The following is a 57,072-nucleotide window of genomic DNA, read 5'->3' as shown; positions in this document are numbered from 1 at the left end:
AGCAGCACCTCGGGGCCCACCGCCAGGGTGCGGGCGATCACCAGACGCTGCTGCTGGCCCCCGGAGAGCGACCAGGCCGAGGCACGCAGCCGATCCTTCACCTCGTCCCATAGTGCCGCCGAGCGCAGCGCCCATTCGATGATGTCGTCGCGCTTGCGCTTGCTCAGCCCCCCCTGCAGGCGCAGGCCGAAGGCCACGTTGTCGTGGATCGACATGGGGAAGGGGTTGGGCGCCTGGAACACCATCCCCACCCGACGACGCAGTTCGGCCACGTCCACCTCCGGCGCGTGGATGTCCTCGCCCTCGAGCTTCACCTCGCCCGTGCGTACCACCTCGTCATTGAGGTCGTGGAGGCGATTGAGCACCCGCAGCAGGGTCGACTTGCCACAGCCGGAGGGCCCGATGAAGGCCGTGACGCGGTGCCTGGGAATTCTCAGGGTGAGATCCCGCAGCGCCGGCGTGTCCCCGTAGGCGAGGCTCAGCCCCCGGATGGCCAGGCTGCTGGCCTCGGGGGAAAAGTCGATGACCGCCGCCGGGTCGGGCGACGGGCGCAGGTCCTGGACGAATGGCATCGAGGCTCCCGGTTGGCGTGGCGGTACTGGGCTCATCGACGGGTGAGCGCCCCGTGACGCGTACTGAGATGATGACGCAGAAATATTGCAGTCAGGTTAAGCACCAGGATCACCAGCACCAGCAGCAGGGCAGTGGCATAGACCAGCGGCATCGCCGCCTGGACATCGCCGCCGTGGAAGGCCGCATCGAAGATATGGTAGCCGAGGTGCATGAACTTCCTGTCAAGATGCAGGAAGGGGAAGTCGCCGTCCACCGGCACCTGGGGCGCCAGCTTGGCCACGCCCACCAGCATCAGCGGCGCTACCTCCCCGGCGGCGCGGGCCACGGCCAGGATCACCCCGGTGAGCATGGCCGGCGTGGCCATGGGCAGCACCACCCGGGAGAGCATCTCCAGTCGGGTGGCCCCCAGGGCCAGGGCGCCCTCGCGCTGCTGGTCAGGGATCCGCGCCAGCCCCTCCTCGGTGGCCACGATCACCACCGGCAGGGTCAACAGGGCCAGGGTCAGGGAGGCCCACAGCAGCCCGCCGGTGCCGAAGGTCGGCGAGGGCAGGGCCGCGTCGAAGAACCACTCGTCCAGGGTGCCGCCGATGCCGTAGACGAACACGCCCAGACCGAAGACCCCGTAGACGATGGACGGCACCCCGGCGAGGTTGCGCACGGCGATCCGCACCAGCCGCGTCAGCCGCCCCTGGTGGGCCACCTCGTTGAGGTAGATGGCCGCCAGGACCCCGAAGGGCGTCACCAGAATCGACATCAGCATCACCATCAGCACGGTGCCGAAGATCGCCGGCCAGACGCCGCCGGCGGTATTGGCCGCCCGCGGGCCCTCCGAGAGGAAGCGCCAGACGCCCTCCCCCCAGGCGACCAGCTTGTCGAACGGCGACATGGCGTTGGGACGCCGCACCCGCAGTACCTGCTCCAGCGGCACCGCCAGCCGCCCGCCGTCGGCGGTCGCGAGGGTCAGCCGGCCGCCTTCCATGGCCGCCTGCAGCGCGCGCAGCCGGGCATTGGCGGTAGCCAGCTCGCGGTCCACGTCACCCCCCTCCTCGAGGGCCCGGACCCGCGGCAGGATGACCTCGTCGCGCAGGGCGTCGCGGGCCTGGCGCAGCGATGTCAGCTCGGCCAGCCGCGCCTCGAGGGCCGGCCAGGCGCCCTCGCCCTCGACCCGTTCTCCCGTCTCGCTCTCCAGCGCCGTGAGCCGGCCGATCGCTTCCCCCCAGCGGCGGCGCTCCAGCACCACCAGGTCGGGCGGATGGCTGACCTCGGCGATGGCCGACACCGCCACCCACTCCCAGCGGGTGCCGTAAAGGTCCCGGTTGCCGGTCCGATAGAGCCGTTCGCGCCCCGTTCCCTCGGGCAGCGGGACCTCGCGGACCCGTTCGCCGGCGAGCTGTCGGCCGTCCTCGAGCACCACCAGGGCGACGGGAGCGGGCCAGAAGTGTTCGAGGCCGCGAACCGCCAGCAGCGAAAGCAGCGCCAGCAGCGCCAGCAGCGAGAGCGCCACGCTGCCCGCCGCCAGCCAGGCGCCGGGGCCCTCACCGCGGGGCAGACGCGCCCGTGAACCGGACACCGGCCTCATGCCCCGCCCCCCAGGCGCCGGTAGCGCCGGCGCAGGCGGGTCCGCACCAGCTCGGCCAGGGTATTGACCAGGAAGGTGAAGACGAACAGCAGCAGCGCCGCCAGCAGCAGCAGTCGATAGTGCAGGCCCCCTGGGCCAGCCTCGGGCAGTTCGATGGCGATGGTGGCCGCCAGGGAGCGCAGGCCGTCCAGGGGGTTCCAGGTCATCAGGGCCGCATTGCCGCTGGCCATCAGCACGATCATGGTCTCGCCCACGGCCCGCCCGGCGCCGATCATCACCGCCGAGAAGATCCCGGGGGACGCCGCCGGCAGCACCACCCGCCACAGGGTCTGCCAGCGGGTCGCCCCCAGTGCCTGGGCGCCCTCCGCGAGGCTTCGCGGCACCCCCGAGAGGGCGTCCTCGGCCAGCGCATAGACGCTGGGCATCACCGCAAAGCCCATGGCCATGCCGACGATGATGGCGTTCCGCACGGCGACGTCGAGCCCCAGGCGCACCTCCAGCCAGTGGCGCAGGTCACCGCCAAACGCCCAGGCCTCGAGCCAGGGCGAGAGCGCGTGGGCGGCAGACAGCAGCAGCAGCAGCCAGGGCACCAGCCACAGGCCCGCCCAGCCCAGCGGCATCGCCTGCTGCAGACGCGGGGGCAGGCGCGACCAGAGGCCGCCCGCGAGCAGCAGCCCGGGCACCAGCAGCACCAGCATGGCCAGGACGTCCGCCAGGTGGCGTTCCACCCAGGGGGCGAGCACCAGGCCGGCGACGAAGCCGATCACCACCCCGGGCAATGCCTCCATCAGCTCCAGCGTTGGCTTCAGGCGGCTGCGCAGGCGCGGCGACATGAACAGGGCCGAGTGGGCGGCCGCGCCCAGGGCCAGGGGCACGGCGATCAACAGGGCCCAGGCCGCCGCCTCCAGGGTGCCCCAGGCCAGGGGCACCAGGCTGACCCGGGCCGCCTCGTCCGTCCCCAGGGTGGTGGTGGGATCCCAGCGATAGCGGGCCGGGTCAGCCGAGCCCTCCATGGGCAGCCAGAGGGCCTGCTGGCTGACCGCCTGCGTCGTGCCGGTGGGCCAGAACAGCGGCACCACCTCGACCGCCAGGAAGACGCCGATGGCCAGCAGCGCGGCGATTACGCCGATGCCACCCGCGGTGACCAGCACGGTGGCCAGGCGATCGCGCCCCTGACGCAGGCGGCGTCGAACGGAAGTCGGGGAGGAGGAGTCGGGCATGACCGGGCCTGCGCGAAACGGGGGGCTAGCGGAATCGTACGACAGTGTGATGACAGGGAGATGACAGCATCAGCGGCCCGCCTCGTCCAGCACCAGCCCCTGTCGCTGGCGCTGGCGCTGCCGCCTCGCCTCGGGTAGGGCCACGAAACCCAGCTCCTCGACGATCGACTGCCCGGCCGGTGACAGCACTAGGTCGAGGAAGGCCCGCTCGGCGGCCGGCAGGGACTCGCCGGGAGGGTGGTTGAGATAGAGGTAGAGGTCGCGGGACAGCGCATAGTCGCCGCGCCGCACCGCCTCGGGGTCGGGGAAGTGGCGCACCCCCTCGGCTTCGCGGCGCGCCAGGGCCTTCACGCCCGGCGTGAGGTGGTTGAGCCCGGCATAGCCGATGGCCCGCGGGTCTTCGGCCACCGCCGCCACTACCGCGGCGGATCCCGGGTGCTCGTTGACCTCGGGACGGAAATGACCGTCACACAGCGCGATCCGCCGGAACAGTCCCTGGGTGCCGGACGCCGCATTGCGACCATGCAGGCGGATGCGTCCCTCCGGCCTGTCGAGCCCCAGCTGTCGCCAGCGTAGGACTCCCTCGCTTGCCCCACAGCGCCGTGAGTCGGAAAAGATGGCATCCAGCTCGCGATGCCCCAGGCTCTCGAGGGGGTTATGCCGATGGACCACGACCACCAGGGCGTCCCGGGCGACCGCCAGTTGCCGAGGCGGATAGCCGTGGCGCTCGATGAAGGCCCGGCGCTCGGCCTCGTTCATGGGACGGGACATCGGCCCCAGCCGGGTGGTACCGGCGACCAGGGCCGGCGGCGCGCTGGCCGACCCGCTGGCCTGCAGCTGCAGGCGGATGCCGGGATGCTGCCGGGTCAGCGCCTCGCCCCAGCGCAGCATCAGCCCCGCCATGGTATCGGAGCCCACCGCTCCCAGGGTCCCGGCGATCTCCTCTGCCTGGGCCTGGGCCTGGGCCTGGGCCTGGGGCGCACCGAGCATGACCAGCAGCAGCGAGGAGGCGAAACAATGACGCAGGATGGCAGACATCTCAGCTTCCTCGATGAAGGGATGAACCGGGCCGGAAATGGGACATCCTGTCGCAATGGTGGTGAACCGATGGCCTCGCCGTATACCATGGCGAGCTGATGAACGTCCCACAACAACAACCCGAGTCGCTCAGCCTTCCATGACAGATATCGACGATATTCCCGCCCCCCAGGGTCGACTGACCCTCAAGCTGCTGGCCAGTCGCCAGGATACCAACCTGCACGGCGACATTCCCGGCGGCTGGCTGATCGCCCGGATGGACCAGGCCGCCGAGGTGGCCGCCGGCCGCGAGGCCCGGGGCCGCACCGCCACGGTGGCCATCGAGGCCATGGACTTCCTCTGCCCGGTGCGGGTGGGCTCGATGGTCAACATCTTCACCCGGGTCAGCGAGATCGGCCACAGCTCGATCAAGATCGACGTGGAAGTGTGGATCCGTGCCCCCCATGAACGCGACCCCGACGAGCTGCACAAGGTCACCGAGGCCCGCTTCGTGATGGTCGCCCTGGACGACAACGGGCGGATCCGGGCCGCCCGCCAGGGCGACTGATGCCGCATCCAGCGACATCGCGCCCCAGAAGCGACGATGGGCGCCGCAGGGCGCCCATGGCAGAATGGCGAGTGACCGCCAGGCCTCAGACGCCGACCTTCTCCCGCGTCTTCAGGTAGGCGAATTCGCCCACGTCGGTGAAGCGCCGTACCTTCTGCTGGAAGGCGGTGTAGGAGTCATAGACCTTCCGCGACTCCTCGTCGGCTTCCACCTGCTTCTCGAGCACCTCCTGGGAGGAGGCGTAGAGCGCTTCCAGTACCTCATCCGGGAAGGTGCGCAGCTCCACCCCGTGTTCGCTGACCAGGGTATCGAGCGCCTCGGCATTGCGCACCGCGAACTCGCTGATCATCGCCAGGTTGGAGGCCATGGCCGCCTCGCTGACCACCGCCTTGAGGTCGTCGGGCAGGGCGTTCCAGGCCTCCAGGTTGACCGTGCCCTCGAGAATGGCGCTGGGCTCGTTCCAGGCCGAGGTGTAGTAGTACTTGGCCACCTGGTGCAGGCCGAAGGCCAGGTCGTTGTAGGGGCCGACCCAGTCGGCGGCATCCAGCACGCCGGTTTGCAGAGAGGTGAAGATCTCGGACCCCGGGGTGTTCACGGTGGTCACGCCGATGCCGTTCATGGCCTCGCCAGCCAGCCCCGGCAGGCGCAGCTTGAGGCCCTGCATGTCCTCCAGCGAGTTGATCTCCTTCTTGAACCAGCCGGCCATCTGGGTGCCGGTATTGCCCACCGGGAAGGGCTTGAGGTTGTGCTTGGCGTACACCTCGTCCCAGAGTTCAAGGCCACCGCCATGGTAGAGCCAGGCGTTGGTCTCGGTGGTGTTCATGCCGAAGGGCACGGCGGTGAAGAACTGGGAGGCCAGGGTCTTGCCGCGCCAGTAGTAAGAGGCGGAGTGGCCCATCTGGGCGGTGCCCTCGCCTACCGCGTCGAACACCTCCATGGCGGGCACGAGCTCCCCCGCGCCGTGCACGCGAACCTTCATGCGCCCACCGGAGAGGCGCTCGATGCGCGCGGCGAAATCGTTGGCCCCCGTGCCCAGGGCCGGGAAGTTCTTGGGCCAGGAGGTCACCATATCCCAGGTGATGGTCTCCTGGGCGCTTGCCGTGGAGAGGAAGGGGACGGCGGCGCCGGCGGCGGCACCGGCGCCCAGGGTCTTGAGAAACTTGCGACGTTGCATGCGAGCGTGACTCCAGGATGATTGTTATTCCCGCAATGCCTGCGGGCTCTAGATGTGTCCACTCGAGAGTATGCGTCAAGGCCGAATTGCCCGGCAAGTACCCGCACCTGACGTCAACGTCAACGAAAATCAGAGGGGCGTCAACTTGGCAAACCCCAGCACCAGCCACTTGTCGCCCTCGCCCTCGAAGCTGACCTGGACCCGGGCCCGCTCGCCCTCCCCCTCGGCGTTGAGGATCACCCCCTCGCCGAACACCGGATGGGTGACCCGCTGGCCCAGCGAGAGCGACGGCAGCTCAGCGCCCCCGTCGACCGAGGTCTGCCGCGAGAGTCCCACGGCCGGGCGACCGGCGGTCACGGGCCGGGAGATCTGGCCGCGCAGTCGCACCTCCTCGAGGTACTCCGCGGGCAGCTCGCGCAGGAAGCGCGAGGCGCGCTGGAAGGTCTCCTTGCCGTGCAGGCGGCGCAGCTCGGCATGGGTCAGGTAGAGCTTGCGCATGGCACGGGTCAGGCCCACGTAGCAGAGCCGCCGTTCCTCCTCCAGGCGGCCCGGCTCCTCCATGGACATCTTGTGCGGAAACAGGCCCTCCTCGACCCCGGCGATGAAGACTACCGGAAATTCCAGGCCCTTGGCCGAGTGCAGGGTCATCAGCTGCACGCAGTCCTCGAACTCGTCGGCCTCGTGGTCGCCGGCGTTCAGCGCGGCCTCGGAGAGGAAGGCTTCCAGGGCCACCGCCCCCTCGCCGGCCTCGGGGGGGTCGAAGGTCTCGCCCTGGGTGAAGGCCTTGGCGGCGGTGACCAGTTCCTCGAGGTTCTCGACCCGGGCCTGCCCCTTCTCGCCCTTCTCGCTGCGATGGTGCTCGATCAGGCCGGTACGCTCGATCACGTGGTCGATGATCTCGTGGAGCGCCAGGCCGGCGGTATCGTTGTCCAGGCGCTCGATCAGCTCGGCGAAGGCCCGCACCGCCGTGGCGGCCCGACCCTTGAGTGAGGCATCCAGCAGGGCGTCGTGCAGCGCCTGCCACAGCGAGACTTCGGTCTGGCGGGCACGGCTGCGCAGCACCTCCACGGTGCGGGTGCCGATGCCCCGGGCCGGGACGTTGATCACCCGCTCCAGGGAGGCATCGTCATCGCGGTTGAGGAGCAGCCGCAGGTAGGCCAGGGCATTCTTGATCTCCAGGCGCTCGTAGAAGCGTTGGCCGCCGTAGATCCGGTAGGGAACGCCCTGGCGGATCAGGGTCTCCTCCAGCACCCGGGACTGGGCGTTGGAGCGATAGAGGATGGCGATCTCGCGCCGATTGATGCCCTCCTCGACCTTCTCGCGGATGGTGTCGACGATGAAGCGCGCCTCGTCCAGATCGTTGAACCCCGAATAGACGGAGATCGGCTCGCCCTTGGCGCCCTCGGTCCACAGCTCCTTGCCCATGCGCTCGCTGTTGTGGCGGATCAGGGCATTGGCGGCATCGAGGATGGCGCTGGTGGAGCGGTAGTTCTGCTCCAGTCGCACGGTGCTGGTCGCCGGGAACTCCCGCTCGAAGCGCCGGAGGTTCTCGATGCGCGCCCCGCGCCAGCCATAGATCGACTGGTCGTCGTCGCCCACCACGGTCATCGGGGTCTTCATGCCGGTGAGCAGCTTGAGCCAGGCGTACTGCAGGGTATTGGTGTCCTGGAACTCGTCGACCAGCACATGGCCGAAGCGTGCCTGGTAGTGGGCCAGCAGCGCCGGGTTGTCCCGCAGCAGCTCGAGGCTTCGAAGCAAGAGCTCGCCGAAGTCCACCAGGCCACCACGCTCGCAGGTCAGTTGATAGCGCTCGTAGAGCTCGACCATCTGGGCCAGGTAGGCATCACCATGGGCATCGACCTGGTGGGGGCGAAGTCCCTCCTCCTTGCAGCCGGAGATGAACGACTGCACCTGGCGCGGCGGGAAGCGCTCATCGTCGATGCGATGGTCCTTGAGCAGCCGCTTGACCAGCCGCAGCTGGTCATCGCTGTCGATGATCTGGAAGTGCTGGGGCAGCCGGGCATCCTGCCAGTGGGTCCGCAGCAGGCGGTGGGCGATGGAGTGGAAGGTGCCCACCCAGACATTGCGCAATGAGATGCCCAGCAGCGCCTCCAGGCGGGTGCGCATCTCGCGGGCCGCCTTGTTGGTGAAGGTCACGGCGAGCACTGCGTAGGGCGACAGCCCCTCGGCCTGCATCAGCCAGGCGATGCGATGCACCAGCACCCGGGTCTTGCCGGACCCGGCCCCGGCCAGCACCAGCATGTTGCCCTGGGGCGCACTGACGGCCTCACGCTGGGCCGGGTTCATGTGGTCGAGAATCGCCGTGACGTCGTCCATGGGGAAGGCATCGCTGCTCGGAAAATGGGCCGACAGCTTAGCATAGGGGCAAGGGGCAAGGGGCAAGGGGCAAGGGGCAAGGGGCAAGGGGCAAGGGGCAAGGGGCAAGGGGCAAGGGGCAAGGGGCAAGGGGCAAGGAAGTGTGTGCCCCTCGCGGCAGCCCACAAGGTGGCTTCCTTACAGCTTGGCGGCTTGCTCCTTGAAGCTCGGCGCTTGCCGAAGGCCTAGGGCTTTCCCTCCTGCTCCGGGAAGCGCAGCGGGTTGAGGCTCTTCTTCACTTCGCGGAGCTGCTCGGCGAGTTTCGGGCCACGGGTCTTGGCCACGCCCACCGCCAGCACGTCGATGAGCACCAGGTGGGCGATGCGCGAGCTCATCGGGGTATAGATCTCGGTGTCCTCGTGGACATCGATGTAGAGCGGCAGGGTGACCTCCTCGGCCAGTGGCGAGCCGCTGGGGCAGAGGCCTATCACCGTGGCGCCGGCCTCGCGGGCCAGGCGCACGCTGGCCACCAGCGCCCGGGTACGGCCGGTCTGGGAGATCGCCACCACCACGTCACCCTCCTTCAGGGTCACCGCCGACATGTTCTGCATGTGCGGGTCGGCGTAGGCCGCGGTGGAGATCTGCAGGCGGAAGAACTTGTGCTGGGCATCGAAGGCCACGGCGCCGGAGGCACCGAAGCCGTAGAACTCCACCCGGTTGGCCATGGCCAGGGCATTGATGGCCTGGCTCAGGGCCTCGTTGTCGAGTCGGTCGCGCACCGAGAGCAGCGTCCCTACGGTGGAGTCGAAGATGCTCTGGGAGAATTCCGCCACCGAGTCGCTGTCGTTCATCGAGAACTGGGCGAACTGGCTGCCTGAGGCCAGCATCTGCGCCAGCTGGAGCTTGAAGTCCTGGAAGCCGTTGCATCCCAGGGCGCGACAGAAGCGCACCACGGTAGGCTCGCTGACCTTGGCCTCGGTGGCCAGGTCGACGATGCGCATGTGGATCACTTCCTCGGGCTGGCGCAGCACGAAGCGCGCGACCTTCTGCTCGGAGCGGCGGAAGTGCTCCATGCGACGTCTCATCTCATCGAACAGGGCGCGGCTCACGCGGGACTCCTTGCGGGCTGGCCGCCCCGCGACAAGGGCGAGGCGGCGGAAACATTGGCGTGTTCAGGCTTACAGTATGCCCCAAGCCGACGGCCGATGCGCACTTGGGCGCCAGCGCGGGCCAAAATGCCATGGCATTCGGCGAGCGTTGGTACAGCGTTGTGCGCTCGCAGCATGCGCCGTCATCATTCTGTCAAGTGGGGTATAGTAAGAAATGCAGTGTCGCGAATCTTTCAGGAGAGTCGATCATGCGCAATGTCGAACGGTTATCCTCCCTCAAGAGTGAGCTTCTCGACATCTTCATGAGCATGGAAGTCGTCGAACACGAACAGCGTTCACGCACCGCCGCCCAGCGCAACCTGCGCGCCCGGCGCGGCATCGAACTGCACAACGAATTCAAGCGCCTGACCCGGGACATCGCCCCGCTCCCCGACGAGGAGCTGGCGGAAGACGAGATGCACTGACGCCGCATCACGCAACGAGCCCCGCCGAAGCGGGGCTCGTTGAGGGGACGTCGCGCCGGTCCCTCCGGCGCTCCCGGCTCAGAGGCTCGAGACGAAGACCAGGATCACGCCGACCGGTGCCACGAAGCGGGACACCAGATGCCACAGCGTCGCCTGCCCGCCGGAGAGGTTCAGCTCGGCCGCCACGCTGTCGCGGTCCAGCCGCCAGGCCACGAACAGGATGGCCCCCAGGCCGGTCAGCGGCAGCAGGAACTTGCTGGTGAAGGTATCCAGCAGGTCGAAGACGTTCAGGCCCAGGATCAGGAAGTCGTCCCAGACGTTGAACGACATCAGCGCCGCGATGCCCAGCGCCCAGACCGCCACGCCGCCGACCAGGGTGGCCGACACGCGGGAGAGCGGGGTGCGCTCCTCCATCAGCTCCACCACCGGCTCCAGCAGCGAGATCGCCGAGGTCAGTGCGGCGAAGGTCAGCAGCAGGAAGAACATCAGGCCGAGGATCATGCCACCGGTCATGTTGCCGAAGGCCAGCGGCAGGGTGACGAAGATCAGGCCGGGCCCCTCGCCCGGGCTCAGACCGTTGGCGAAGACGATGGGGAAGATGGCCAGGCCCGCCAGCAGGGCGATGGCGGTATCCAGGATGATCACCGTCCGGGCCGTGCCGATCAGGTTGACGTCCTCGCCCAGGTAGGAGCCATAGGCCATCATGATGCCCATGCCCAGCGACAGGGTGAAGAAGGCCTGGCCCATGGCCGCCAGCACCACCTCGCCAGTGACCGCCCCCCAGTCGGGGCTAAACATGAAGGCCAGCGCCTCGCCGAAATGACCGGTGGTCATGCCGTAGCCCACCAGCACCAGCATCAGCACCACCAGTGCCGGCATCAGGGTGCGCACGGCGCCCTCCAGGCCCTTGGTGACGCCTCGCGCCACGATCCAGACCACCAGCGCCATGAAGGCGGTATGCCACAGGGTCAGGGCCAGCGGGTTGCCCAGCAAACCGGTGAAGATCGCGCTGACGCCATCGGCATCCTGGCCGGTAAAGGCGCCGGTCACCGACCCTAGGGTATAGGAGAGCGACCAGCCACCGATCACGCTGTAGAAGGAGAGGATCAGGAAGGCGGCCAGCACCCCGCTGGCCCCGACCAGCGCCCAGGCAGGCAGTCGGCCATTCTTGCGGGCCAGGTCGACCATGGAGTTGATCGGGTTTTCCTGGCCACGGCGGCCGATCAGCCATTCCGCCACCAGGATCGGCAGCCCCACCAGGGCCACACAGGCCAGGTAGATGAGCACGAAGGCTGCGCCCCCGCTGTCACCCACCATGTAGGAAAAGCGCCAGATATTGCCCAGCCCCACCGCCGAACCGGTGGCAGCCAGAATGAAGGCCATCTTCGATGACCACTGTGCGTGGGAGAGTTTCGACATGTTTCACCCTGAGTGTACGTGTCGCCAACGGCCGGTCGGGCGCGATGACGGCTTGTGCTTGTCATTGCCACGTCCAGGGCGCCATGGTTCACACGACGCCGTCCAGAGCATGACAGGATCCAGGCAGGATCGCTGCCGTGTCGCGTCTCGCGCGTCCCGGGCCGGTGCGGCAGGGAACGGGAGATGCCCGGGTGCCCGATACTCGCAAGATCCACGCGGGTTATGCGCAGGATCCAGTCAATATCCATGGGTATTGGCACACCGGCCCATAAAACTATCCGATCAAACGCTCGATGGCCAGTCACGGCGGCAAGATTATTGCCTCCCCCTTTGGGCGTAGAGCGAGAGCCCGAAGTGCGACTAGAAGAGCGTCGTCTGGCGCTCGCCGGCGAAGGCCTCGAGGGGAGGTAGCGAACAGCGTTCACAAAGCCGGGAATGCAGGCGGCGCGCCAGTTCCGGCGCCCCGTGGTTGTCCGGGGTGTGCACCATCAGGTAAGGGGTTTTCCCCTGATTTATCCACAGGATGAGACGTTCGATCCAGGGCGTGAAACAGCGCTCGTTGAGGTCGCTGTCCAGGTGGCCGATGAAGCGCACCAGCGGGCAGTCTCCCGTGGAAAGCACGTGTAATGGGACTCTCGGCTTCTCGGCCTGGGCGTGCTGGAGTCCCGGATGCGCGCCGGGGGCAGTGGCGAAGAGCGGGCGCACGTCGAGCATCACGCGGTTCGCGCCGTAAGTTATCAACATTCCGTTGAGGGCCTTCTCGGCCCTCCCCTTGTGGAAAAATTCCCTGTGGCGCACTTCCACCGCACAGGGAATCCCTGCCGGCCAGCGTGCCAGCAGATGTTCCAGCCGGGGCAGCTCGTCGGGACCGAAGTCCCGGGGCAACTGGACCATCATCGGGCCGAGCCGGTCATGCAGCGGAGAGAGCGCCTCGAGGAAGGCATCGAGGTCGGCCTCGATGCCGGCGAGACGCCGCTCGTGGGTCAGGCTCGCCGGCAGCTTGAAGCAGAAGCGAAAGCCCGGTGGCGCCTGGCGGGCCCAGGTCGCCACCGTCGCCTCCCGCGGTGCGCCGCTGTAGAAGGTGGTGTTGCCCTCCACGGTGGCGAACACCCGCGCGTAGTCGGCGAGCCAGCCCTCGCTGCCGCCATGGGGCGGATAGAGCCCGCCGCGCCAGTCGGGATTGGCCCACATGGGCAGGCCCAGGTTCAGGCGCGGCAGGGCATCCAGCGGGCTCACTCCACGGTGACGGACTTGGCCAGGTTGCGCGGCTGGTCCACGTCGGTACCCTTGAGCACCGCCACGTGGTAGCTGAGCAGCTGCAGCGGCAGCGTATAGAGGATCGGCGCCAGCGCCTCGTGCACATGGGGCAGGCGCAGCACGTGCACGTGCTCCTCCTCGTTCAGCCCCACCTGCTCATCAGCGAAGACGAAGAGCTCGCCGCCGCGGGCGCGCACCTCCTGGAGGTTGGACTTGAGCTTGTCGAGGAGCTCGTCGTTGGGCGCCACGGAAACGACCGGCATCTCGCTGTCGACCAGCGCCAGCGGACCGTGCTTGAGCTCGCCCGCCGGGTAGGCCTCGGCGTGGATATAGGAGATCTCCTTGAGCTTGAGCGCACCCTCCAGGGCGATGGGAAAGTGGGCGCCGCGGCCCAGGAAGAGGGCGTGGTGCTTCTCGGCGAAGGCCATGGAGAGCCGCTCGATGGCCGGGTCCAGCTCCAGTACCCGTGCCACCAGGCCGGGCAGTTCACGCAGCCCCTGGACCAGGCTTGCCTGCTCGGCCTCGGCCAGGCCTCGTACCCGGCCCAGCGCCAGGGTCAGCAGCATCAGGGCGGTAAGCTGGGTGGTGAAGGCCTTGGTGGAGGCCACGCCGATCTCGGGCCCGGCCTGGGTCATCAGGGTCAGGTCCGACTCGCGCACCAGCGAGCTGCCCGGCACGTTGCAGATCGCCAGGCTGGCGAGATAGCCGCGCTCCCGCGCGAAGCGCAGTGCCGCCAGGGTATCGGCGGTCTCGCCGGACTGCGAGAGCGTCACGAAGAGAGTCCCCTCGGGCACCACCACCTGGCGATAGCGATACTCCGAGGCGACCTCCACCTGCACCGGCACCCCGGCATAGCGCTCGAGCCAGTAGCGGGCCACCATGCCGGCATGGTAGCTGGTGCCGCAGGCGACGATATGGATCTGTCTGACCTGCCGGAAGAGGGCCTCGGCCTCGGGGCCGAAGCTCTCCACCAGCACCGAGCGCTCGCCCAGGCGCCCCTCCAGGGCGGCCGCGATCACCATCGGCTGCTCGTGGATCTCCTTGAGCATGAAGTGGCGATAGTCGCCCTTGCTGGCCGCCCCGTCGCCATGCTCGAAGGTCTGCACCTCGCGCTCGACCGGCATGCCCCGGGCATCGAACACCTCGATGCGCCCGCCGGCGGCGAGGCGCACCGCATCGCCCTCCTGGAGGTAGATGAAGCGGTCGGTGACCTGCAGCAGGGCCAGGGGGTCGGAGGCCAGGAAGGCCTCGCCGATGCCCACCCCCACCACCAGCGGGCTGCCCTTGCGGGCGCCGATGACGACATCGGGTTCCTCGGCATGGATCACCCCCAGTGCATAGGCACCGTCCAGCCGGGCCAGTACCCGCCGCACGGCGGTAAGCAGGTCACCGGCCTCGCGGCTCTCCCGCTCCAGCAGGTGGGCGATCACCTCGGTGTCGGTCTCGGAGGTGAAGGCATAGCCCTCGGCCTCGAGCTCACGGCGCAGGGCCTCGTGGTTCTCGATGATGCCGTTGTGCACCACCGCCAGGCGCTCGCCGGACTGGTGCGGATGGGCATTCACCTCGCTGGGGCGGCCATGGGTCGCCCAGCGCGTATGGGCGATCCCGCTGTGCCCCGGCAGCGGCTCGGCGACCAGGCGCTCCTCCAGGGCCGCCACCTTGCCCAGGGCGCGCCGCCGCTGCAGGCGCCCCTCCGGGTCGAGCACCGCCATCCCGGCGGAGTCATAGCCGCGGTATTCCAGGCGCTTGAGCCCCTCCAGCAGGATCCCCTGAACGTTGCGTTCGGCAACCGCACCGACGATTCCACACATATGACCTCTCCTCAGGGTTCCTGGCGCTTGGCGGGACGCGGCCAGTCGGCCTTGCTGACCTGGCGGCCCCGGGAGACGGCCAGGGCGTTGTCGGCGACATCCTTGCTGATGGTCGACCCGGCCCCCACGGTGGCGCCCTTGCCGACACTGACCGGCGCCACCAGCGCCGTGTTAGAGCCGATGAAGGCCTCGTCACCGATCTCGGTGAGGTGCTTGTTGACGCCATCGTAGTTGCAGGTGATGGTCCCGGCGCCGATGTTGACGTCGTGCCCGAGCCGGGCGTCGCCCACATAGCTGAGGTGGTTGATCTTGCTGCCCTCGCCCACCTCGACGTTCTTGGTCTCGACGAAGTTGCCGACCCGGGCCCCCACCGCCAGCCGCGAGCCGGGGCGCAGCCGGGCGAAGGGGCCGATGCGATTGCGGCCGGCCACCACCGCCCCGTCGAGGACGCTGTGGGATTCGATCACGCTCTCGGCGCCGACATGGCTGTCGCGGATCACGCAGTGGGGCCCGATGTGCACCCCCTCGCCCAGTTCCACCTCGCCCTCGAAGACGCAGCCCACGTCGATCTCCACGTCATGGCCGCAGGTCAGGCGGCCGCGCACATCGAGGCGCGACGGGTCGGCGAGGGCCACTCCCTGCTCCATCAGTCGCTCGGCGATGTCGTGCTGGTGGGCGCGCTCCAGACGGGCCATCTGGGCGCGATTGTTGACGCCCTCGACCTCCAGCGGTCGCGCCGGCTGGGCGGTGGCGATGCTCACTCCCTCGGCGGCGGCCATGGCGATGATGTCGGTCAGGTAGTACTCGCCCTGGGCGTTGTCGGCGGAGAGGCGCGGCAGCCAGCGCCGCAGCTGGGCGGCGGTCATGGCCATGATGCCGGTATTGCACTCGCGAACGGCCCGCTCGGTCTCGGAGGCATCCTTGTGCTCGACGATGGCCACCACCTCACCGGCGGCGTTGCGCAGGATGCGTCCGTAGCCCGCGGGGTCCTCCAGGGTCACGGTGAGCAGGCCCAGGTGTCGCTCATCGACGTGGGCCAGCAGCTCGACCAGGGTCTCGCGGCGGATCAGCGGCACGTCGCCGTAGAGCACCAGCACCCGGCCCTCGCCGAGCGCCTCCAGGGTCTGGGCCACCGCATGGCCGGTGCCCTTCTGCTCAGCCTGCAGGGCGTAGTGCACCCGGCAGTCGGCCAGCGCCTCGCGGACCTGCTCGGCCCCGTGCCCGACCACCACATGGGTACGCTCGGCCTCGAGCCCCCGGGCGGTGTCGATCACGTGACGCACCATCGGCTTGCCGGCCAGGCGGTGGAGCACCTTGGGCCGGGTCGAGCGCATGCGGGTTCCCTGCCCCGCTGCCAGTATCACCACGTCGAGCGTCATCATGACTCCTTGTCCTGGTTCATCTCATCCCGTCTATTCTAGGGGGCGTCCCGCCTCCGCCGCCATGCCGGATGCCGGTCCATCGACCACGGTCGCGCCGAGTTCATCGACGGCCTCGCGGCCGAAGTGATCCAAAAAGGCCGGGCTGGCGAGGCTCGCCCAGCCCTCGCCCTGGCGCACCAGCATCAGCACCGCGAGTTCCCGCTCCCGGGCCAGCGCCATGCCCGCTTCCTCGCCAAGCACCAGCAGGGCGGTGGCCCAGGCGTCGGCCCAGGCATCGGAGGGGTGGACGACGGTCACCGAGGCCAGGCGATGGTCGATGGGGCGCCCGGTGCGCGGGTCCAGGGTGTGGGAATAGCGCTGGCCGTCGTGCTCGAAGTAGTTGCGATAGTCGCCCGAGGTGGCCACCGCGATGTCCTCCAGGGGCAGCACATGCTGGGCCTCCTGGGGGCCATCCCGGGGGATCTCGATGCCGATGCGCCAGGGCGCGGACTCGGTGTCGCGATGGCCGGCCACCTTGACCTCGCCGCCCAGGTTGACCAGGTAGTGGTCGAGCTCCTGCCGGGTCAGGTAAGCCGCCACCCGGTCGGTGGCATGCCCCTTGGCCACGCCGGAGAGGTCGACGAAGACATCGCGCAGGCGCCTGGCCTGGAACGCCTGATCGTCGACCTCCAGGCTGTCGGGGCCGATCTCGGCCAGTCGTGCGGCCAGGGTGGCCTCACTCGGCACTTCCCGGGGACGCGCCTCGGGGCCAAAGCTCCACAGGTTGACCAGCCCGCCGATGGTCATGTCGAAGGCCCCGTCGCTGGCCTCGGCCACCGACTGGCCGATGGCCAGCACCTCGACCAGCTCGTCGGAGAGCGGCTGCCACTCGCCCAGCGGGGCCTCATTGAAGGCCATGAGCTCGGAATCCTCGCGCCAGGTGGACATGGCCGCATCCACCGCCTCGAGTTCGGTGAGGATCCCCTCTTCGAGCTCGTCGGCCTCCCGGCGCGTCAGGGAATCAGCGATGGTCACCTGGTAGAAGGTGCCGAAGGTCTCTCCCTCGAGGGTCACCGGGGAGTCCAGCGGGCGGTCGCGTTCGGAACAGCCCGCCAGCGGAATGATCAACAGGAGCAGCCACAGGGGACGCCACACGCTCATGACGGGGAACCTCCGAATAGCCAGATCAGGGCAACACCCAGCACCAGGCGGTAGACCACGAAGGGCTGCATGCCGATGCGCTTGATGAAGACCAGGAAGAAATGAATGCAGAGATAGGCACTGAGGCCCGAGAGCAGCGCTCCCATGATCAGGGCGCCCCAGTCCACCGGCCCGGCGGAGCCGGCGAGCCCGACGATCTCCAGGCCGCCGGCCAGCACGATCACCGGGATCGACAGCAGGAAGGAGAAGCGCGCCGCACCCTCCCGGTTCAGGCCCAGCAGCAGCCCAGCGGTCATGGTGATGCCGGAACGAGAGGTGCCGGGAATCAGCGCCAGGGCCTGGGCCAGCCCGATCCAGAGGGCATCCTGCCAGCTCAGCTGGTACTCGTTGCGTGTTCCGCGACGGCGCCAGTCGGCGTAGGCGAGCAGCAGGCCGAAACCGATCAGGCCGCCGGCGATGACCAGCGGCGAGCGCATGATTCCCTCGATGGCGTCCTGGAAGGCCAGTCCCGCGAGCCCCACAGGGATGGTGGCGAGGATCACCCACCAGGCCAGTCGCGCGTCCTCGTCACAGCCCTTTCCCGCCACGCTGCGACACCAGCTGACGGTCATGCCGACCAGCTCATTGCGGAAGTAGAGTACCACCGCACTCAGGCTGCCGATGTGCAGGGCGACGTCGAAGACCAGGCCCTGGTCGTACCAGTCGGTGAAGACCGGCACCAGGATCAGGTGGGCAGAGCTGGAGATCGGCAGGAACTCGGTCAATCCCTGAACGATCGAGAGGACAACGATCTGTAGCCAGTCCATGTAACGGTCCGTGTGGGTGGAAGGCGCCGGCACCTCGGCGGAAACAGAGGATACACATCCGCGGCCCGGCTGTCCGCCGTCAGGGGGTCACAGCCCCGAGAGCATGACGGTGGCGAAGCCGAAGTAGATCACCACCCCCGAGGCATCGATCACGGTGGTCACCAGCGGCGCCGAGGCGGTGGCCGGGTCCCAGCCCAGGCGGTCGAGCACGAAGGGCAGGCACATGCCCAGCAGGCTGCCGAACAGCACGATGCAGATCATGCTCACCGCCACCACCATCGCCACCGCCTCGCCACCGCGGATCACCCCGATGGGGGCCACGGCCAGCGCCATGGTCAGCCCCAGGGAGCCCGCCACCAGCAGCTCGCGTCCCAGCAGCTTGCCCCAGTCTTTGACGCCCACGTCGCCGGTGGCCATGCCGCGCACCATCAGGGTGGCGGCCTGGGCGCCGGCGTTGCCACCGCTGCCGATCAGTAGCGGCAGGAAGAAGACCAGTGCCACCTGGGCGGCGATGGTCTCCTCGAAATAGGCGATGCCGGCCCCGGAGAAGAGGTTGCCGAACACCAGCAGTACCAGCCAGGTGACCCGCTTGCGGTAGAGGCTCCACAGCGGCACCCGGCTGACCCCGTCCTCCAGCGCGCCGATGGACATCCCCTTGTGGATATCCTCGGTGGCCTCGGACTCGACCACGTCCATGGCGTCGTCATGGGTGACGATGCCCACCAGGCGCCGCTCGGCGTCGACCACCGGCAGGGCCAGCAGGTCGTAGCGGGCGACGGTCCGCGCCACCTCCTCCTGGGCCTCGTCCACGCCGGCGCTGATCACGTCCTTGATCATTAGGTCGTCGATCAGGGCCCCGGGGCGCGCCACCATCAGCTGGCGCAGTGACAGGGTGCCGGCCAGGCGCCCCTCGGGGTCGACGATATAGAGCTGGTAGACCGTCTCGGCATCCGGGGCCGTCTGTCGCACCCGCATCAGCGCACGGGAGACGGTCATCCCGGTCGGGATGGCCACGTAGTCCGCGGTCATGATCGCGCCGGCGGTGCCCTCCTCGTAGCTCGCCAGCCGCTTGAGCTCCTCCCGCTCGCGGTGGGCCATGCGCCGCAGCAGTGCCTCGCGACGATCCTCGTCCAGCACCTTGAACAGGTCGGTACGCTCGTCGGATCCCATCTCCTCGAGCAACAGCAGCAGCGCCTTGTCCTCCATCGCCTCGGCGACGGCCAGCTGCTCCTCGCCGGGCAGGTAACCCAGCACATTGGCGCGACGCTCGAGGGGCAGGCCGTCGAGCAGGGACAGGGCCACCGGCAGGCCCTCCTCGTCCTCGCCCAGGGCGTCCTCGACGATCTCGCCGATGTCCGCCGAACGCAGCTCACGTAGCAGCACGCCGAGCCGCTCGGCGTCCTCTTCCTCCAGGGCGGCCAGCAGCGCCGCACGATGCGGTTTGAGGGTGTCATCGAGGGACATGGCTATCCTCCTGTGCGCGCCGTGTCGTCAGCCGGAAGCGGGGCAGGGTCGGGCGCCGGCCAGAGACGACAACGCCCCCCGGACGCTGGGTTCGGGGGGCGCGGTCGACGGCACGAGGCGGGATCAGCCCTTGCCGGCCTTCTTGCGCAGTTGCTGGATCGTGCGCAGCTGGGCCACGGCCTCGGCCAGCTCGGCCGATGCCCGGGTGTAGTCCAGCTCGGCGGATTTGTCGTTCAGGTTCTTCAGCGCATGCTGGCGTGCCTCTTCGGCCGCCGCCTCATCGAGGTCATGGGCGCGGGTGGCCGCGTCGGCCAGGATGGTCACCACGTCCGGCTGGACTTCCAGGAAGCCTCCCGAGACGTAGTAGTTCTCCTCCTGGCCGCCATCATGAAGCACGCGCACCGGACCCGGCTTGAGCTCGGTCAGCAGCGGAGCGTGGCCGGGGAGGATCCCCAGCTCGCCCATGCGCCCGGTGGCGATGATGCGCTCGATCTGGCCGGAGAAGATCCCTTCTTCGGCGCTGACGATCTCGCACTTGAAGCTTTTCGTCATGACGACGTCTCCCAGGTAGACGGGATTACTTCATCTGGTTGGCTTTCTCGACGGCCTCGTCGATGGTGCCGACCATGTAGAAGGCCTGCTCCGGCAGCTCGTCGTACTCGCCGTCGAGGATGCCCTGGAAGCCGCGGATGGTGTCCTTCAGGGACACGTACTTGCCGGGCGAGCCGGTGAACACCTCGGCCACGAAGAACGGCTGCGACAGGAAGCGCTGGATCTTGCGCGCCCGGTACACGGCCAGCTTGTCCTCGTCGGACAGCTCGTCCATGCCCAGGATCGCGATGATGTCCTTGAGCTCCTTGTAGCGCTGCAGCACGTTCTGCACGCCGCGGGCGGTGTTGTAGTGCTCCTCGCCGACGACCAGCGGGTCGAGCTGACGCGAGGTGGAGTCCAGCGGATCGATCGCCGGATAGATCCCCAGCTCGGCGATCGAGCGCGCCAGCACCACGGTGGCATCCAGGTGCGAGAAGGTAGTCGCCGGCGAAGGGTCGGTCAGGTCGTCCGCGGGCACGTAGACGGCCTGCACGGAGGTGATCGAGCCGGTCTTGGTGGAGGTGATGCGCTCCTGGAGCACACCCATCTCCTCGGCCAGGGTCGGCTGGTAGCCCACCGCGGAGGGCATCCGGCCCAGCAGGGCGGAGACCTCGGTACCGGCCAGGGTATAGCGGTAGATGTTGTCGACGAACAGCAGCACGTCGCGGCCTTCATCGCGGAACTTCTCGGCGATGGTCAGGCCGGTCAGGGCCACACGCAGGCGGTTGCCGGGCGGCTCGTTCATCTGGCCGTAGACCAGCGACACCTTGTCGATGACGTTGGACTCGGTCATCTCGTGGTAGAAGTCGTTACCCTCACGGGTACGCTCGCCGACACCCGCGAAGACCGAGTAGCCGCTGTGCTCGGTGGCGATGTTGCGGATCAGCTCCATCATGTTGACGGTCTTGCCCACGCCGGCGCCGCCGAACAGGCCGACCTTGCCACCCTTGGCGAACGGGCAGACCAGGTCGATGACCTTGATGCCGGTCTCGAGCAGCTCGTTGGAGGCCGCCTGGTCGGCATAGCCCGGTGCCTTGCGGTGGATCGGCATGCGCTCCTGCTCGCCGATCTCGCCCGCCTCGTCGATGGGCTCGCCGAGCACGTTCATGATGCGGCCCAGCGTCTCCTTGCCCACCGGCACGGAGATGGCTGCACCGGTGTTGGTGACGTCCATGCCGCGCTTGAGCCCCTCGGTGGAGCCCATGGCGATGGTGCGCACCACGCCGTCGCCCAGCTGCTGCTGGGTCTCCAGAATGGTCTCGACATCCGAGACCTTCAGCGCGTCGTAGACCTTGGGCACATCGTCCCGCGGAAACTCTACGTCAATCACCGCGCCGATGATTTGTACGATACGTCCGCTCATCTTGGTTCCTCTCAAATACCTGAAAATGAAACCTGCATGCCGGGAGGGCCATGGCCTCCCCTGGCGCTATACGGCGGCGGCACCACCGACGATCTCGGAGATTTCCTGGGTAATGGCCGCCTGACGGGCCTTGTTGTAGACCATCTCCAGGTCGTCGATCAGGTTGCCGGCGTTGTCGGTGGCACTCTTCATGGCGATCATCCGCGCGGCCTGCTCGCAGGCCCCGTTCTCGACCACCGCCTGATAGACCTGCGATTCGATGAAACGCACCAGCAGGCTATCCAGCAGCGCCTTGGCATCCGGCTCATACAGGTAGTCCCAGCTACCGGGACGCTTATCTTCTTCGTCGTGCGATTCCGCACCCATGTCGGGCGACAGTGGCAACAGCTGACGGACGACCGGCTTCTGGGTCATGGTGTTGATGAACTCGTTGTACACCACGTACAGCCGGTCCAGCTGGCCCTCGTCATAGGCATCCAGCATCACCTTCACGCTGCCGATCAGGTCCTCGACCTCGGGTGACTCGCCCAGGCCGCTCTTCGCCGCGACGAGGTTGCCCCCGTAGCTCTTGAAGAAGGTGCCGGCCTTGCTGCCCAGGGCACAGAAGTCGAGCTCCGCCCCCTGGTCGCGCCACGCCTTGGCATCCGTGACCACGGCCTTGAACAGGTTCACGTTCAGGCCGCCGCACAGGCCACGGTCGGTGGACACCACGATGTAGCCGACCCGCTTGGCGTCGCGCTCGACCATCCAGGGGTGGCGGTACTCCGGGTTAGCATCGGCGACATGCGAGACCACGTTGCGGATCTGACGCGCATAGGGCTGGCTGGCCTTCATCAGGTCCTGGGCCTTGCGCATCTTCGACGCCGCGACCATTTCCATGGCGCTGGTGATCTTCTGCGTGTTCTTGATGCTCCCGATCTGGGTGCGTATCTCTTTTGCAGCTGCCATAGCGATCTACTCCGTTCGTGGCACTCAGAAAGCTCCAGGGCCCGCCCCGCACGCGGGGCGGGCCAACGGGATTACCAGCTCTGAGTGGCCTTGAACTTGTCGAGACCCTCTTTCAGCCCTTCCTGGATCTCGCTGCTGTAGTCGCCGGTCTGGTTGATCTTGTCGAGCAGCTCGGCGTGTTCGGCCTTCATGAAGTCGCGCAGGGCACGCTCGAAGTCCAGCACCTTGTTGACCTCGACCTCATCCAGGTAGCCCTCGTTGGCGGCATACAGGGAGAGGGCCATCTCGGCCACGGACATCGGCGAGTACTGGTTCTGCTTCATCAGCTCGGTGACGCGCTGACCATGCTCCAGCTGCTTGCGGGTGGCCTCGTCCAGATCGGAGGCGAACTGGGCGAAGGCCGCCAGCTCGCGGTACTGGGCCAGGGCCAGACGCACGCTGCCGCCGAGCTTCTTGATGATCTTGGTCTGGGCCGAACCGCCGACACGGGACACCGAGAGACCGGCGTTGATCGCCGGGCGGATGCCCGAGTTGAACAGGTCGGTCTCGAGGAAGATCTGACCGTCGGTGATGGAGATCACGTTGGTCGGCACGAAGGCCGAGACGTCACCGCCCTGGGTCTCGATGATCGGCAGGGCCGTCAACGAGCCGGTCTTGCCCGTCACCTCGCCATTGGTGAACTTCTCGACGTAGTCGGCGTTCACGCGAGCGGCACGCTCGAGCAGGCGGGAGTGGAGATAGAAGACGTCGCCTGGGTAGGCCTCTCGGCCCGGCGGACGACGCAGCAGCAGGGAGACCTGGCGATAGGCCACGGCCTGCTTGGAGAGGTCATCGTAGACGATCAGCGCGTCTTCACCGCGGTCGCGGAAGTACTCGCCCATGGTGCAGCCGGAGTAGGCCGCGAGGAACTGCATCGGGGCCGGGTCGGCGGCGCCGGCAGCGACCACGATGGTATGTTCCATCGCGCCATGCTCCTCGAGCTTGCGCACCACGTTGGCAATGGTCGACTGCTTCTGGCCGATGGCCACATAGACGCAGGTGATGCCCTTGCCTTTCTGGTTGATGATGGCATCGATGGCGATGGCCGACTTGCCGATCTGGCGGTCGCCGATGATCAGCTCACGCTGGCCGCGGCCGATCGGCACCATGGCGTCGATGGACTTGAGGCCCGTCTGCACCGGCTGGTCGACCGACTGGCGGGTGATGACGCCGGGGGCGACCTTCTCCACCGCATCGGTCATCTTGGCGTTGATGTCGCCCTTGCCATCGATGGGGTTGCCCAGGGCATCGACCACGCGGCCGACCAGCTCGGGGCCCACCGGCACCTCGAGGATACGGCCGGTACACTGGGCGGTCATGCCCTCTTCGAGCTGCAGGTAGTCGCCCAGCACCACGGCGCCCACGGAGTCGCGCTCGAGGTTGAGCACCATGCCGAAGATGCTGCCGGGGAACTCGATCATTTCACCGAACATCGCGTCCTCGAGGCCGTGCACTTTCACGATGCCGTCGGAGACGCTGACGATGGTGCCCTGATTGCGGGCTTCGGATGCGACATCCAGCTTCTCGATACGCTGCTTGATGATGTCGCTGATCTCGGAAGGATTCAGTTGCTGCATGCCATGTCCCTCAGACTCAGGCGGTAAGGGCTTCGGAGAGGCGCGTCAGTCGACCGCGTACCGACCCGTCGATGACGGTGTCGCCGGCACGCAGGATGACGCCACCGAGAAGCGCGGAGTCCACCTGAGTGGTAATGGAGATTTCGCGATTCAGGCGCTTCTTGAGCGCACCGGCGAGCTTGTTCTGCTGCTTGTCGTCGAGCGGGAAGGCCGAGACCACGGTGACATCGACGCGCTTCTCGAGCTCGGCGCGCAGCCGCTCGAACTGTGCGGCGATGGCCGGCAGGGCCGGCAGGCGGCCCTTCTCGCCCAGGGTGTCGAGGAAGCGACGCGACGCCTCGTCGATGTCGACTTCCGCCAGCTCCAGCAGCAGGGCCACCTTGCGCTCGGCGGTCAGGCCCGGATGGGTCAGAAGCTTCTCGACATCACGCACGGCGACGACGCGACCCAGCGTGACCAGCCAGCCGGACCAGGCATCCAGTGCCTGCTGGTCACGGGCATAGTCGAACGCTGCCTTGGCATAGGGTCGTGCGACGGTAGACAGTTCCGCCATGGGTCACCTCCTCACAGTTCGGCCGCAAGCTTGTCGAGCAGCTTGCGATGTGCCTTCTCGTCGACGGAGGCTTCAAGAACCCGCTCGGCCCCGGAGACCGCCAGGTGCGATACCTGGGCGCGCAGTTCATCCTTGGCACGCTGGACTTCCTGGTCGATCTCGGCACGCGCGGAAGCCACGATGCGCTCACCTTCGGCGCGGGCCTGCTCGCGGGCCTCCTCGATCATCTGCGAGGAGCGCTTGTTGGCCTGCTCGAGGATCTGGGAAGCCTGCTCCTTGCTCTCGCGCAGGGTGGCATCCGCCTTCTCCTGGGCGAGCTCGAGGTCGCGTGAAGCCCGGCTGGCCGCATCGAGGCCATCGGCGATCTTGCGCTGCCGTTCGTGGAGCGCGTTGCTGATCGGCGGCCACACAAACTTTATGCAGAACCAGACAAAGATCGCGAAGGCGATCGTCTGCCCGATAAGCGTCATGTTGATATTCACAGGGATGTACCTCTGACTGGTTCGTGGCGACCGGAAACAGGCAAACCGAGCGCAGGGCGCCCGGTATGCGGCACGTTAACCGGCGACGACGAAGATCAGGTACATCGCGATACCGACACCGATCATCGGCACGGCGTCCAGCAGGCCGGCCATCAGGAAGGTCTTGGTCTGCAGCTGGTCACCCAGTTCCGGCTGGCGCGCGGTGGATTCCAGCAGCTTGCCGCCGAGGATGGCGAAGCCGATGCCGGTGCCGAGGGCGCCCAGACCGATCATGAGGGAGGCAGCAATGTAGACGAGTTCCATGGTGGTGCTCCTAGTTTCTCGAGTTGAGGTTCAAGGTTGGGGGTTGATCAAGTGTTGCGCGTTTCAGTGATGTTCGTGCGCCTGGCTCAGGTAGACGACGGACAGCACGGTGAAGATGAAGGCCTGGAGGCTGATGACCAGGATATGGAAGATCGCCCAGGGCACGTTCAGCGTCCACATCACCCAGAACGGCAGCAGGGCGATGAGGATGAAGATCACCTCGCCGGCGAACATGTTGCCGAAGAGACGCAGGCCGAGACCCAGCGGCTTGACCAGCAGGCCGATGACCTCGAGCAGCAGGTTGAAGGGCACCAGCGCCCAGTGGTTGAACGGCGTGAGCGAGAGTTCCTTGGCGAAGCCACCCACGCCCTTGACCTTGAGACTGTAGTAGATGATCAGCAGGAAGACCCCGAGGGCCATGCCCAGGGTGGCATTGGGATCGGTGGTGGGCACCATCTTCATGTAGTCGACGCCGAGGCGCAGGAAGATCTCGGGCACGTAGTCCACCGGGATCAGCTTGAGCAGGTTCATCAGGAAGATCCAGACGAACAGCGTCAGCGCCAGCGGGGCAATGACCGGGTTGCGGCCATGGAAGGCACCGTGGACGGTATTCTCGACGAACTCGAAGACCATCTCGACGATATTCTGCAGGGTGCCCGGCACCCCGGTGGTCGCCACCTTGCCGGCCTTGCGGAACAGCCAGATGAACAGCACGCCCATGGCGATGGACCAGCCCATGGTGTCCAGATGAAGGGCCCAGAAGCCCATTTCCTGGGCCTCGGCGGCGGAGTGCGCCATCGACCAGCCGTTCTCGGGGTGATAGCCGAAGGTCAGATTCTGCAGGTGGTGCTGAATATACTCGGTCGGCGAGGGGTTGTTGCCAGCCATGGATCTGCCTCTCGTTGGGGTCGGTCATCCACGCAGCAGCCAGGGAGCCAGCCAGTGCATGAAGTGGACCGCCACGTATGCGCCAAAGAAAAAAGCCAGGTTTGAGGGGGGTACTGACGCGAAGACCAGGGCGAACAGTGCCACCGTCAAACCGAGCTTGCCCGCTTCGGCCCGATAGAAGCTGGACACGAAGCGCCTTGCCTGTCGGCCATCCCCCAGAACGCCGAGTCGCCAGACGAAGTACAGATTGGGAAGAAGACAGACGAGCCCACCGGTCACTGCCGAGATGGCTGCCTTCTGCCCGTCTGCCACCAGGCCGAGGAGCGTCATGACCACGACCACGCCTGCCTGAGCCTGCAGCAGTCGGCGATAGTTCGGACGCCGTCTCATCGCCGGGAGGCTAGCCATGTGCCACTCGCCATGCCCCTCGCATAGGGCCCCGACCCACAGGCAAACAACGGCGGATTATAGGGAACCCCCCCCGCCCCTTCAACCAGAGCGACGGCGATTCCGGTGATATAGGATCCGTCTTCGACCAAAGGGGGACGGATTGTCGACAGCGGCGACGACGGCCCGTGATGGAGAGTCTCACCGGATATGCTCCAGGATGCCATCGAGCTCGTCGAGGCTGGCATAGCGGATGGTCACCCGCCCCTTGCCCCCGCGCCCGTGCTGGATCTTGACGGGCGCCCCGAGCACCTCGGCGAGCCGCGTCTCGAGGCCGGCCACGTCCGCGGACGGCGCCTCGCGCCGTTGCCTGGCGGGCTCCCCGCTGGCCAGGCGCTTGACCAGCGCCTCGGTGTCTCGGACGGTGAGGTCCTTGTTGACCACCTCATGGGCGGCCTTGCGTTGCTTGGCACCGGAGAGTGCCAGCAGCGCCCGGGCATGGCCCATGTCCAGGTCACCGCGCTCGAGCAGGGTCTGCACCTCGGGGTCCAGCGTCAGCAGCCTCAGCAGGTTGGCCACCTGGGCACGGGAGCGGCCCACGGCATCGGCCACCTGCTGCTGGGTCAGGGCGAACTCCTCGAGCAGCCGCTTGAGGGCCATCGCCTCCTCGACGGGGTTGAGGTCCTCGCGCTGGATGTTCTCGATCAGCGCCAGCGCCAGCGCGACCTCGTCGCTGACCTCGCGGATCACCGCGGGGATCACGTCGAGCTCGGCGAGCTGGGCGGCGCGCCAGCGACGCTCGCCGGCGATGATCTCGTAGCGCGCCTCGCCGACGGGACGGACCACGATGGGCTGCATCACGCCCTGGGCGCGAATCGAATCGGCCAGTTCCTCGAGGGCCTCGGGCTGGATGTCACGGCGCGGCTGATACTTGCCGCGGGAGAGCTGCCCCAGCGGTAGCCGCTCGAGGCGCTCCTCGGCAGGGCTCTCCGGCGATTCCGCGGCCGGCGTGGCCTCGCTCGTATCGACCTCGGGCAGGTCCAGGCTTTCACGTCGGCGGGCATTGGCACCGATCAGGGCATCCAGGCCACGTCCCAGGGCGCGTTTACGCGTCATCGACATTCCCTCATCACTACCAGCGGTATTCGGCGGCCGGCCTACAGCGACAGGCGCCGGATCAGTTCCTTGGCCAGCACCCGATGGGCCTGGCTGCCCCGCGAGAAGCGGGCGTACTTGGTCACCGGCAGCCCGTGGCTCGGTGCCTCGGCGACCCGCACGTTACGCGGGATGGTGGTCTTGAGCAGCGCATCGCCGAAGTAGTCGCGCAGCTGCTTGCTGACATCGCGGGTGAGGCTGTTGCGGGCATCGAACATGGTCCGCAGGATCCCGTAGATCTCGATCTGGGGGTTCACGCTGTCCTTGATCTGCTCCACGGTATCGAGCAGCGCGGACAGGCCCTCCAGGGCATAGAATTCGCACTGCAGCGGGATCAGCACGCCGTCGGCGGCGGTCAGGGCATTGACGGTGAGCATGTTCAGCGACGGCGGGCAGTCGATCAGCACCACGTCATATTCGCCGGCCACCTCCTCCAGGGCCTTGACCAGGCAGCGCTCGCGCCCCTCATGCCCGTCGAGCAGTTCCACCTCGGCGGCGGTCAGGTCGCCGTTGCCGGGCAGCAGCGCATAGCCTGCCTGCGGGCAGTCGAGGATCACCTCGGTGGGCCGCTTCTCGCCCAGCACCACGTCGAGCACGCTGCCATCCAGATCATGCTTGTCGGCGCCACTGCCCATGGTGGCATGTCCCTGGGGGTCCAGGTCGACCAGCAGCACGCGGCGGTCCAGGGCGGCCAGGCTGGCGGCGAGGTTGACGGCGGTGGTGGTCTTTCCCACGCCGCCCTTCTGGTTGGTCAAGGCTATGATCTTGGTCACGGGCAACTCCCTTGCTGGGGAAACAGACGCCTCTGGGTCAGGCCTGGGTCACATCCCGGTGCCGAAGGACCACGAGCTGCCGCCTGCCGTCCTCGTAGGGCACCGCGAGGTCGTGTCGTGCCGTCACGGCGATCTCCTCGGGCAGTCCGGCCAGTTCATCATCCACGGCGGGCCCCTTCATGGCCAGCCATTCGCCATCGGGTGCCACCAGGGGCGCGGTCAGCGCGATGAAATCGCCCAGGCTGGAGAAGGCCCGCGAGATCACCTGGGCATAGCCCCCGGCGACGGGCTCGAAGGCTTCGACCCTGGCCTGTACCGGCGTGGCGTTGCCGAGGCCCAGCTCCATCACGGCCTGGCGCTGGAAGCGTACCTTCTTGCCGTTGCTGTCGAGCAGCGTGACCGAGAGACTCGGCTCGAGGATCGCCAGTACCAGTCCCGGCAGGCCCGGCCCCGAGCCCACGTCGAGCAGTTCCGGGCCACGGACGAAGGGCAACACCGCGGCGCTGTCGAGGAGGTGGCGGGTCACCATCTCCTCCGGCGTGCGTACCGCGGTGAGGTTATAGGCGCGGTTCCACTTGTGCAACAGTCCCACCAGCGCCAACAGCCGACGCCGCTGCTCGTCATCCACGCCGATGTTCAGTGCCGCCAGTCCACCATCGAGGCGCGCCTCGACGATCTGCTCGTCCGACGTCATGCGCTGGCCGCCCGGCTGTCGTCGAGCAGCCGCCGCTTCTTGAGGTGGATCAGCAGGATCGAGACCGCCGCCGGGGTGACGCCGGAGATGCGTCCCGCCTGCGCCAGGGTCTCGGGGCGTGCCTCCTCGAGCTTCTGGCGGATCTCGTTAGAGAGCCCCTCGACGCGCTGGTAGTCGAGGTCGGCCGGCAGCGGCGTGGCCTCGTGGCGCTTGAGCTTGTCGATCTCGTTCTGCTGTCGATCGATGTAGCCCTGGTACTTGGCCTGGATCTGCACCTGGTCGGCCACCGCCTCGTCCTCGACCGCATGGCCCTCGATGCCGGGCAGGTCGGCGAGATCGCCATAGGCAAGCTCCGGGCGCCGCAGCAGGTCCATCAGGCTGTATTCGCGCGCGAGCACCGTGCCGGTCCTGGCCTCGACCCGGGCGGCCGCGGGGGTACCCGGCTGCACCCAGCTGGCCCGCAGGCGCGCGCTCTCGCGCTCGACTGCCTCGCGCTTGGCGGCAAAGGTTGACCAGCGGGCATCGTCCACGAGTCCCAGTTCGCGACCGGTCTCGGTGAGACGCATGTCGGCGTTGTCCTCGCGCAGCAGCAGGCGGTATTCCGCCCGCGAGGTGAACATGCGGTAGGGCTCCTTGGTCCCCAGCGTGATCAGGTCATCGACCAGCACGCCCAGGTAGGCCTCGTCACGCCGCGGTGACCAGGCCTCCTGCCCGCGGGCCCGCCGCGCGGCGTTGAGGCCGGCCAGCAGCCCCTGGGCCCCCGCTTCCTCGTAGCCGGTGGTGCCGTTGATCTGACCGGCGAAATAGAGGTTGTGGATAAACTTCGTTTCCAGCGAGTGGCGCAGATCCCGGGGATCGAAGAAGTCGTACTCGATGGCGTAGCCCGGCCGGGTGATATGAGCGTTCTCCAGCCCCGCGATGGAGCGCACCACCTGCAACTGCACGTCGAAGGGCAGCGAGGTGGAGATGCCGTTGGGGTAGAGCTCGTGGGTATCGAGGCCTTCCGGCTCGATGAACACCTGGTGGCTCGCCTTGTCGGCAAAGCGATGCACCTTGTCCTCGATGGACGGGCAGTAGCGTGGGCCGACCCCTTCGATCACCCCCGAGTACATCGGCGAACGATCCAGGTTGGCGAGGATGATCTCGTGGGTCCGCTCGTTGGTATGCGCGATATGGCAGCTTACCTGCCGAGGATGCATCTCGCGGTTGCCGAGGTAGGACATCACCGGCGTCGGGCTGTCGCCGGGCTGCTCCTCGAGACGGGAGAAATCGACGCTCCTGGCATCGAGCCGCGGCGGCGTTCCCGTTTTCAGGCGGTCGACCCTGAACGGTAGCGCCCGCAGCCGCTCGGCCAGGGCATTGGAGGGCGGGTCTCCGGCACGGCCGCCACGGCTGGTGTCGAGGCCGATATGGATCACCCCGCCGAGGAAGGTCCCGGTGCACAGCACCACGGTCTCGGCCAGGAAGCGGATGCCGGTCTCGGTGACCACGCCGCGCACGGTATCGCCCTCGACGATCAGGTCGCCGGCTGCCTGCTGGAAGAGCGTCAGGTTGGCCTGGGTCTCGAGCATGCTGCGAATCGCCGCCTTGTAGCGGACCCGGTCGGCCTGGGCCCGGGTGGCACGTACCGCGGGTCCCTTGCGGGCATTGAGCACACGGAACTGGATGCCGCCCAGGTCGGTTGCCAGGCCCATGGCACCGCCCAGGGCATCGATCTCCTTGACCAGATGGCTCTTGCCGATCCCGCCGATGGCGGGATTGCAGGACATCTGGCCGAGGGTCTCGATGTTGTGAGTCAGCAGCAGGGTCCGACAGCCCATGCGAGCCGAGGCCAGGGCGGCTTCGGTTCCGGCATGGCCGCCGCCGATGACGATGACGTCAAAGCGGTCGGGATACTCCAAGGGTCACCTCTTGGCGCATGGCGCCGATATTGCAGTCAGGAGTGGAAATCAGCGGGGCAGTATAACCCCCCCTGTGGGTAATCGTCAGGGTTTTCCACACCTCGATTGTCCCTGCCGATGGTCATCTCTTCACTGCTAAACAATAAAACAGAATATAAAAGAGAAGTTCTGTTGTGGTAGTAACTACTGGTGTGGACATTTTCGGTGGATAACCGTATGAAGCTCAATTTTTTCAATACCTTGAGGTGTTGACTCCTGGCGGGACATGAGGGTGACTGCCTGCGGACGAGGTGTCGGGAGCCTGTGGACGGAAAGCTCGCTTGTCCACAGCGAGACTCGCTCACCGCTTGTCCACCGTCGCCTACCCGGCTTGTCACCGTGACTGTGAACAACCTGCCCTGATTCATCCATTGCCTCTGTGACGGGGGTTACAGGCCGTTCGAGCCCGGTTTCTCGGAATTTCTGTCCACAGGCAAAAAAAGGCCCTGTCGATAACGACAGGGCCTTTCCGGGAGGGTGCACGTGAGCGGGATCAGTGCTTGAGTACCCTCGACAGGAACTGCTGGGTCGGCTGGTTGCGGGGATGATCCAGGACCTCTCCGGGAGGCCCCTCCTCGGCGATCTCGCCCTGGTGGATGAAGATCACCCGGTCGGCCACCTCCCGGGCGAAGCCCATCTCGTGGGTCACGATCATCATGGTCATGCCCTCTCGCGCCAGCTCACGCATGGCATCGAGGACCTCGCCGATCATCTCCGGGTCGAGCGCCGAGGTCGGCTCATCGAACAGCATCAGGCGCGGCTCCATGGCCAGGGCACGGGCCAGGGCCACACGCTGCTGCTGACCGCCGGAGAGCTGTCCGGGATGCTTGGCGGCCTGGTCGCTGATGCCCACCCGCTCGAGCAGTCGCTCGGCCGTCTCGGTGGCATCCGCACGGCTCCAGCCACGTACCTTCATGGGCGCCAGGGTCACGTTGTCGAGCACGCTCAGGTGCGGGAAAAGGTTGAACTGCTGGAAGACCATGCCGACCTCGGTGCGGATCTTCTGCAGCGCCTGGCCGGCCTTGCCATGGGGCAGCAACTCGTTGCCATCGACCTCGATATGGCCCTGCTGGAACTCCTCGAGACCATTGATGCAGCGGATCAGCGTCGACTTGCCCGAGCCGCTGGCGCCGACGATTACCACCACTTCCCCGGGCGAGACCGCCAGATCGATGTCCTTCAGCACATGCAGGTCGCCGAAGAACTTGTTGACCTTGTCCAGGCGCACGATGGGGTCGGCACCGGAAGGGGACTTGTCTTGGTTCATGTCACGCTTTCCTTATTGTCCGACCAGGCCCCTGCGCTCCAGCTGGCGCAGCGCAAACGAGAGGCTCAGGGTGATCACCAGGTAGAGCAGGGCGACCATCAGGTAGACCTCCAGGGCGTTGAAGGTGGTAGCGATGTAGACCTGGCCCTGGCGGACCAGCTCGCCGACCCCGATCACCGAGAACAGCGAGGTGTCCTTGATGCTGATGATGCCCTGGTTACCCAGCGCCGGAATCATGCGCCGGAAGGCCTGGGGCCAGATGATGTAGCGGAAGGTCTGGCGTCGCGACAGGCCGAGCGACAGACCCGCCTCACGCTGGCCGCGCTCGATGGACTGCACGCCACCGCGCACGATTTCCGAGATGTAGGCACCGGAGTTGACGGCGATGGCGGCGATGCCGGCCACCAGGGCATTGATCGGTCCGCCGAGGATTTGCGGCAGACCGTAGAAGATGAACAGCACCTGGACCAGGACCGGGGTGCCACGGAAGATCTCGATGTAGGCCACGGCCGGGATGCGCAGCCAGGTGATGGGGCTGATTCGGAGCAGCCCGAAGAGGATGCCGATCAGGAACCCGATGGCCAGGCCGCCGAAGGAGATCAGCAGGGTGTAGGGAATGCCCTTGAGCAGGAAGGGAATGGAGGCAAAGGCCGCCTGCCAGTCGAATTGGAAGGTGACGTCCACAAGGTTTCTCCGTCAAGACGCGGGGGTAGCGACAGGGGGAGCGTGCCGGGTTCGCAACGCAACGGGGCCGGGCACTCGACCCGACCCCGTGATCAGGAAGCGAAGGCCCTCATTCGTCGCTGGGCGCCTCGCCGAACCATTCCTTGTAGATCTCGTCGTAGGTGCCATCCTCCTTCATCTCGGCCAGGGCCTCGTTGACGGGCTCGACCCATTCGCTGTCCTTGACGAAGACGATGCCGTACTGCTGGCCCTCGTAGAGGTCCCCCACGACCTTGACGCGGCCCTCGCCGCGAGTCTGCGCGAAGTAGCCGACGTTGGGGGCGTCGTAGAAGACGGCGTCGACGCTGCCACCGAGCAGCGCCATGTACATGTCGCTGGAGCCCGGGTAGGGGGTGATGTCGGCCTCGTCGCCCAGGTTCTCCTCGAGGAAGTCGTAGCTGGTGGAGCCGACCTTGGTGCCGATCTTCTTGCCCTCGAGGTCCTCGAGCTCCTCGACGCTGTCGTCATTGGCGCCGACCAGGATCCGCAGGCCGCTGTCGTAGTAGGGATCGGAGAAGTCGACGATCTCGGCTCGCTCCTCGGTGATCGTGATGCCGGCGATGGCGATGTCGACGTTTCCGGTCTGCACGGCGGGGATGATGCCGTTGAAGTCCATGGTGCGCAGGTTGTACTCGAAGCCGGCACGCTCGGCCAACTCGGCGAGGATGTCCATGTCGAAGCCGACCATCTCGCCGGTTTCCTGGTCCATCATCTCGAAGGGCACGAAGCTCGGGTCGGTGACGACCTCGAGGACATGGTCATCGGCGCTGGCTGCGCCGACAAGCCCCAGCCCGAAAGCGACGCTGGCGGCCAGGGAGGCGGTCTTCAGTTGGCGTTTCATACGATTCCCCATGGAAGAATTTGTTGTGGATTACGCCTTAAACCATGGCGAGTTCCCGGGGAAGCGTCAAGTGGAGGGAAAAGCGTGCGGTCGTCGCTGAGCCAACGCTGGCGGTCAGACCATGAAGGAGGCGCCGCAGCCGCAGGTGGTGGTGGCGTTGGGGTTCTGCACCAGGAAGCGGGCACCGGCCAGCCCCTCCTCGTAGTCGACGGTGGAGCCGACGAGATACTGGTAGGAGAGGGGGTCGACCACCAGGGCCACCCGGCCGAATTCGACGAGGGTGTCGTCGTCGGCGACCTCATCGGCGAAGTCGAAGCCGTACTGGAAGCCCGAGCAGCCTCCACCGGTGACGTAGACCCGCAGCTTGAGCCGGGGATTGCCCTGTTCCTCGATGAGCGCCGCGAGACGGGCACGGGCCCCATCCGAGAGCATCAAGGGGGTGGGAACGAAGGATTCGGCACCGCTCATGGGTGACCTCCCCTGGATCGATGAATGTCTTGCCAGGGGGGATTATCCACAATCCCCAGCAAAAGGGTCAACTTTGTTGGGGGGGTGTCCTGGATGAGGGTATCAGGGCATGATGGCCGGGGCGTCGAGGCCGGCCGACTCGTCGAGGCCGAACATCAGGTTGAGGTTGTGCACGGCCTGACCGGAGGCGCCCTTGACCAGGTTGTCGATCACCGAGAGCACCACCACGGTGTCGCCGTCACCGGGACGGTGGACGGCCAGGCGGCATACGTTGGCTCCCTTCACGCTGCGTGTCTCGGGATGGCTGCCCGCCGGCATCACGTCGACGAAGGGCTCACTGGCGAAGCGCCGCTCGAAGAGCGCCTGGAGGTCGCCGGGGTCGGCGGTCAGGCGGCCGTAGAGGGTGGCGTGGATGCCGCGGATCATCGGCGTCAGGTGGGGCACGAAGGTCACCTCCACCGGGCCCCCGGCGGCATCCGCCAGTCCCTGGCGGATCTCCGGCAGGTGGCGGTGGCCCGAGGCGCCATAGGCCTTCATGGACTCGCTGGCCTCGGCCAGCAGCGAGGGTACCTTGGCGCCGCGGCCGGCCCCGGTAACCCCGGACTTGCAGTCGGCGATGACCCGGTCGGCATCGATCACGCCCGCCTCCAGCAGCGGCAGCAGGCCGAGCTGCACGGCGGTGGGGTAGCAGCCCGGCACGGCGATCAGTCGCGCCTGGCGGATGCGTTCGCGGTTGACTTCGGGCAGGCCGTAGATCGCCTCGCCGAGCAGCTCGGGGGCGCCGTGGGGCTGGCCGTACCAATGGGCCCACTCCTCGGTGTCCCGCAGCCGGAAGTCGGCCGAGAGGTCGATGACCCGGGTGCCCCTGTCGAGCAGCTCGCCGGCGAGGGCATGGGCCACGCCGTGGGGGGTGGCGAAGAAGACGGCATCGCAGCGGGCCAGCCGGTCGGCATCGGGCTCGCTGAAGGCCAGGTCATCGTAGTGGCCGCGCAGGTTGGGATAGAGCTCGCTGACGGCCATGCCGGCCTCGGAGCGCGAGGTGATGGCGTCCACCGCCACGTCCGGGTGACGGGCCAGCAGCCTGAGCAGTTCGACGCCGGTGTAACCGGTGCCGCCGACGATTCCGACCTTGATCACGATGGCCTCCTGGGATTGGTGACGTGATGCTGGGACCTGTGTCCCCGGATATGATACACAAGAGAGACGCGACCTACCCAGGCCCAGCCTGGCGGGTCTTCCCCAGCAAGGCCGAACAGGATCGTCGCCGTGCCGCGTCTCTCGCTACCCGACTTGAGCCTGGAAGGCTTCCGTCGCCAGCTGGCCAACGTCGATGCCCTGCCGCAGCTCTGCGTGCTGGGTGTGGTGTCGGGCCTGGTGACGGGCGGGCTGATGGTGGTATTCCGCCTGCTGCTTTCCCTGGGGGGCATGCTGCTGTTTCCCGACGGCGACCCCGAGGCCTTCGAGGCCCTGCCGTCGGCCCTGCGGGTGCTGATGCCCCTGGTTGCGGCGGCCCTGATCGGCCTGTGGCTCATACGCCTGCCGCCGGAGGGACGGCGTATCGGCGTGGTCCACGTCATCGACCGGCTGACCTATCATCAGGGTCGCTTCCCGCTGCGCAACTGGCTGGCCCAGTGGTGGGTGGGCGTGGTGTCGGTGATCGGTGGCCTTTCCGCCGGACGCGAGGGGCCGGCCATCCACCTGGGGGCGGCGGCCTCCACCGGCCTGGGACAGTACCTGCGCCTGCCCCACAACAGTCTCAGGGTGCTGGTGGCCTGCGGCACGGCAGCGGGCATTTCGGCCTCGTTCAATACGCCCATCGCCGGCGTCATCTTCGCCATGGAAGTGGTGATGATGGAGTACACCATCATCGGCTTCATGCCGGTGATCCTGGCGTCGTCCATGGGCGCCGTGGTGGCCCAGCTGGTCTACGGACCCGAACCCGCCATCGGCATCCCCGACCTGCACCTGAGATCCCTGCTGGACCTACCCTGGATCCTTGCCAGCGCCCTGCTGATCGGGCTGCTGGCGGCACTCTTCGTGCGCGTGGCCCGGGGGCATGAACGGCTTCAGCGGCTGCCCATGGCGCTGCGCTTCGCCCTGGCGGCGCTGGCGGTGGCAGGGGTCGCCTGGTGGTACCCCGAGGTGCAGGGGATGGGCTATGACACGCTGCAGCGGGCGCTGGGCGGGGCCGCCGCCGTGGACGTGCTGCTGGCGGTGGCCATCGGCAAGCTGCTGCTCACGGCCTTCACCGTGGCCTGCGGCATCCCGATCAGCATCATCGGCCCCATCCTGGTGGTCGGCGGTGCGGCCGGTGCCCTGTGCGGCCTGGCGGGCCAGGCCCTGCTGCCGGTGGGGGCCTCGGCCCCCGAGGTCTATGCCCTGCTCGGCATGGCCGCCATGATGGGGGCCGTGCTGCAGGCGCCCCTGGCGGCCCTGATGGCCCTGCTCGAGCTCACCCACAATCCCGGCATCATCATGCCGGGGATGCTGGCGGTGGTGGTGGCCGGCCTCACGGCGCGGCAGCTGAGCCGCAGCCAGGGGTTTTTCCTCACCCAGACCCGTCAGGGGCTGCACCCGCTGCAGCAGCCCCTGATGCAGGCACTGTCCCGGGTCTCGGTGCCGGCGGTGATGGAGCGCAGCCTGGTGCGGACCTCGCGCATGGTGACCCGTGATCAGGCCAGCGTCCTGCTCGAGTCCAATCCTGCCTGGGTGCTGATCGAGCGTTCCACGGACGACAAGCCGACCCTGGCGCTCAAGGCGGCCGACCTGGCCCGCTGGCTGCTGGAGCATGATGCGCCCGAGTCGGAGGAGGACAGCGCCCTGCTGGACCTGCTGGAGATCCCCGGCCAGCGCCTGGACATGGCACCGATCCACCTGCAGGCGACGCTCTCCGAGGCCTTCGAGCGGCTCAACGACAAGGCGCTGGATGCCCTCTACGTCGAGCACGGTCACCGGCCGAAGCAGAAGCGGATTTCCGGTATCATCACCCGCGACGCCATCGAGCGCTACTACCGCTTTTCCGATTCGACCCACGGCTGAGGAGTCGTCATGTATCTGTGGATGAAGGCCCTGCACCTGGTGGCCATGGTGACCTGGTTCGCCGCCCTGTTCTATCTGCCGCGCCTCTATGTCTACCACGCCATGGCGCGGGACAGGGGCGAACAGCAGGCCATCGATCACTTCCTGGTGATGGAGCGCAAGCTCTACCGCGGGATCATGACGCCGTCGATGATCGCCGTGCTGCTGTTCGGGGGTGCCCTGCTGGTGCTCAATCCCGCCTGGTTCGCTCAGGGCTGGATCCATGCCAAGCTGCTGCTGGTGGTATTGCTGGTGGGCTATCACCATGTCTGCCTGATCTACCTGAAGCAGTTCGCCGAAGCGCGCTGTCGGCGCGGCCATGTGTTCTTTCGCTGGTTCAACGAGCTACCGGTGATCGCCCTGCTGCTGATCATCTTCCTGGCCGTGCTGAAGCCCTTCTGATGGCCGATTCCCCTGAACTCTCCCCCCACCTGCCGACGGTGCTGGTGCTGTCCGGCCACGACCCCACCGGCGGTGCCGGCCTGGTCGCCGACAGCGAGGCGGTGGCGGCCTGCGGCGGTTGGGCGCTGACCGTGCCCACGGCACTGACGGTGCAGAACTGCCGGGACGTGAGCGCGGTGAGGCCCGTGTCCGCCGCTGACCTGTACGCCATGGCGGCGGCCCTGGACGACTTCGAGATCGCCGCGATCAAGATTGGCCTGGTGCCGGATGGCGCCGTGCTGGATGCCGTGGTGGATATCATGCGGCGCCGGCCGGGGGTACCGGTGGTGATGGATCCGGTACTGAGGGCCGGCGGTGGCAGTGACTTGTCCACAGCCGAGCTCATCGACGCCATGTGCCGTCACCTGCTGCCGCATGTGGATATCCTGACACCCAACCGCCAGGAGCTGGCCCGGCTGGCGGGAGACGAATTCGACGATGACACCGAGCGGGCGGTGAGGCTGATGTCCCTCGGCTGCCAGGCCCTGCTGGTCACCGGCACCGACCACCCCGCGGGACGGGTGCCGGCCGACCGGGTGGAACATACCCTGCATGCACCGGAGACCAGCCGGCAGTGGACCTGGCCGCGACTCGGGGGGCGCTTCCACGGTTCCGGCTGTACCCTGGCGAGTGCGCTGGCGGCGCGCCTGGCATCGGGCGAGTCACTGGTCACGGCCTGCGAGCAGGCGCAGGCCTTCACCTGGCAGGCGCTGGCCCATGGCTGGCAGCCGGGGCAGGACCAGCGGCTGCCGCGGCGCCTCTGGCAGTTGCCGGCGCGGCCCGCCTTTCTCGCCATCGACGCCGCGACGCCGCCGGGATGACGGGCGGGCTGGTCATCGCTTCCCCGGCAGACGAGAATGGGGCGGAACCGGCAGAGGCGCGGTCAAGCGTCGTTCGACGACATTCACCGACGCTTCACTGTCCGTCACGAGGTTATCCAGAGATCTATCCACAGCCCGCCTGGCCGGGCACGCATCAACAGGGCAAGAGGTTGACATGACCACATCCGCACAGCTCTTCGAGCAGGCCTGCCGCCACATTCCCGGCGGGGTCAACTCGCCGGTTCGCGCCTTCAAGGGGATGGACCGTCCCCCGGTGTTCATGGAGCGTGCCCGCGGCGCCTATCTCTTCGATGTGGAGGGCAAGCGCTATGTCGACTACGTCGGTTCCTGGGGGCCCATGATCACCGGTCACGCCGACCCCGAGGTGCTGGGCGCGGTGCGTGAGCGGCTCGACAGCGGCCTCTCCTTCGGCACCCCCACGGCCATCGAGACCACCATGGCCGACCTGATCTGCGAGATGATCCCCACCATCGAGATGGTACGCATGGTCAATTCCGGTACCGAGGCCACCATGTCAGCGATTCGCCTGGCACGCGGCTATACCGGCCGCGACAAGATCGTCAAGTTCGAGGGCAACTACCACGGCCACTCCGACTCGCTGCTGGTCAAGGCCGGCTCGGGCGCCCTCACTCACGGTGAGCCCAGTTCCCCCGGGGTGCCGGCCTCCCTGGCCGAGCACACCGTGACCCTCTCCTTCAACGATCCCGATGCCGTGGAGCAGTGCTTCGAGGAGATCGGCAGCGAGGTGGCCTGCATCATCGTCGAGCCGGTGGCCGGCAACATGAACTGCATCCCGCCGCAGCCGGGCTTTCTGGAGACCCTGCGGCGCGTCTGCGACCAGCACGGCAGCGTGCTGATCTTCGACGAGGTGATGACCGGCTTCCGCGTGGCGATGGGGGGCGCCCAGGCCCATTACGGCATCGAGCCGGACCTCACCTGCCTGGGCAAGATCGTCGGCGGTGGCATGCCGGTGGGTGCCTTCGGCGGTCGTAGCGAGATCATGGAGGTGATCTCGCCGCTCGGTCCCGTCTACCAGGCCGGCACCCTCTCCGGCAATCCGCTGGCCATGGCGGCCGGCATCACCCTGCTCGGGAAGCTTCGCCAGCCGGGCTTTCACGATGCCCTGGCGCAGCGGGTCGAGACCCTCTGCCACGGTCTTCAGGAGAGGGCCGATGCCGCGGGTATCGACATGATCACCCAGCGTGCCGGCGGCATGTTCGGGATCTTCTTCACCGGCCAGAGCCGGGTCGACAACTTCGCCCAGGCCACCGCCTGCGATGCCGATGCCTTCCGTCGCTTCTTCTCCCTGATGCTCGACCAGGGGGTCTACCTGGCGCCGTCGGCCTTCGAGGCGGGCTTCATGTCCAGTGCCCATGCCCCGGAGGACATCCAGCTGACCCTGGACGCTGCCGAGAAGGCATTCGCGGCGATGAAGCCGGCCTGAGACTCCACCTCCATAACGGGAGACCCCAGATGAGCCAGACAGATGCCGATCAAGCGGCCTCCTGCGAGGAGGCGCTGCAGCTGGAGGAGCTGGTCGACCGGCTGGTGGCCTTCCATCGCCGCTCGCGCGGCGCGGCTGGGCCCGAAGATGCCGGGCTGGCTGCCTTCCGGGAACGCCTCGACGGGGAAGTGGCGGCCATCGAGCCGCTGCTCGCCGGGGAGGAGGATCGCCAGCGTCTGGCCTGTCTTCGGCAGTGGCTCGAACAGGACCTCGCGCGACTGGCGCCGGTCTTCCTGGCACGCCGGGAGCGCGTGCTGGCGGCCAGCTGGGCCGTCGCGCATCCCGACAGTCGGCTCTGCGACCAGGGTCGGGTGCTGCTGGCCAATGCCATCGGTCGGGACCTCCAGGGGCCCGGGTGGGAGGGCATCGTCGACCCGGGCAGCGACCTGGCCTCGCTGCTGGTGGGACTGGAATCCCATGGCGAGACCGGCCTGGCACGCCAGGCCCTCGATGGCTACCTGCGGCGGTCCGGGGACTATGGGCTGGCTCGCCTGCTCTCGGCCTTCCGTGTCGTCGAGGCCCTGGCCGGTGCGCGCCGCGCCCTGCAGCGCCATCAGGCTGCCGGTGAGGACGGCGAACGCCCTGCCCTGCTGGCCGAGACCATGCGGGAGTGCCGTGGGTACCTGGACCTGGCCGAGGCCTATGCCGAGTTCCGCTTCCCGCCGCTGATCATCGGCATCGGTGTCTCGGGCAGTGGCAAGAGCCGCTTCACCCGGACCCTCGTCGGTCGTCTGGGGGCCGTTCGCCTCTGTTCGGATGTGGAGCGCCGACGGCTTCACGGCATCGATCCACAGGCGGTCGTGAGGGAATCGCCTGTGGACATCTTTGCCCGGGAAGCCACCGAGCGGACCTATCGTCGACTGGCCGAATGTGCCGGCACGCTTCTGGAGGCGGGTTTCCCGACCTGCGTCGATGGCACCTTCCTGAAGCGGGAGCAGCGGGATCTCCTGCGCCAGCAAGCCGAGGCCCGTGGCCTGCCGGTGCTGCTGGTCAGCTTCGAGGCCGATGACGTCACGCTGCACCGGCGCATCGACAAGCGCGCCCGGCGTCACAGCGTCCCGGTGGAGGACAGTCTCGCCATACTGGCGCGCCAGCAGGCCGACTTCGAGGCCTTCGGCGACGAGGAGCGCCTGCACCTGCTGCACCTCGATACCACGGCGGACAATGCCGCCGAGACCCTGGCGGGTCTGATCCAGGATCACGTGCGACTGATCTGAGGACCTCTCAGGTGCCGTTGGGTGGTTGGTGACTGGCCTCGCGCTGGCGGCGACCCACCAGCGGCGGCGGGGCACCGAGGTTCTGGCGGGCCCAGTTCACCGCCTGCAGGCGGTTGTGCACCTTGATCTTGCGGAAGATGTTGTAAAGATGGGACTTGACGGTGTGCTCGCTGACGAACAGCTGGTCGGCGATCTCGATGTTCGAGGCCCCCGTACCCAGCATGGCGATGATCTCCAGTTCCCGGTGGGTCAGGCCGCAGACCGGCCGATAGGAGTTGAGTTGCTGGCGGCGAAAGAACTGGATCATCCGCGTCATCAACGTGCGTGACATCCACAGGTTGCCTTCCAGCAGGATCTTCAGCCCCTTGCAGATCATGTCCAGCGAGTCGCTGCGGTAGAAGACGCCCTGCAGGTTCATGGCCGAGAGGACCTCGACGGCATGCTCCTCGTCCCGCAGGTTGAAGGCGGCCAGCGACATGTCGCCGGCCTCGGCCGCCCTGACATGCCACTGCTGCATGGTGGCCTCGTCGATATGATCCGCATCGAGCAGCACCACGGTCGGCGAGGCATCCTTGCCCTTCCACTCCGTTCCCGGCGCGACGACCGAGACCGGACAGTCGAGCTGATCGTGGAGATAGTTGATGAAGAGTTGTGACTGAGGGTTGTTGGCGGTGACCAGCAACACCAGGCTCTTCCCCTGTTCCATGGTGCGACCCCTTCGCAAGGCGCGGTTAACTTTCATTATGAGGCAATCAGCCATTTGTGGCATAAGCGCCACACTGGCTCTTAGTCTTGGGCATAATGTAATTTTTCGTTACTAACTTTTGGTTATAAATATGTGCTTTTTTGTTTTCGTTTGTTTATAGTTGGGCCGCCACCTAGCGCGATCAATGACTTGGCGCCGGAAGAGGGCTCGGCTACCCCTGCCGTCGATACCGCCTGCCAAGGAAATTCATCCTGGTGCTCGCGGTTTAACGACTTAATTTCTCATAATTAAGAATGAGAAAAGTAGTTGTTGTGGATGACATACTTTCAACTCCTTGGCCCAGCCGTTCCCCCTTGTGGTGTCGGCTCGTAGAATGGGCGACCCCTGACCGTCTGGAGAACCGACCATGACCCCAGCCCTGCTGGTCCTGGCCAGTGGCAATGCCGGCAAGCTGCGCGAGTTTCATCAGCTGCTCGCGCCGCTGGGCTTCGACGTACGGCCCCAGGCCGACTACGGCGTTGCCGACGTCGAGGAGACCGGCCTGACCTTCGTCGAGAACGCCCTCCTCAAGGCCCGGGAAGCCAGTCGCCTGAGCGGTCTGCCTGCCCTGGCTGATGATTCCGGCCTGGAGGTTGATGCCCTGAACGGGGCGCCCGGCATCTACTCCGCGCGCTTTGCGGGTGAGCCGAAGAGCGATGCGCGCAATAACGCCCAGCTGCTGGCGTCCCTGGCCGAGGTGCCGGAGGGGCGTCGCCGGGCCCGCTACTGGTGCGTGCTGGTGCTGCTGCGTCATGCCGACGACCCGGTGCCGCTGATCGTGCAGCGTAGCTGGGAAGGCGAGATCCTGCAGGCTCCCCGTGGAGAGGGGGGCTTCGGCTATGACCCGCTCTTCTGGCTCCCGGACCAGGGAGCGAGTGCCGCCGAGCTCACCGCCGAGCAGAAGAACCGGCTTAGCCACCGCGGGCGGGCCCTGCAGGCGCTGGTGGCGGCGATGGATGCCGGACGAGATCGTCCATGAGCGCCCTTAACGAGTCTGCGCGTGCAGTGCCGCCGCTCTCGCTCTATGTCCATGTCCCCTGGTGCGTGCGCAAGTGCCCCTACTGCGATTTCAACTCCCACGGGGTAGGGCGGAGCGCCGAACTTCCCGAGGCGAGCTACCTCGAGGCGCTGATCGCGGATCTCGAGGCCGACCTGCCGCTGGCCGCGGAGCGTGAGCTGGTGAGCATCTTCATCGGCGGTGGTACTCCGAGCCTGATGTCGTCCGGTTTCTACGAGAGACTGCTGCAGGCCGTGGCGAGCCGGCTTCCGCTGGCAGCAGACATCGAGATTACCCTGGAAGCGAACCCCGGTACCCTGGAGCGGGGACGTTTCGCCGGCTACCGGGCGGCGGGGATCAACCGCCTGTCGCTGGGCGTGCAGAGCTTCCAGGATGCGCAACTGGCGGCCCTGGGACGTATCCATGGCGGTGACGATGCCGTGGCGGCTGTCGAGGAGGCGCGTCAAGCGGGGTTTGACAACCTCAACCTCGACCTGATGCACGGCCTTCCCCAACAGACGCCGGCATTGGCGCTGGCCGATCTCGACCAGGCCCTTTCGCTCTCCCCGGAGCACCTGTCCTGGTACCAGCTGACCTTGGAGCCCAATACCGAATTCCACGCCTTTCCGCCTGAGCTGCCCGTGGAGGAGGTCCTGTGGGACATCCAGGACCTGGGACACGAGCGCCTGGAGGCCGCCGGCCTGGAGCGCTACGAGATTTCCGCCTATGCCCGTTCTGGTCGGGGCTCGCGACACAACCTCAACTACTGGCGCTTCGGCGACTATCTGGGGATCGGGGCCGGTGCCCATGGCAAGCTCAGCGTCCCGGGAGCCGAAGGCCTGCAGATCCAGCGCCGCTGGAAATCGCGACTGCCCGATGCCTACCTGCGCCGGCTCGATGACCCGAGGGGATTCGTTGCCGGTCGATTCGACATCGATGAGCGGGAGCTGCCGCTGGAATTCGCCATGAATGCCCTGCGCCTGGTGGAGGGGGTACCCCTGTCGATCTGGAAGGCCCATACGGGTCGCGGGACGCGGGCGTTGCTCTCCAGGCTGGTCGCGGCCCGTGAAAAAGGACTTCTTGTGGAAGATGCCGACTGGCTTAGGGCATCACCTCAAGGTCTACTATTCTTGAACGAGCTGCTGGCTCTGATCGATGATGAGCGGGCCAGTGAAGGATGATATTCCTCAACCCAAGGAGAAGAGGACACCATGAGCAGATCGATCCGACTGATTGCACCCCTGGCCGCCGCCGCGCTGCTGGTAGGCTGTACCACCACCGACCCCTATAGCGGGGAGACCCAGCGTAGCCAGACCGGGACGGGGGCGGCCATCGGCGCCGCCGTTGGCGCTGCTGCCGGTGCCCTCAGTGGTGACGGAAGCACCAGCCGGCGCGATCGCGCCCTGATCGGCGCCGCCGTGGGGGCCGCCGCCGGCGGTGGCATCGGCGCCTACATGGATCGTCAGGAGGAGCAACTGCGTCAGAGCACCCAAGGCACCGGCATCGGCGTTGATCGCCGCGGTGACGATATCGTGCTCAACATGCCGAGCGAGGTAACCTTCGATTTCGACTCCAGTGATCTGACGTCCGGTGCGCGCAATGCCCTCAATGACGTGGCCTCGGTGCTGCAGCAGTATCCCGACACCCGGGTCAATATCGCCGGCCATACCGACAGCACCGGTGATGCCGGTTACAACCAGCGGCTCTCCGAGCGTCGTGCCGATTCGGTGGGCAACTATCTGGCCCAGTCCGGCGTGTCGCGCAACCGCTTGAACATGCGCGGCTATGGTGAGAACCAGCCGGTGGCGAGCAACGACACCGAGCAGGGCCGGGCTCAGAACCGGCGGGTGGAGGTTACCCTGTCACCCATCGAGGACCGCTTCCAGGAGCAGTAAGCAAGCTTCCTTAAGCCCTTACCCCGGGCCCGTCACTGCAAGGCAGTGACGGGCCCTTTTGTCTTGCCGACTCACGGATCTCCTTCCATGCTTTCCTATCAGCATGCCTATCATGCAGGCAATTTCGCCGACGTTCACAAGCATCTGACGCTTTTTGCGGTCATCGATCATTTGTTACGTAAGGAATCACCTGTTACGTACATGGATACCCATGCCGGTCGCGGCCTCTACCCGCTGGCGGCGGAGGAGACCGCGAGGCTCGGGGAGTACCGTAAGGGCTTTGCTCGGCTATGGCAGGCGAGAACGCACGTGGCTGACGACCCGCTGCTCGGCGACTGGCTCGCGGCGGTCGGGCGGGTCCAGGCACGGGACGGCACTCTCGACCACTATCCTGGCTCGCCATGGTGGCTGTCGGACCGGTTGCGTGCCAGTGACCGGCTGATGCTCTTCGAGCTGCACCCCGGAGAGCATGGCCACCTGACCCGTCAGGCACTGCCTGACAATGTTCAGCGCATCCATGGTGACGGTCTCGAGGGGCTGGTGAAGTGCCTGCCGGTGGCCACCCCGCGGCTCTGTGTGCTGGTCGACCCCAGCTACGAGCGCAAGGCGGAGTATGGCGAGGTGGTTGATGCGGTGCTCAAGGCCATGCGCAGGGCACGCCATGCCGTCGTGCTGGTCTGGTACCCCCTGCTGCCGGCCGGCCGCCATCGGGAGCTGCTGGAGGGCCTGCGCGAGGGCGGCCTGCGCAAGATCTGGCGTAGTGAGCTGAGGCTGCGCGAGCCCCAGGAGGGCGAGCGTGGCATGGTCGGCAGCGGCATGTTGGTGATCAATCCGCCCTGGGGGCTCGATACGCGGCTGGAAGCGGCCATGCGGCAGGTCACGCCGCTGCTGGGCGCGACCTGCCGCCATCATGGCGACTGGTGGGTCGGGGAGTAGGGTGACGGCCCTGCGGGAAGGGGCTACTTGCCGATACAGAAACTGCCGAAGATCTCGCCCAGCGGGGTGGTAACGACCGCGCTGTCAGCGCGGCCCTGCGGGAAGGGGCTACTTGCCGATACAGAAGCTACCGAAGATCTCACCCAGCGGGGTGGTATCGACCGCGCTGTCAGCGCGGCCCTGCGGGAAGGGGCTACTTGCCGATGCAGAAACTGCCGAAGATCTCACCCAGCGGGGGTGGTATCGACCGCGCTGTCGGCGCGGCCCTGCGGGAAGGGGCTACTTGCCGATACAGAAGCTACCGAAGATCTCACCCAGCAGGTCGTCCGCGCTGAACTCCCCGGTGATCTCGCCCAGCGCCTGCTGGGCGTCGCGCAGGTCTTCGGCAAGCAGCTCACCGGCCCCATAGCCGGCGAGCTGCGCCTCGCCGTTGGCGAGGGCCTGTCGGGCCCGGTCCAGGGCCTCCAGATGCCGGCGTCGGGCCGAGAAACGCCCTTCTGTGGTGGCGGCATAGCCCATCACCGCCTTGAGGTGCTCCCTGAGGCCATCCACCCCTGCGCCGCTCCTGGCCGAAAGCCGGATCACCGGGGTGGCGGCGTCAGCATCGATGCCGGGGGCTTCGTGGCTGGCGTCAATCTTGTTGCGCACGAGCGTCAGCCGCGAGGGGTCCCGAAGGCGTGCGACGAATTCGGGCCAGATGGCCATGGGGTCGATGGCCTCGGTGGTAGCCGCATCCACCATCAGCAGCACGCGATCGGCCTTCTCGATCTCCTCCCAGGCCCGGGCCACCCCGATCTTCTCCACCGCGTCCGGGGTATCGCGCAGCCCGGCCGTGTCGATGACGTGCAGGGGCATGCCATCCAGGTGGATATGCTCGCGGAGGACGTCCCGGGTGGTGCCCTCGATGTCGGTGACGATGGCGGTGTCCTGCTCGGTCAGCGCATTGAGCAGACTCGACTTGCCGGCATTGGGGCGCCCGGCGATCACCACGCTCATGCCTTCCCGCATCAGGGCCCCCTGACCCGCGGCGGCCCGCACCTCGGCCAGTTCCGACTGGACCGCCGCCAGCCGGATGGCGACATGCCCGTCGGCGAGAAAGTCGATCTCCTCCTCCGGGAAGTCGATGGCCGCCTCGACGTACATGCGCAGCTCGATCAGCCGCTGGACCAGCGACGCCACGCGACGCGAGAACTCGCCCTGCAGGGAGCGCAGGGCGTTCTCGGCCGCCCCCCGGGAACTGGCCTCGATCAGGTCGGCAATGGCCTCGGCCTGGGCCAGGTCCAGCTTGTCGTTGAGGAAGGCGCGCTCCGAGAACTCCCCCGGGCGGGCGAGCCGTGCCCCCAGCTGCACGCAGCGCTCGAGCAGCAGGTCCATGATCATCGTGCCACCATGCCCCTGCAGTTCCAGGACATCTTCGCCGGTGAAGGAGTGGGGCCCCGGGAAGAACAGCGCGATGCCCTCGTCGATTACCGCGGATTCGCCGTGGAAGGGGCCGTAGTGGGCGTATCGCGGGGCCGGGCAGTGGCCCACCATGGCCTCGGCGATCGTCGTGCAGGCGGGCCCGGAGACGCGGATGATGCCCACGCCGCCGCGTCCCGGAGGGGTGGCCAGGGCGGTGATGGTGTCCTGATCATGGAGACTGGCGGTCATCGGCGGCACCTCTGCTGGAAGGGAAACATTGTCCGGGTCGGGCCCCGCAAACGCCAGACCCCCGCCGGGGCGGGGGTCTGGGTGTCGGGGAGAAGCACCGCGTTACTTGGTCTTCATGCCCTTGCCGATACTCGGGTCGGCCTCGATCTTGCGGGTAATCGCATACTGCTGAACGATGGAGATGCAGTTGTTGACCACCCAGTAGATGACCAGGCCGGCCGGGAACCACAGGAAGAAGAAGGTGAAGACGATCGGCAGCATCTTCATGATCTTCGCCTGCATGGGGTCCGGAGGCGTCGGGTTGAGCATCTGCTGGACGAACATCGAGGCGCCCATCAGGATCGGCAGGATGAAGTACGGATCCTTCACCGACAGGTCCTGGATCCAGAACATGAAGGGTGCGTGGCGCAGCTCCACGGATTCCAGCAGCATCCAGTAGAGGGCGATGAATACCGGCATCTGCACCAGGATCGGCAGGCAGCCGCCCAGGGGATTGATCTTCTCCTTCTGGTAGAACTTCATCATCTCCTGGGACATCTTCTGGCGGTCGTCGCCGAACTGCTCCTTGAGGCGCTGCATCTCCGGGCCCAGCTTGCGCATGCGGGCCATGGACTTGTAGGCCTTGGCGGAGAGCGGCCACAGGGCCAGCTTCACCAGCAGGGTCAGCAGGACGATGGACCAGCCCCAGTTGCCGATCAGGTCGTGGATCTGGTCCAGCAACCAGAACAGCGGGTTGGCGATGAACCACAGCCAGCCGAAGTCCACCGTCAGCTCCAGGTGGGGGGCCACGGCCTCCAGTCGCTCCTGCACCTTGGGCCCCATGTAGAGGGTTGCCCCCAGCGCTGCCTCGCTGTTGGCGGCCACACTGCTGGTGGGGCCGGCGAAGGCGGCCACGTTGCGGCCGCGGGAGTCGGTGGTGGCGTAGAAGAGGTTCTGCTGGTTCTGGGCAGGGGCCCAGGCCGAGGTGAAGTAGTGCTGGATGATGGCGACCCAGCCCCCCTCGACGTCGCGGTTGTTGAAAGCGCCTTCCTGGATCTCCTCGAAGTCGACCTTCAGGTAGCGATCCTCCGGGGTCGAGTAGGCGGCGCCGAGGAAGGACTGCATGCCCAGGGCCGGACCGCTGGAGGGGTCGCTGCTGTTGTCGCGGGCCAGCTGGCCGATGAAGCGGGCCGTGACCGGCTCCTCGGTGTTGTTGGCCAGGAAGTAGTCCACGTCCACCGCGTAGCTGTCACGCTCGAAGGTGAAGCGCTTGATCACCTCCACGCCATTCACCTCGGCAGCCAGGTCGACCTCGAGTCGCTCGTCGTTCCCGCCCAGCCGGTATTCGGTCGACTCGGGGGTGAAGGTGATGCGTCCCTCGTGGCCCTCGAGCTGAAGCCCTGAGCGTGCCACATAGCTGCGACCCTCGCTGTCGGAGAGCAGCACATAGGGTCGGTCGGAGTCGAGGCTGAAGCGGTGCTGGGGCAGCGCCGCATAGACGATGTCCCCGCCCTGGGGGTCGATGCGGACATCGAGCACGTCGGTGACGACGGCCACCAGGTCACGGCTGCCCGAGGTAGAGGCGGCCTCGCCGGGGATCTCGCCGGTCATGTCGTCCGCCGGGCCGGCGGTCGCGGGGACCGAGAGGTCATCGCTGCCCGATGACGCCTGGTCCTGGCGAGCCCCTTCCTGGGCACTGCTTGTGATGGCGGGAGCTTGCGGCTCAGGGGTCACCTGTCCGTAGTCCTGATTCCACTGGACGATCAGCAGGTAGGCGAGTACCGCCAGGGGAATCACGAGGAGAAGTCGTTTTACGTCCATGAGGGGTCTGCCCGATGGGTAGTGAACATTCCGATGGTGCAACGCAGGTCGCCCACCCGAGATACACGAAAGCCTGCCGGAGGCAGGCTGGACAACGCGTGCAGGCTGGCTGCATCCGAGGCGTCAGCATGGAGGGGCGCAACGAGGATGGCAGTGGTCATGCCCATGCCGGCGCCGGGACGGACCGGCACGCAGGGGTGCCGGTCATCGTTCGCGGCCCGCGTCACCGCTTTCCGGGCTGAGCAAGTCCGTCCCGTAGGACGACCTGCGCGCCTCTCGCTCCAGGCGACGCCACATCCCGTGGAGCTGACGATGCACGGTGGCATTGTCCAGTTCATGGACTCCTCGTCTTGCCAGCACCACGATATCCACCGAGGGCAGGCGATACTGCTGAAGCCGGATGGATTCACGCACGATGCGCTTGAGGCGGTTTCGGTCGACGGCTCTGCGGACGTTCTTCTTGCTGAAGATCAGGCCGAGACGCGGATGACCTCGCTCATTGGGCGAGGCGAGGGCCATCAGCCCCTTGCCGTGGACCTTGAATGCAGCCGTTTCGAAGACACGTCGATAATCCCCGGCGGTCAGCAGTCGCAACTGCCGGGGATAGCCCTGACTGGACACGCGAGGGCCGCGGTCAGGCGCTCAGGCGCTTGCGGCCCTTGGCACGGCGACGGGCCAGAACGGCACGACCATTCTTGGTGGCCATGCGCGCGCGGAAGCCATGCACGCGCTTGCGCTTGAGGACGCTGGGTTGAAAAGTACGTTTCATAACTGGTTATTCCCACGTGGTTTTCGGAACGAATCGATCATTCGGAGACATCCGGATGCCGCTGGCGGACCCGGGGGTATTCGGTTCAAGACCGGAAATTGTAGTGATTTCAGCCTCGCGGTGCAATTCTTCCGTGCGTCCCGATGCTGCCGGCGGGGCCTGGCACCCTTCTTCCTCCTCGATGAGGCACCAGGCCATCACCGTCAGTGATCCGTGCCTGTTATCACTATTGGGGATATGTATTGTGAGCAAGCCATTATAAATCTTTAATATCAATGTGTTGTTGTCACGGTTTTGCTGTGGACAAGGTGGGGATGCTGCGGGGATGACTTGCCCCGGCAGTCGACGGAGCGGGCGGCATCCGCGGGCCTCTGGTTCTGCCCCGCATGGCCTCCCTGCGGCTCACGGAGGGGTTTTCCACAGACCGTGTCACGGCATCGGGCATGTGGATAACCCGTCGCCTGAACGATACAATAGGCGGTCGTTTTCAATGCAATGGTGAGGTCGCGTGTCACTGGCTCTCTGGCAACAATGTCTGGATACCCTGCAGGATGAACTGAATTCCCAGCAGTTCAATACCTGGATCCGCCCGCTGCAGGCGGAGGAAGGGGAATCCAACCAGTTGCGCCTTCTGGCGCCGAATCGCTTCGTGCGTGACTGGGTCAGCGACAAGTATGCCAAGCGGATCAGTGAACTGATGCGTGAGCTCTCGCCCGCCAAGCCGCCGAAGTTGGTACTGACCGTCGGCAGTCGTCGCGCGACGCCGTCCCCTCAGCCCCGTGAGCTGGGCCATCCCGTCTCGGCGGCGCGTGCCCCTGCCGCGCCGGCGGTCCAGGTGCCGCCGCGGGGGGATGTGGGGGACGAGCGCGAGATCGATCAGTTGCGCGAGGAAGGTGCAGGCCAGCGGCGTGGCGGCGAGCGTCAGGTGCAGGTGGAGGGGAGCCTCAAGCACAGCAGTGGTCTTAACCCCAACTTCACCTTCGAGACCTTCGTCGAGGGCAAGTCAAACCAGCTTGCCAGGGCCGCCTCTCGCCAGGTGTCCGAGAATCCCGGCGGCGCCTACAATCCGCTTTTCCTCTATGGCGGGGTCGGCCTCGGCAAGACCCACCTGATGCATGCCGTGGGCAATGCCCTGGCAACGCGACGCGAGAATGCCCGGGTGGTCTACCTGCATTCCGAGCGCTTCGTGGCCGACATGGTCAAGGCGCTGCAGCTCAATGCCATCAACGACTTCAAGCGCTTCTATCGCAGCGTCGATGCCCTGCTGATCGACGATATCCAGTTCTTCGCCGGCAAGGAGCGCTCCCAGGAGGAGTTCTTCCATACCTTCAATGCGCTGCTCGAGGGCGGCCAGCAGATGATCCTGACCTCTGATCGATACCCCAAGGAAATCAGTGGGGTAGAGGAGCGCCTGAAGTCGCGTTTCGGCTGGGGCCTGACGGTGGCCATCGAACCGCCGGAGCTGGAGACCCGTGTGGCGATCCTGATGAAGAAGGCCGATCAGGCCAAGGTCGACCTGCCCCACGACGCCGCCTTCTTCATCGCCCAGAAGATCCGCTCCAACGTGCGCGAGCTGGAGGGTGCCCTGAAAAAGGTGATCGCCGACTCCCACTTCATGGGCAAGACGATCACTCAGGACTTCATCCGCGAATCCCTCAAGGACCTGCTGGCGCTTCAGGACAAGCAGGTCGGTGTGGACAACATCCAGCGCACCGTGGCCGAGTACTACAAGATCAAGCTTGCCGACCTGCTCTCCAAGCGTCGTTCCCGCTCGGTGGCCCGGCCCCGGCAGGTTGCCATGGCCCTGGCCAAGGAGCTGACCAATCATAGCCTGCCGGAGATCGGAGATGCCTTCGGTGGCCGAGATCACACCACCGTGCTGCATGCCTGCCGCAAGGTGAAGGCGTTGCAGGAGGAGAGCGCGGACATCCGCGAGGACTACAAGAATCTGCTGCGGCTGTTGACCAGCTGAACGGAACACCAGCGGTCGGGTCGCCGGCCTCAACCCCTCCAGGACAAGTAGTGGAGCCGACATGAAATTTTCCATCTCCCGAGAAGCGCTGCTGCGCCCGCTGACGCTGGTTGCCGGCGTCGTGGAGCGACGCCAGACACTGCCGGTACTCTCCAACGTGCTGATTCAGGTCGACCAGGACCAGGTGTCCCTCACCGGTACCGATCTCGAGGTCGAGCTGATCGGCCGCACGGCCGCCAGCCTGGTGGAAGAGCCCGGCTCGGCTACCGTGCCGGCCCGCAAGCTCATGGACATCTGCAAGTCACTGCCGGACCAGTCCGAGATACAGCTTTCCCTCGAGGAGGGAAGGGCGGTGCTGCGCAGTGGTCGCTCGCGCTTCACCCTCTCGACCCTGCCGGTGGCCGAGTTTCCCAACATCGAGGATGACCCGGGTAACGTGGAGCTCAGCCTGCCGCGGGGTACCCTGAAGCACCTGATCGATGCGACCTCCTTCGCGATGGCCCAGCAGGACGTCCGCTATTACCTCAACGGCATGCTGCTCGAGCTGGGCAACAACCTGGTGCGCACCGTGGCTACCGATGGCCATCGTCTGGCCGTCTGCTCGCGTCCGGCCGAGATCCAGGTGGAGCCTTCCCAGAAGCTGATCGTGCCGCGCAAGGGGGTCCTGGAACTGGTGCGCCTGCTCGATGACGGCGAGGAACCGGTCAGTCTGACCCTTGGCGCCAGTCATGTACGGGCCCATACCGGTGACTTCACCTTCACGTCCAAGCTGGTCGACGGCAAGTTCCCCGACTACGAGCGGGTCGTGCCACGCGGGGGTGACAAGGTCTTCATCGCCGACCGTGCCGAGCTGCGCCAGGTGCTGTCACGCACGGCCATCCTTTCCAACGAGAAGTACCGTGGCGTGCGGCTGAATCTCGAGGAGGGCAACCTGCGGGTGATGGCCAACAACCCCGAGCAGGAAGAGGCCGAGGAGAACGTCGCCATCGAGTACAGCGGTCCGGCCATGGAGATCGGCTTCAACGTCGGCTATCTCGTCGACGTGCTCAGCGTGCTGGACGAGGACCGGGTGCAGATGACCCTGGCCGACCCCAACAGCAGTGCGCTGATGGAAGAGCCCGGCGGCGGCGACGCCATGTACGTCGTCATGCCGATGCGCCTCTGAGGCGCCGGCAGATGGCGCCCGTGCCGGGTGCCACCGCCGCGGTCGACCCTGCCTGATGCCACTCGAACGCCTTGCCTTCCACGGCCTGCGCAACCTGCAGGCCGTGGACCTGAGCCCGGGTCCCCGTATCAACCTCTTCACCGGGGCCAACGGCAGCGGCAAGACCAGCCTGCTGGAGGGGATTCATGTCCTCGGCATGGGGCGCTCCTTCCGCGCCCGTCAGCTGCGTCATGCCATCGCTCACGATGCCGACGCCGTGACGTTGCACGGCCGCCTGTCCGGCGATCCGGCGATGACCATCGGCATACGCCGTCTCCGCGAGGGCGGCGAGCTGGAGATGCGCCTGGCGGGTGAGCGTCTGGAACGCGTCTCGCGTCTGGTGGAGACCCTGCCGCTGCAGCTGATCAACCCTGACGCCTTTCGTCTCCTGGAGGGGCCGCCGGTCGGGCGGCGCGAGTTTCTCGACTGGGGCGTGTTTCACGTGAAACATAGCTTTCTCGATGTCTGGCGGCGCTTTCGCCGCGCGCTGAAACATCGGAATGCCCTTCTCAGGCATGGTAGAATGACAGATGCTTCCCTGGATGCCTGGGAACAGGAACTGGTGCACTGGGGCGACCGGCTGGACAACATGCGTCGCGAATGGATCGAGAGGTTCCTGCCGGTGTTCGAGGACACGCTGGCCGAGCTGATCACGCTGCCCGGGCTGACGCTGCGCTATGCGCGCGGCTGGGACCGCAAGCGTGAGCTGGCGGACATTCTTCGCCACGCCCGAGACACCGACCGACAGATGGGCTTTACCCAGCAGGGTCCGCAGCGGGCAGAGCTGGGTATCCGCCTCGGCAAGCGCCCGGCGGTCGAAGTGCTCTCCCGCGGACAGCAGAAGCTGGTGGTGAGTGCCCTGAAACTGGCCCAGGGGCGCCTGCTCGAGCAGGCCACCGGCCGCACCTGCATCTACCTGATCGACGACCTCCCTGCCGAGCTGGACAGCGAGCATCGCCGGGTGTTCTGCGGCTGGCTGGAGCGCATGCGCTGCCAGGTGTTCATCACCAGCGTCGATCCCGATGCCCTGATGGGCCTCTGGCAGCCGGATACCCAGGTGGCGATGTTCCACGTGAAACATTCCGAATCGGGGCAGGGACAGCTGCTGCCAATGGACAGACAGACTTCATGACGGAGTAGTCAATGAGCGAACAGGCTTACGACTCAACGAGCATCAAGGTCCTCAAGGGGCTGGATGCCGTACGCAAGCGGCCGGGCATGTACATCGGCGATACCGACGACGGCACCGGCCTGCACCACATGGTGTTCGAACTGGTGGACAACTCCATCGATGAAGCCCTGGCCGGGCACTGCAGCGAGATCCGGGTCATCATCCACCCCGACGAGTCGGTGACCGTGACCGACAACGGCCGTGGCGTGCCGACCGATCTCCACGAGGGGGAGGGCGTCTCGGCGGCCGAGGTGATCATGACGGTGCTGCATGCCGGCGGCAAGTTTGATGACAACTCCTACAAGGTGTCCGGTGGCCTGCACGGCGTGGGGGTCTCCGTCGTCAATGCGCTGTCCGAGGAGCTGAAGCTGACCATCTGGCGTGCGGGCCAGGTGCACGAACAGGTCTATCATCATGGTGTACCCGACGCACCGCTGGCGGTGGTGGGCAAGACGGAGAAGAGCGGGACCCGCGTGCACTTCCGTCCCTCGACCGAGACCTTCCACAACATCGAGTTCCACTACGACATCCTGGCCAAGCGTCTCAGGGAGCTCTCCTTCCTCAATTCCGGCGTGGCCATCCGGCTGATGGATGAGCGGAGCGGAAAGGAGGAGCTGTTCCACTACGAGGGTGGCCTCAAGGCCTTCGTCAACCACCTGAACACCAACAAGACGGTGCTCAATCCGGTATTCCACTTCAATGCCGAACGCGAGGATGGCGTCGGTGTGGAGGTGGCGATGCAGTGGAACGATACCTTCTCCGAGAACATCTTCTGCTACACCAACAACATCCCGCAGCGGGATGGCGGTACGCACCTGGCCGGCTTCCGCGCGGCCCTCACCCGCTCGCTGAATCACTATATCGAGGCAGAGGGGCTGCTCAAGAAGGCCAAGGTCAACACCTCCGGTGATGATGCCCGCGAGGGACTGACCGCGATCATCTCCGTGAAGGTGCCGGATCCCAAGTTCTCCGCCCAGACCAAGGACAAGCTGGTCTCCTCCGAGGTCAAGACCGCGGTAGAGCAGGAGATGGGCCGGTTGTTCTCGGAGTACCTGGTCGAGAAGCCCAACGAGGCCAAGGCCATCGTCAACAAGATGCTGGATGCGGCCCGGGCCCGTGAGGCGGCGCGCAAGGCGCGTGACATGACTCGCCGCAAGGGAGCCCTGGATATCGCGGGCCTGCCCGGCAAGCTGGCCGACTGTCAGGAGAAGGACCCCAGCCTCTCCGAGCTCTTCCTCGTCGAGGGTGACTCGGCCGGTGGCAGTGCCAAGCAGGGACGTGATCGACGCACCCAGGCGATCCTGCCGCTCAAGGGCAAGATCCTCAACGTCGAGAAGGCGCGCTTCGACAAGATGCTCTCCTCGGCCGAGGTCGGCACCCTGATCACTGCCCTGGGCTGCGGTATCGGCCGGGAGGAGTTCGATCCCGACAAGCTACGCTATCACTCCATCATCATCATGACCGATGCCGACGTGGACGGTTCGCACATCCGAACCCTGCTGTTGACCTTCTTCTTCCGCCAGATGTCGCAGCTCATCGAGCGTGGTCATGTCTTCATCGCCCAGCCGCCGCTCTACAAGATCAAGCGCGGCAAGCAGGAGCTCTATCTCAAGGACGAGCAGGCGATGATCGATTACCTGACGACGACGGCGCTCGATGGCGCCCGCCTGCATGTCAACGCGGATGCGCCTGGCATCGGCGGCGCCCAGCTGGAAGCCCTCGTCAACCAGTATCGCGACGTGATGAAACGCATCGATCGCCTGTCGCGCGTCTACCCCAATGTGGTGCTGCGCAAGATCGTCCATGCGGCGCATCTCGACGGTGAGCAGAGCCTGCGAGATCGCGTCACCATGCAGAACTGGATCGAGTTCCTGCAGGCCGAGATGGATGCGCTGGTCTCCTACGAGGGTGGACCGCGCTATACCTTCCGCCTCGAGGAGGAGGGCGAACGTGGCGTCTTCCTTCCGGCGGTGTCGCTGACGGCGCATGGCGTCACCACCGACTATGTCTGGGGCATCGAGTTCTTCACCAGTGCCGACTATCGCGCCATGGCAAGCCTCGGCGAGACGCTGGACGGCCTGATGGAGGAGGGCAGCCATGTGGCCCGCGGCGAGCGACAGAAGCCCGTCGCGACCTTCTATGATGCCCTGGAGTGGCTGATGGCCGAGGCCCAGCGTGGCCTCTCCATTCAGCGCTACAAGGGGCTGGGTGAGATGAACCCGGACCAGCTCTGGGAGACGACCATGAACCCTGATACCCGTCGCATGCTGCGGGTATCCATCGAGGACGCGGTCGCCGCCGACATGATGTTCAACACCCTGATGGGTGACGAGGTCGAGCCAAGGCGCGACTTCATCGAACGCTACGCCCTGGTGGCCAACCTGGATATCTGATGGCCGAGACGGCATGTTCCACGTGAAACATCGCACTGCCTGAAGTGACAGCAGAATGACAAGGCCGGCCATCGAGGCCGGCCTTGTCGCGTTCAGCGCTCTCTATCGGAATGGACTGGCTTGCGCGTCGTTGGCGCCTCCCTCCCGGGCCAGCAGCCACTCCACGA

53 protein-coding genes (2 of these 53 running past the window's edge) are annotated in these 57,072 nt (G+C 66.7%); 15 read left to right on the top strand and 38 right to left on the bottom strand.

Translation table 11 applies throughout. The features are described 5' to 3' along the window. The 4 genes from pstB to QLQ83_RS02250 form a co-directional block, all read right to left on the bottom strand. A protein-coding gene (gene pstB, locus QLQ83_RS02265; RefSeq protein ID WP_282733950.1) for a phosphate ABC transporter ATP-binding protein PstB crosses the window boundary here: on the bottom strand, positions 1–572 show its 5' portion. 247 nt of this gene lie to the left of the window's left edge; only the first 572 of its 819 coding nucleotides appear in the window; it begins with the start codon at positions 570–572; the stop codon falls past the left edge of the window. A gap of 32 nt (positions 573–604) precedes the next feature. After that, a complete protein-coding gene (gene pstA / locus QLQ83_RS02260) occupies positions 605–2,152 on the bottom strand; it encodes a phosphate ABC transporter permease PstA (RefSeq protein WP_282733949.1) in 1,548 nt (515 codons plus the stop codon). Beyond that, entirely contained in the window at positions 2,149–3,372 is a 1,224-nt protein-coding gene (locus QLQ83_RS02255; RefSeq protein WP_282733948.1) for an ABC transporter permease subunit, read from the bottom strand. The genes pstA and QLQ83_RS02255 overlap by 4 nt, the downstream gene beginning before the upstream one ends. Before the next feature lie 69 nt (positions 3,373–3,441). After that, positions 3,442–4,410, bottom strand: a complete 969-nt coding sequence (locus tag QLQ83_RS02250) for a phosphate ABC transporter substrate-binding protein (RefSeq protein WP_411971109.1) — start codon at positions 4,408–4,410, stop codon at positions 3,442–3,444. A gap of 139 nt (positions 4,411–4,549) precedes the next feature. On the opposite strand from QLQ83_RS02250, the gene QLQ83_RS02245 reads away from it, so the two are divergent. After that, complete coding sequence (locus QLQ83_RS02245) at positions 4,550–4,957, top strand: acyl-CoA thioesterase (protein WP_282733947.1); 408 nt, start codon at positions 4,550–4,552, stop codon at positions 4,955–4,957. A gap of 85 nt (positions 4,958–5,042) precedes the next feature. Here the strand turns inward: QLQ83_RS02245 and QLQ83_RS02240 are convergent, their stop codons facing one another. The 3 genes from QLQ83_RS02240 to hexR form a co-directional block, all read right to left on the bottom strand. Continuing rightward, positions 5,043–6,131 (bottom strand): TRAP transporter substrate-binding protein, encoded by a 1,089-nt coding sequence (locus QLQ83_RS02240; protein ID WP_282733946.1) that lies wholly within the window; start codon positions 6,129–6,131, stop codon positions 5,043–5,045. Between the two features lie 129 nt (positions 6,132–6,260). Next, a complete protein-coding gene (gene uvrD / locus QLQ83_RS02235) occupies positions 6,261–8,468 on the bottom strand; it encodes a DNA helicase II (protein WP_282733945.1) in 2,208 nt (735 codons plus the stop codon). Positions 8,469–8,692: 224 nt separating this feature from the next. After that, a complete protein-coding gene (gene hexR / locus QLQ83_RS02230) occupies positions 8,693–9,556 on the bottom strand; it encodes a transcriptional regulator HexR (RefSeq protein WP_133637165.1) in 864 nt (287 codons plus the stop codon). 248 nt (positions 9,557–9,804) lie between these two features. On the opposite strand from hexR, the gene QLQ83_RS02225 reads away from it, so the two are divergent. After that, positions 9,805–10,020 (top strand): PA3496 family putative envelope integrity protein, encoded by a 216-nt coding sequence (locus QLQ83_RS02225; RefSeq protein ID WP_282733944.1) that lies wholly within the window; start codon positions 9,805–9,807, stop codon positions 10,018–10,020. A gap of 78 nt (positions 10,021–10,098) precedes the next feature. On the opposite strand, the gene QLQ83_RS02220 is transcribed toward QLQ83_RS02225, so the two are convergent. From QLQ83_RS02220 to argC, 25 genes are all read right to left on the bottom strand, one after another. Further along, on the bottom strand, positions 10,099–11,439 hold the full coding sequence (locus QLQ83_RS02220; RefSeq protein ID WP_282733943.1) for a sodium-dependent transporter: 1,341 nt from the start codon (positions 11,437–11,439) through the stop codon (positions 10,099–10,101). Positions 11,440–11,799: 360 nt separating this feature from the next. Next, the gene (locus QLQ83_RS02215) at positions 11,800–12,630 is read right to left on the bottom strand and encodes a DUF72 domain-containing protein (protein WP_282734013.1); all 831 of its coding nucleotides are present in this window, start codon (positions 12,628–12,630) and stop codon (positions 11,800–11,802) included. A 41-nt stretch (positions 12,631–12,671) separates the two neighbouring features. Further along, a complete protein-coding gene (gene glmS, locus QLQ83_RS02210) occupies positions 12,672–14,507 on the bottom strand; it encodes a glutamine--fructose-6-phosphate transaminase (isomerizing) (protein WP_282733942.1) in 1,836 nt (611 codons plus the stop codon). Positions 14,508–14,518: 11 nt separating this feature from the next. Next, a complete protein-coding gene (gene glmU / locus QLQ83_RS02205) occupies positions 14,519–15,886 on the bottom strand; it encodes a bifunctional UDP-N-acetylglucosamine diphosphorylase/glucosamine-1-phosphate N-acetyltransferase GlmU (RefSeq protein ID WP_282734012.1) in 1,368 nt (455 codons plus the stop codon). Between the two features lie 33 nt (positions 15,887–15,919). After that, positions 15,920–17,029: an FAD:protein FMN transferase gene (locus tag QLQ83_RS02200; RefSeq protein ID WP_282733941.1), complete on the bottom strand. Its 1,110-nt coding sequence runs from the start codon at positions 17,027–17,029 to the stop codon at positions 15,920–15,922. Then, positions 17,026–17,835, bottom strand: a complete 810-nt coding sequence (locus QLQ83_RS02195; RefSeq protein WP_282733940.1) for an undecaprenyl-diphosphate phosphatase — start codon at positions 17,833–17,835, stop codon at positions 17,026–17,028. Before QLQ83_RS02195 ends, QLQ83_RS02200 begins: the two co-directional genes overlap by 4 nt. Positions 17,836–17,922: 87 nt before the next feature. Further along, the gene (gene mgtE / locus QLQ83_RS02190; protein ID WP_282733939.1) at positions 17,923–19,299 is read right to left on the bottom strand and encodes a magnesium transporter; all 1,377 of its coding nucleotides are present in this window, start codon (positions 19,297–19,299) and stop codon (positions 17,923–17,925) included. Between the two features lie 123 nt (positions 19,300–19,422). After that, positions 19,423–19,851, bottom strand: coding sequence for a F0F1 ATP synthase subunit epsilon (locus QLQ83_RS02185; protein ID WP_089712490.1), 429 nt, complete (start codon positions 19,849–19,851; stop codon positions 19,423–19,425). Positions 19,852–19,876: 25 nt separating this feature from the next. After that, positions 19,877–21,253 carry a F0F1 ATP synthase subunit beta gene (atpD, locus tag QLQ83_RS02180; RefSeq protein WP_282733938.1) on the bottom strand — a complete coding sequence of 459 codons (1,377 nt, stop codon included), beginning with the start codon at positions 21,251–21,253 and terminating at the stop codon, positions 19,877–19,879. A gap of 66 nt (positions 21,254–21,319) precedes the next feature. Then, entirely contained in the window at positions 21,320–22,201 is an 882-nt protein-coding gene (gene atpG / locus QLQ83_RS02175) for a F0F1 ATP synthase subunit gamma (RefSeq protein WP_282733937.1), read from the bottom strand. A 71-nt stretch (positions 22,202–22,272) separates the two neighbouring features. Continuing rightward, on the bottom strand, positions 22,273–23,817 hold the full coding sequence (gene atpA / locus QLQ83_RS02170) for a F0F1 ATP synthase subunit alpha (RefSeq protein ID WP_282733936.1): 1,545 nt from the start codon (positions 23,815–23,817) through the stop codon (positions 22,273–22,275). Between the two features lie 16 nt (positions 23,818–23,833). Then, positions 23,834–24,370 (bottom strand): F0F1 ATP synthase subunit delta, encoded by a 537-nt coding sequence (locus tag QLQ83_RS02165; protein ID WP_282733935.1) that lies wholly within the window; start codon positions 24,368–24,370, stop codon positions 23,834–23,836. Positions 24,371–24,381: 11 nt separating this feature from the next. Then, a complete protein-coding gene (locus tag QLQ83_RS02160; protein WP_106231173.1) occupies positions 24,382–24,852 on the bottom strand; it encodes a F0F1 ATP synthase subunit B in 471 nt (156 codons plus the stop codon). Between the two features lie 75 nt (positions 24,853–24,927). Continuing rightward, positions 24,928–25,155, bottom strand: coding sequence for a F0F1 ATP synthase subunit C (gene atpE / locus QLQ83_RS02155; RefSeq protein WP_023006402.1), 228 nt, complete (start codon positions 25,153–25,155; stop codon positions 24,928–24,930). Between the two features lie 63 nt (positions 25,156–25,218). Continuing rightward, positions 25,219–26,043, bottom strand: a complete 825-nt coding sequence (atpB, locus tag QLQ83_RS02150; protein ID WP_282733934.1) for a F0F1 ATP synthase subunit A — start codon at positions 26,041–26,043, stop codon at positions 25,219–25,221. A gap of 24 nt (positions 26,044–26,067) precedes the next feature. Next, positions 26,068–26,451, bottom strand: a complete 384-nt coding sequence (locus QLQ83_RS02145) for an ATP synthase subunit I (RefSeq protein ID WP_282733933.1) — start codon at positions 26,449–26,451, stop codon at positions 26,068–26,070. A 180-nt stretch (positions 26,452–26,631) separates the two neighbouring features. Further along, positions 26,632–27,546 (bottom strand): ParB/RepB/Spo0J family partition protein, encoded by a 915-nt coding sequence (locus QLQ83_RS02140; protein WP_282733932.1) that lies wholly within the window; start codon positions 27,544–27,546, stop codon positions 26,632–26,634. A gap of 41 nt (positions 27,547–27,587) precedes the next feature. Then, a complete protein-coding gene (locus QLQ83_RS02135) occupies positions 27,588–28,358 on the bottom strand; it encodes a ParA family protein (protein WP_282733931.1) in 771 nt (256 codons plus the stop codon). A 37-nt stretch (positions 28,359–28,395) separates the two neighbouring features. Continuing rightward, entirely contained in the window at positions 28,396–29,052 is a 657-nt protein-coding gene (rsmG, locus tag QLQ83_RS02130) for a 16S rRNA (guanine(527)-N(7))-methyltransferase RsmG (protein ID WP_282733930.1), read from the bottom strand. Continuing rightward, positions 29,049–30,953, bottom strand: coding sequence for a tRNA uridine-5-carboxymethylaminomethyl(34) synthesis enzyme MnmG (gene mnmG / locus QLQ83_RS02125; RefSeq protein ID WP_282733929.1), 1,905 nt, complete (start codon positions 30,951–30,953; stop codon positions 29,049–29,051). Before mnmG ends, rsmG begins: the two co-directional genes overlap by 4 nt. 532 nt (positions 30,954–31,485) lie before the next feature. Then, positions 31,486–32,259 carry an amino acid ABC transporter ATP-binding protein gene (locus QLQ83_RS02120; RefSeq protein ID WP_282733928.1) on the bottom strand — a complete coding sequence of 258 codons (774 nt, stop codon included), beginning with the start codon at positions 32,257–32,259 and terminating at the stop codon, positions 31,486–31,488. 12 nt (positions 32,260–32,271) lie between these two features. After that, positions 32,272–32,943 (bottom strand): amino acid ABC transporter permease, encoded by a 672-nt coding sequence (locus QLQ83_RS02115; protein ID WP_282733927.1) that lies wholly within the window; start codon positions 32,941–32,943, stop codon positions 32,272–32,274. Between the two features lie 109 nt (positions 32,944–33,052). Continuing rightward, positions 33,053–33,823, bottom strand: coding sequence for a transporter substrate-binding domain-containing protein (locus QLQ83_RS02110; RefSeq protein ID WP_282733926.1), 771 nt, complete (start codon positions 33,821–33,823; stop codon positions 33,053–33,055). 114 nt (positions 33,824–33,937) lie between these two features. Beyond that, a complete protein-coding gene (gene erpA / locus QLQ83_RS02105) occupies positions 33,938–34,291 on the bottom strand; it encodes an iron-sulfur cluster insertion protein ErpA (protein ID WP_282733925.1) in 354 nt (117 codons plus the stop codon). Positions 34,292–34,393: 102 nt separating this feature from the next. Next, entirely contained in the window at positions 34,394–35,428 is a 1,035-nt protein-coding gene (gene argC, locus QLQ83_RS02100; RefSeq protein ID WP_282733924.1) for an N-acetyl-gamma-glutamyl-phosphate reductase, read from the bottom strand. A gap of 129 nt (positions 35,429–35,557) precedes the next feature. Here argC and QLQ83_RS02095 point away from each other — a divergent pair, with 129 nt between their 5' ends. From QLQ83_RS02095 to QLQ83_RS02075, 5 genes are all read left to right on the top strand, one after another. After that, complete coding sequence (locus tag QLQ83_RS02095) at positions 35,558–37,330, top strand: chloride channel protein (protein ID WP_282733923.1); 1,773 nt, start codon at positions 35,558–35,560, stop codon at positions 37,328–37,330. Positions 37,331–37,339: 9 nt separating this feature from the next. Then, positions 37,340–37,771: a protoporphyrinogen oxidase HemJ gene (gene hemJ / locus QLQ83_RS02090; RefSeq protein ID WP_282733922.1), complete on the top strand. Its 432-nt coding sequence runs from the start codon at positions 37,340–37,342 to the stop codon at positions 37,769–37,771. Next, positions 37,771–38,631, top strand: a complete 861-nt coding sequence (thiD, locus tag QLQ83_RS02085) for a bifunctional hydroxymethylpyrimidine kinase/phosphomethylpyrimidine kinase (protein ID WP_282733921.1) — start codon at positions 37,771–37,773, stop codon at positions 38,629–38,631. The genes hemJ and thiD overlap by 1 nt, the downstream gene beginning before the upstream one ends. 175 nt (positions 38,632–38,806) lie before the next feature. After that, complete coding sequence (gene hemL / locus QLQ83_RS02080; protein ID WP_282733920.1) at positions 38,807–40,096, top strand: glutamate-1-semialdehyde 2,1-aminomutase; 1,290 nt, start codon at positions 38,807–38,809, stop codon at positions 40,094–40,096. 29 nt (positions 40,097–40,125) lie between these two features. Continuing rightward, complete coding sequence (locus tag QLQ83_RS02075) at positions 40,126–41,373, top strand: bifunctional aminoglycoside phosphotransferase/ATP-binding protein (protein WP_282733919.1); 1,248 nt, start codon at positions 40,126–40,128, stop codon at positions 41,371–41,373. 7 nt (positions 41,374–41,380) lie between these two features. Here QLQ83_RS02075 and QLQ83_RS02070 read toward each other — a convergent pair whose 3' ends face one another. Then, the gene (locus tag QLQ83_RS02070; protein WP_282733918.1) at positions 41,381–42,079 is read right to left on the bottom strand and encodes a LuxR C-terminal-related transcriptional regulator; all 699 of its coding nucleotides are present in this window, start codon (positions 42,077–42,079) and stop codon (positions 41,381–41,383) included. Positions 42,080–42,485: 406 nt separating this feature from the next. On the opposite strand from QLQ83_RS02070, the gene rdgB reads away from it, so the two are divergent. The 4 genes from rdgB (at position 42,486) to QLQ83_RS02050 (ending at position 45,946) form a co-directional block, all read left to right on the top strand. Next, the gene (rdgB, locus tag QLQ83_RS02065; protein ID WP_282733917.1) at positions 42,486–43,097 is read left to right on the top strand and encodes an RdgB/HAM1 family non-canonical purine NTP pyrophosphatase; all 612 of its coding nucleotides are present in this window, start codon (positions 42,486–42,488) and stop codon (positions 43,095–43,097) included. Beyond that, on the top strand, positions 43,094–44,296 hold the full coding sequence (gene hemW, locus QLQ83_RS02060; protein ID WP_282733916.1) for a radical SAM family heme chaperone HemW: 1,203 nt from the start codon (positions 43,094–43,096) through the stop codon (positions 44,294–44,296). Before rdgB ends, hemW begins: the two co-directional genes overlap by 4 nt. Before the next feature lie 30 nt (positions 44,297–44,326). Continuing rightward, positions 44,327–45,010 carry an OmpA family protein gene (locus QLQ83_RS02055; protein ID WP_282733915.1) on the top strand — a complete coding sequence of 228 codons (684 nt, stop codon included), beginning with the start codon at positions 44,327–44,329 and terminating at the stop codon, positions 45,008–45,010. Between the two features lie 87 nt (positions 45,011–45,097). After that, complete coding sequence (locus QLQ83_RS02050; RefSeq protein ID WP_282733914.1) at positions 45,098–45,946, top strand: 23S rRNA (adenine(2030)-N(6))-methyltransferase RlmJ; 849 nt, start codon at positions 45,098–45,100, stop codon at positions 45,944–45,946. Between the two features lie 279 nt (positions 45,947–46,225). On the opposite strand, the gene mnmE is transcribed toward QLQ83_RS02050, so the two are convergent. From mnmE to rpmH, 4 genes are all read right to left on the bottom strand, one after another. Then, positions 46,226–47,596: a tRNA uridine-5-carboxymethylaminomethyl(34) synthesis GTPase MnmE gene (gene mnmE, locus QLQ83_RS02045; RefSeq protein WP_282733913.1), complete on the bottom strand. Its 1,371-nt coding sequence runs from the start codon at positions 47,594–47,596 to the stop codon at positions 46,226–46,228. Positions 47,597–47,698: 102 nt separating this feature from the next. Then, the gene (gene yidC, locus QLQ83_RS02040; protein WP_282733912.1) at positions 47,699–49,396 is read right to left on the bottom strand and encodes a membrane protein insertase YidC; all 1,698 of its coding nucleotides are present in this window, start codon (positions 49,394–49,396) and stop codon (positions 47,699–47,701) included. Positions 49,397–49,600: 204 nt separating this feature from the next. Beyond that, complete coding sequence (rnpA, locus tag QLQ83_RS02035) at positions 49,601–50,017, bottom strand: ribonuclease P protein component (RefSeq protein ID WP_282733911.1); 417 nt, start codon at positions 50,015–50,017, stop codon at positions 49,601–49,603. A gap of 13 nt (positions 50,018–50,030) precedes the next feature. Further along, positions 50,031–50,165 carry a 50S ribosomal protein L34 gene (gene rpmH, locus QLQ83_RS02030; protein ID WP_010626003.1) on the bottom strand — a complete coding sequence of 45 codons (135 nt, stop codon included), beginning with the start codon at positions 50,163–50,165 and terminating at the stop codon, positions 50,031–50,033. A gap of 508 nt (positions 50,166–50,673) precedes the next feature. On the opposite strand from rpmH, the gene dnaA reads away from it, so the two are divergent. The 4 genes from dnaA (at position 50,674) to gyrB (ending at position 56,905) form a co-directional block, all read left to right on the top strand. Continuing rightward, the gene (gene dnaA / locus QLQ83_RS02025; RefSeq protein ID WP_282733910.1) at positions 50,674–52,137 is read left to right on the top strand and encodes a chromosomal replication initiator protein DnaA; all 1,464 of its coding nucleotides are present in this window, start codon (positions 50,674–50,676) and stop codon (positions 52,135–52,137) included. 61 nt (positions 52,138–52,198) lie between these two features. Continuing rightward, complete coding sequence (dnaN, locus tag QLQ83_RS02020) at positions 52,199–53,302, top strand: DNA polymerase III subunit beta (RefSeq protein WP_282733909.1); 1,104 nt, start codon at positions 52,199–52,201, stop codon at positions 53,300–53,302. Positions 53,303–53,357: 55 nt separating this feature from the next. Then, entirely contained in the window at positions 53,358–54,473 is a 1,116-nt protein-coding gene (gene recF / locus QLQ83_RS02015; protein WP_282733908.1) for a DNA replication/repair protein RecF, read from the top strand. Positions 54,474–54,484: 11 nt separating this feature from the next. Further along, positions 54,485–56,905, top strand: coding sequence for a DNA topoisomerase (ATP-hydrolyzing) subunit B (gene gyrB, locus QLQ83_RS02010; protein WP_282733907.1), 2,421 nt, complete (start codon positions 54,485–54,487; stop codon positions 56,903–56,905). A 102-nt stretch (positions 56,906–57,007) separates the two neighbouring features. On the opposite strand, the gene gmhB is transcribed toward gyrB, so the two are convergent. Beyond that, a protein-coding gene (gmhB, locus tag QLQ83_RS02005) for a D-glycero-beta-D-manno-heptose 1,7-bisphosphate 7-phosphatase (protein ID WP_282733906.1) crosses the window boundary here: on the bottom strand, positions 57,008–57,072 show its end. Its footprint extends 526 nt past the window's final position; only the last 65 of its 591 coding nucleotides appear in the window; its start codon lies off the right edge, out of view; its stop codon occupies positions 57,008–57,010.

It is taken from the genome of Halomonas rhizosphaerae (assembly GCF_030010555.1).
Lineage (GTDB): Bacteria > Pseudomonadota > Gammaproteobacteria > Pseudomonadales > Halomonadaceae > Halomonas > Halomonas rhizosphaerae.
The sequence above is the reverse complement of the archived record's forward strand: the minus strand, read 5'-3'. Positions and strand labels throughout refer to the sequence as shown.

Bases quoted from the DNA above. Each gene is read 5' to 3' on its own strand.
- pstA (WP_282733949.1), bottom strand. From the start codon at position 2,152: ATGAGGCCGGTGTCCGGTTCACGGGCGCGTCTGCCCCGCGGTGAGGGC.
- QLQ83_RS02255 (WP_282733948.1), bottom strand. From the start codon at position 3,372: ATGCCCGACTCCTCCTCCCCGACTTCCGTTCGACGCCGCCTGCGTCAG.
- QLQ83_RS02250 (WP_411971109.1), bottom strand. From the start codon at position 4,410: ATGTCTGCCATCCTGCGTCATTGTTTCGCCTCCTCGCTGCTGCTGGTC.
- QLQ83_RS02245 (WP_282733947.1), top strand. From the start codon at position 4,550: ATGACAGATATCGACGATATTCCCGCCCCCCAGGGTCGACTGACCCTC.
- QLQ83_RS02240 (WP_282733946.1), bottom strand. From the start codon at position 6,131: ATGCAACGTCGCAAGTTTCTCAAGACCCTGGGCGCCGGTGCCGCCGCC.
- uvrD (WP_282733945.1), bottom strand. From the start codon at position 8,468: ATGGACGACGTCACGGCGATTCTCGACCACATGAACCCGGCCCAGCGT.
- QLQ83_RS02225 (WP_282733944.1), top strand. From the start codon at position 9,805: ATGCGCAATGTCGAACGGTTATCCTCCCTCAAGAGTGAGCTTCTCGAC.
- QLQ83_RS02220 (WP_282733943.1), bottom strand. From the start codon at position 11,439: ATGTCGAAACTCTCCCACGCACAGTGGTCATCGAAGATGGCCTTCATT.
- QLQ83_RS02215 (WP_282734013.1), bottom strand. From the start codon at position 12,630: ATGTGGGCCAATCCCGACTGGCGCGGCGGGCTCTATCCGCCCCATGGC.
- glmS (WP_282733942.1), bottom strand. From the start codon at position 14,507: ATGTGTGGAATCGTCGGTGCGGTTGCCGAACGCAACGTTCAGGGGATC.
- glmU (WP_282734012.1), bottom strand. From the start codon at position 15,886: ATGACGCTCGACGTGGTGATACTGGCAGCGGGGCAGGGAACCCGCATG.
- QLQ83_RS02200 (WP_282733941.1), bottom strand. From the start codon at position 17,029: ATGAGCGTGTGGCGTCCCCTGTGGCTGCTCCTGTTGATCATTCCGCTG.
- QLQ83_RS02195 (WP_282733940.1), bottom strand. From the start codon at position 17,835: ATGGACTGGCTACAGATCGTTGTCCTCTCGATCGTTCAGGGATTGACC.
- mgtE (WP_282733939.1), bottom strand. From the start codon at position 19,299: ATGTCCCTCGATGACACCCTCAAACCGCATCGTGCGGCGCTGCTGGCC.
- QLQ83_RS02185 (WP_089712490.1), bottom strand. From the start codon at position 19,851: ATGACGAAAAGCTTCAAGTGCGAGATCGTCAGCGCCGAAGAAGGGATC.
- atpD (WP_282733938.1), bottom strand. From the start codon at position 21,253: ATGAGCGGACGTATCGTACAAATCATCGGCGCGGTGATTGACGTAGAG.
- atpG (WP_282733937.1), bottom strand. From the start codon at position 22,201: ATGGCAGCTGCAAAAGAGATACGCACCCAGATCGGGAGCATCAAGAAC.
- atpA (WP_282733936.1), bottom strand. From the start codon at position 23,817: ATGCAGCAACTGAATCCTTCCGAGATCAGCGACATCATCAAGCAGCGT.
- QLQ83_RS02165 (WP_282733935.1), bottom strand. From the start codon at position 24,370: ATGGCGGAACTGTCTACCGTCGCACGACCCTATGCCAAGGCAGCGTTC.
- atpE (WP_023006402.1), bottom strand. From the start codon at position 25,155: ATGGAACTCGTCTACATTGCTGCCTCCCTCATGATCGGTCTGGGCGCC.
- atpB (WP_282733934.1), bottom strand. From the start codon at position 26,043: ATGGCTGGCAACAACCCCTCGCCGACCGAGTATATTCAGCACCACCTG.
- QLQ83_RS02145 (WP_282733933.1), bottom strand. From the start codon at position 26,451: ATGGCTAGCCTCCCGGCGATGAGACGGCGTCCGAACTATCGCCGACTG.
- QLQ83_RS02140 (WP_282733932.1), bottom strand. From the start codon at position 27,546: ATGACGCGTAAACGCGCCCTGGGACGTGGCCTGGATGCCCTGATCGGT.
- rsmG (WP_282733930.1), bottom strand. From the start codon at position 29,052: ATGACGTCGGACGAGCAGATCGTCGAGGCGCGCCTCGATGGTGGACTG.
- QLQ83_RS02120 (WP_282733928.1), bottom strand. From the start codon at position 32,259: ATGAACCAAGACAAGTCCCCTTCCGGTGCCGACCCCATCGTGCGCCTG.
- QLQ83_RS02110 (WP_282733926.1), bottom strand. From the start codon at position 33,823: ATGAAACGCCAACTGAAGACCGCCTCCCTGGCCGCCAGCGTCGCTTTC.
- erpA (WP_282733925.1), bottom strand. From the start codon at position 34,291: ATGAGCGGTGCCGAATCCTTCGTTCCCACCCCCTTGATGCTCTCGGAT.
- hemJ (WP_282733922.1), top strand. From the start codon at position 37,340: ATGTATCTGTGGATGAAGGCCCTGCACCTGGTGGCCATGGTGACCTGG.
- thiD (WP_282733921.1), top strand. From the start codon at position 37,771: ATGGCCGATTCCCCTGAACTCTCCCCCCACCTGCCGACGGTGCTGGTG.
- hemL (WP_282733920.1), top strand. From the start codon at position 38,807: ATGACCACATCCGCACAGCTCTTCGAGCAGGCCTGCCGCCACATTCCC.
- QLQ83_RS02075 (WP_282733919.1), top strand. From the start codon at position 40,126: ATGAGCCAGACAGATGCCGATCAAGCGGCCTCCTGCGAGGAGGCGCTG.
- QLQ83_RS02070 (WP_282733918.1), bottom strand. From the start codon at position 42,079: ATGGAACAGGGGAAGAGCCTGGTGTTGCTGGTCACCGCCAACAACCCT.
- rdgB (WP_282733917.1), top strand. From the start codon at position 42,486: ATGACCCCAGCCCTGCTGGTCCTGGCCAGTGGCAATGCCGGCAAGCTG.
- hemW (WP_282733916.1), top strand. From the start codon at position 43,094: ATGAGCGCCCTTAACGAGTCTGCGCGTGCAGTGCCGCCGCTCTCGCTC.
- QLQ83_RS02055 (WP_282733915.1), top strand. From the start codon at position 44,327: ATGAGCAGATCGATCCGACTGATTGCACCCCTGGCCGCCGCCGCGCTG.
- QLQ83_RS02050 (WP_282733914.1), top strand. From the start codon at position 45,098: ATGCTTTCCTATCAGCATGCCTATCATGCAGGCAATTTCGCCGACGTT.
- mnmE (WP_282733913.1), bottom strand. From the start codon at position 47,596: ATGACCGCCAGTCTCCATGATCAGGACACCATCACCGCCCTGGCCACC.
- yidC (WP_282733912.1), bottom strand. From the start codon at position 49,396: ATGGACGTAAAACGACTTCTCCTCGTGATTCCCCTGGCGGTACTCGCC.
- rpmH (WP_010626003.1), bottom strand. From the start codon at position 50,165: ATGAAACGTACTTTTCAACCCAGCGTCCTCAAGCGCAAGCGCGTGCAT.
- dnaN (WP_282733909.1), top strand. From the start codon at position 52,199: ATGAAATTTTCCATCTCCCGAGAAGCGCTGCTGCGCCCGCTGACGCTG.
- recF (WP_282733908.1), top strand. From the start codon at position 53,358: ATGCCACTCGAACGCCTTGCCTTCCACGGCCTGCGCAACCTGCAGGCC.
- gyrB (WP_282733907.1), top strand. From the start codon at position 54,485: ATGAGCGAACAGGCTTACGACTCAACGAGCATCAAGGTCCTCAAGGGG.